This window comes from Streptomyces sp. NPDC101219 (assembly GCF_044767675.1).
Lineage (GTDB): Bacteria > Actinomycetota > Actinomycetes > Streptomycetales > Streptomycetaceae > Streptomyces.
The window spans coordinates 147,393-205,063 of record NZ_JBIWOK010000012.1 but is presented as its reverse complement, the minus strand read 5'-3'; the positions used below and the strand labels follow the sequence as shown (position 1 = coordinate 205,063).

Here is a 57,671-nt window from a genome sequence, read left to right as displayed (position 1 = left end):
AATCCGCGATCAAAGCCAGCTCAAGAGTGGATATGGTTCTGAATGGCGCCTTGACTTAGACTGAGTCCAACATAGGGTGGGAACCTGACGGCGGGCCGCGCAGCAGCCCGCGCGGAGACTTCGGACGGCCGGCCCCACAGGGCACCGGCCCACCCGCGACGAACCACACGCCGAGGAGCGAGCTTTGACCGAGAACAACCAGAAGCCGTTGACCACCGCAGCCGGCGCACCGGTCGCCGACAACCAGAACTCGCTGACGGCCGGTCCGCGCGGTCCCATGCTGCTGCAGGACGTCTGGTTCCTGGAGAAGCTCGCGCACTTCGACCGCGAGGTCATCCCCGAGCGCCGGATGCACGCCAAGGGCTCGGGCGCCTTCGGCACCTTCACGGTGACCCACGACATCACGCGCTACACGAGCGCGAAGATCTTCTCCGAGATCGGCAAGAAGACCGACCTCTTCGTCCGCTTCTCCACCGTGGCCGGTGAGCGCGGCGCCGCCGACGCCGAGCGTGACATCCGCGGCTTCGCCGTGAAGTTCTACACGGAGGAGGGCAACTGGGACCTGGTCGGCAACAACACCCCGGTCTTCTTCTTCCGCGACCCGCTGAAGTTCCCGGACCTCAACCGCGCCGTGAAGCGCGACCCGCGCACCAACCTGCGCGACCCCGAGAACAACTGGGACTTCTGGACCAACCTCCCCGAGGCCCTGCACCAGATCACCATCGTCATGTCCGACCGTGGCATCCCCGCCTCGTACCGGCACATGCACGGCTTCGGCTCGCACACCTACAGCTTCATCAACGCCGAGGGCGAGCGGTTCTGGGTCAAGTTCCACCACCGCACCCAGCAGGGCATCAAGAACCTCACGGACGCCGAGGCCGAGGCTCTGGTCGGCAAGGACCGCGAGTCGCACCAGCGCGACCTCTACGAGGCGATCGAGAACGGCGACTTCCCGAAGTGGAAGCTGTACGTCCAGATCATGCCGGAGGCCGACGCGGAGAACTACCGCTTCCACCCCTTCGACCTGACCAAGGTCTGGTCGAAGAAGGACTACCCGCTGATCGAGGTCGGCGAGTGGGAGCTCAACCGCAACCCGGCGAACTACTTCGCCGACGTCGAGCAGGCCGCCTTCACCCCGGCCAACGTGGTCCCCGGCATCAGCTACTCGCCCGACAAGATGCTCCAGGGCCGCCTCTTCTCCTACGGTGACGCCCAGCGCTACCGCCTCGGCGTGAACCACCACCAGATCCCCGTCAACGCCGCCAAGGCCCCGGTGAACACCTACCACCGCGACGGCGCCATGCGGGTCGACGGCAACCAGGGCTCCGTCCCCGGCATCGAGCCCAACTCCTACGGGCGCTGGCAGGAGCAGCCGGCCTACCGCGAGCCGGCCCTGGCCGTGGGCGCTGTCGCCGACCGGTTCAACTACCGCGAGGACGACGACAACTACTACGAGCAGCCCGGCAACCTGTTCCGCCTGATGACGGCCGAGCAGCAGCAGGTGCTCTTCGAGAACACCGCCCGCGCCATCAACGGCGCCTCGGAGCAGACCATCGCCCGCCACATCGCCAACTGCACCAAGGCCGACCCCGCCTACGGCGAGGGCGTCCGCAAGGCGGTCGAGGCCCTGGCCGCCGGCACCCTCTGAGCCACGCCTCCAGGGCAGGCAGCGGCACGCACGTGACCGCGTCGTCGCGGCCCGGGGGGGGGCCCCCCCCCCGGGGGCGCGCGCCCCCCCCCCCCCCGCCCCCCCCCCCCCCGGGGGGGGGGGGCCCGGGGGGGGGGCGGGGGGGCGGGGGGGGCCCCCCCCCCCGGGGGGGGGCCCCCCCCCCGGCCCCCGCGCCCGTTTCCCCCACGGGCCCGACCCCGACCAGCACCCCACCCGAAGGGATCCCCCCATGAGCACCGGTGGCCTGACCGCCGAACAGACCGAGCGCGTGGTGGCCGTCGCCATGGACCTGGCCCGCGCCGGCGAGACCGAGGAACTGTCCGGGTTCGTCGAGCACGGGCTGCCCGTCGACGTCACCGACGCGGCCGGCAACACCCTGCTCATGCTCGCCGCCTACCACGGCCACGCCGGCACGGTGCGCGCCCTGCTCCGCCTCGGCGCCGACCCCGACCTGCGCAACGACCGGGACCAGAGCCCCGTCGCCGGTGCCCTGTTCAAGGGCGCGGACGAGGTCGTCGAGGTGCTGCTGGAGGCCGGTGCCGACCTGGACGCCGGCACGCCGAGCGCGCGGGCCGCGGCGGCCATGTTCGGGCGCGCCCACCTGCTCCCGGGCTGAGCCGAAGGAAGGCCCCCGGCGCGCCCGGGGCCCGGTTTGACCCCTCACGCCCGGCCCCGTAACCTTGACCGTCGGCGTGTCGCCTGACCCGCCACATCCCCGTAAACCTCATTCCTTCCGGGTGCCACGGTGCCTGGGAGAGGTCGTCCGTGTCCATGCCGGGCGGCTGGCCTGCGGGGGTGCCGTTCTTCGAGCGAAAGAGAGATCCGCGTGTACGCCATCGTGCGCAGCGGTGGTCGCCAGCACAAGGTTGCTGTCGGCGACATCGTTGAGGTTGACAAGATTTCCACCGCCAAGGTGGGCGACACGGTCGAGCTCTCGACCCTGCTCGTCGTCGACGGCGACTCCGTGACCAGCGACCCCTGGGTGCTGGCCGGCATCAAGGTCCAGGCCGAGGTCGTGGACCACCACAAGGGCCAGAAGATCGACATTCTGCGCTACAAGAACAAGACCGGCTACCGCCGTCGTCAGGGCCACCGCCAGCAGTACACGGCGATCAAGGTCACTGAGATCCCCGCGGCTGCGAAGTAAGGGACTGAGGAGAGATGGCACACAAGAAGGGCGCATCGTCCACCCGGAACGGTCGCGACTCGAACGCCCAGCGGCTCGGCGTGAAGCGCTTCGGCGGTCAGGTCGTCAGCGCGGGTGAGATCCTGGTCCGTCAGCGCGGCACCCACTTCCACCCCGGCGCCGGCGTCGGCCGTGGCGGCGACGACACCCTGTTCGCGCTGCTGCCGGGTGCCGTGGAGTTCGGCACCAGCCGCGGCCGCAAGGTCGTGAACATCGTTCCGGTCGCCTGACCGGATCTTTCGCGAGGCGGACCTCACTTCCCCGGCGGGAAGGCGGGTCCGCCTTTCGCGTGTTAAGACAAGAAACCCATAAGAAGTCTCTGGAGGCACCCCACCATGACCACCTTCGTGGACCGCGTCGAGCTGCATGTCGCCGCGGGTAACGGAGGCCACGGCTGTGCCTCCGTCCACCGTGAGAAGTTCAAGCCGCTCGGCGGACCCGACGGCGGCAACGGCGGACGCGGCGGGGATGTGATCCTCACCGTCGACCAGTCCGTGACGACCCTCCTCGACTACCACCACTCCCCGCACCGCAAGGCCACCAACGGCAAGCCCGGCGAGGGCGGCAACCGCAGCGGCAAGGACGGGCAGGACCTTGTGCTGGCCGTGCCGGACGGCACCGTCGTGCTCGACAAGGCGGGCAACGTCCTCGCCGACCTGGTCGGGCAGGGCACCTCCTACGTCGCCGCCCAGGGCGGACGCGGCGGGCTCGGCAACGCCGCCCTCGCCTCGGCGCGCCGCAAGGCGCCCGGGTTCGCGCTGCTCGGCGAGCCGGGGGACCTCCGGGACATCGTCCTGGAGCTGAAGACCGTCGCGGACGTGGCGCTCGTCGGGTATCCCAGCGCCGGCAAGTCCTCCCTCATCTCGGTGCTCTCGGCGGCCAAGCCCAAGATCGCCGACTATCCCTTCACCACGCTGGTGCCCAACCTCGGCGTCGTCACCGCCGGGTCGACGGTCTACACGATCGCCGACGTGCCCGGTCTGATCCCGGGCGCCAGCCAGGGCCGCGGACTGGGGCTGGAGTTCCTGCGCCACGTCGAGCGGTGCAGCGTGCTCGTGCACGTGCTGGACACTGCCACCCTGGAGTCCGACCGCGACCCCGTCTCCGACCTCGACGTCATCGAGGAGGAGCTGCGCCAGTACGGCGGTCTCGGAGACCGCCCCCGGATCGTCGTCCTCAACAAGATCGACGTCCCCGACGGCCAGGACCTGGCCGAGATGGTCCGGCCGGACCTGGAGGAGCGCGGCTACCGGGTGTTCGAGGTCTCCGCGGTCGCCCACAAGGGCCTCAAGGAGCTGTCCTTCGCCCTGGCGGACCTGGTCGCGCAGGCGCGCGCCTCCCGCCCCAAGGAGGAGGCGACCCGGATCGTCATCCGGCCCAAGGCCGTGGACGACGCCGGGTTCGCGGTCACCCGCGAGGAGGTCGGCGGCGAGCCGCTGTTCCGGGTGCGCGGGGAGAAGCCCGAACGCTGGGTGCGGCAGACCGACTTCAACAACGACGAGGCCGTCGGCTACCTCGCCGACCGGCTCAACCGCCTCGGCGTGGAAGAGGCGTTGATGAAGGCCGGCGCCCGCTCCGGCGACGGTGTGGCCATCGGCCCCGAGGAGAACGCGGTCGTCTTCGACTGGGAGCCGTCGGTGATGGCCGGTGCGGAGATGCTCGGCCGCCGCGGCGAGGACCACCGCCTGGAGGCGCCCCGCCCGGCCGCCCAGCGCCGCCGCGACCGCCAGGCCGAACGGGACGAGGCCGACCGCGAGTACGACGGCTTCGAACCCTTCTAGATCCTCACGGCCCGCCCGCGCGGCCCCGCGCGCCAAAGCCCGCCCGCGCGCGGCCCACGCGCCGGAGCCCGTACGAGGAGCCCGCTGGCCGCAGTGTACGAGGAGCCCGGGACCGCCCGCAGCGGTTCCGGGCTCCCGCGTGTGCGGCGGGCGGCCCCGCATACGCGGGAGCCGGGGGCAGAAAAGCTGCCGGATGCTAATAAATGAATTCCGCGGCAAAAGGGGCATGCTGCGAGTCGCATTCCACCCCGCGCGGATCGGCGCCCCACCAGGGTGTATGAAGAACTGGTGCACCCGTCCTTCGCGGGACGTGAAGATCCCGCACCCCCGCGCCCACCGCCCGTCACCGTGCGGCTACCGTCTTTCCTGTTCGGCGGCCGTGCGGGCGCACCGACCGCGGTGCCCGAACGGGCGTCACACGCGTCAGTCGATTGACTTCTGTGTACTTACTCACAGCAATTCACACAGGGCTCCGGGAACCGTCACCCGCGGCCAGGGGTCCTGAGTGAATGACAGGTTGCGCGCGGATTTGCGGCGGAGGACGCTCGCCTTGCACTGCGGTTACCCCAAGTGGGACCATTTCGAAGTTCCCTGTCGCCCCAAGGTAGGTCACCTGTGTCCCAGCACATAGCCAAGCCCCGTACCACCGCAGTGATCCTGGCCGGCGGTACCGGTCAGCGGGTGGGTCTGTCGATCCCCAAGCAGCTGCTGAAGATCGCCGGCAAGGCAGTCATCGAGCACACCCTGACCACCTTCGAGAAGGCCGACTCGATCGACGAGATCATCGTGCTGATGGCGCCGGGCTACGTGCCCGACGTCGAGCGGATCGTCGCCAAGGCCGGGTTCACGAAGGTCACCAAGGTCATCGAGGGCGGCTCGACGCGGAACGAGACGACCGAACGCGCCATCGCCGCGCTCGGCGAGGGGCTGGCCGAGGGGGAGGACGTCAACGTCCTCTTCCACGACGCCGTGCGCCCCCTGCTGTCGCAGCGCGTCATCGACGACTGCGTGGCCGCGCTGGAGCGCTACCAGGCCGTCGACGTGGCGATCCCGTCCGCGGACACCATCATCGTCACGCGCACGCACGGCGAGGACGGCGAGTTCATCACCGAGATCCCGGACCGCTCCCGGCTGCGCCGCGGCCAGACCCCGCAGGCCTTCAAGCTGTCGACCATCCGCCGCGCCTACGAGGTCGCCTCCGACGACCCCAACTTCCAGGCCACGGACGACTGCTCGGTCGTGCTCAAGTACCTGCCCGACGTGCCGATCCACGTCGTCGCGGGCGACGAGTACAACATGAAGGTCACCCAGCCCGTCGACGTCTTCATCGCCGACAAGCTGTTCCAGCTGGCGTCCACCGCCACGCCCGAGCAGAACGGCGAGGAGACCTACCGCAGGCTGCTCACCGGCAAGACCCTGGTCGTCTTCGGCGGTTCCTACGGCATCGGCCAGGACATCGCGCGGATGGCCGAGGGCTACGGCGCCACCGTGTACGCGCTGGGCCGCTCGACCACCGGCACCCACGTCGAGAACCCGGAGGAGGTCGACGACGCGCTGTCCAAGGCGTACGCCGAGACCGGGCGCATCGACTTCGTCGTCAACACGGCGGGCGTGCTGCGCATCGGCAAGCTGGCCGAGACCGACAACGCCACCATCGAGGAGGCGCTGAAGGTCAACTACCTGGCCCCGGTGCAGATCGCCCGGTCCGCGTACAAGTACCTGGCCGAGAGCAAGGGACAGCTGCTGCTGTACACCTCCAGCAGCTACACCCGCGGCCGCGCCGAGTACAGCCTCTACTCGTCGACCAAGGCTGCCATGGTGAACCTCACCCAGGCCCTGTCCGACGAGTGGGCCGGCGAGGGCGTCCGGGTCAACTGCGTCAACCCGGAGCGCACCGCCACGCCGATGCGCACCAAGGCGTTCGGCCAGGAGCCCGCGGGCAGCCTGCTCTCCTCCGAGGCGGTGGCGCGCACCTCGCTGGACGTGCTGCTCTCCGAGCTCACCGGGCATGTCATCGACGTACGCCAGCAGGACCCGACGGCGGGAGCCGCGCGGGCCACCGGCTTCGAACAGGCTCTGGCCTCGGTGCTGGACCGTCAGGACGGCGTGTAATAATTGCTCGCAATTGGACTCCGGTAATTCAGGCCCCTGCGGTCTCCCGTTAACGTTGAACGGGGCTTCGCGGGGGCCTGAATCCGTCCCTCACGAAATAGTTACAGGCACAAAACCGGCACTCCCCCTCCAAGAGCAGGTTTCTCCGTGATAACCACTGCTATTCGCGTCGCCCGGGTGGGCAGCGCGGCAGAACTGGCCGCCGCGGTCGTCATGATGCTGGGCTATCCCGGCCTCATGGTGGCGGCACTGGTCCCGAGCGTGCCCGCCTTCGCGGTCGCGGCCGCCGTGACGTACCTGGCGGACCACTATCTGCACCGCAAGGGCAGCTACCTGATCAACCGCCTCGGCAAGGTGCGCGCCGGCCTGCCGATCCGCTTCCTGATCAGGCAGCTGCTGCTGATTCTGCTGCTGGCCCGTCTCGACCTCGCGGACAACCTGATCTACTACGGGGCGATCGCCTGCTTCATCGCCTTCTACGGACTTCAGGCCGCGCAGGGCGCGCTGACCACGCTGATCCGCAACCGGCGCCGCATGCCCGTCGCCACCCGCAACGTCGACCTGGCCGCCCGCATCCGTATCCCGGACGCGCCGCCGGCGCTGCTGCTGAACCACTCCGGCGAGAAGATGCTGCACCTCGACCTCGCGGCGGTCGTGGGCATACTGGTCGCGGCCTTCCTCGACTCGTCCCTCGCCGGCTTCGTGGGCATCGCCATAACGGTGGTCCTGAGCACTCTCTACGTGCTGGTCCTTGTGCCGTATCTGCGGGGCGGCCGGGTCCCGCCGTCCGCCGACCGGGTGCTCAAGGCCCTCGACGGCTGGCTGGGCGAGTACCGGCCCGAGACGGTGCTCTACTTCTCCGGTTCCAAGGACTCCGCCTACCAGGTCAACATGTGGCTGGAGACCATGGAGCAGCTGGACACGCGTCCGCTGATCATCCTGCGCGAGCGGGTGATACTGGAGAAGCTGGCCCCCACCACGGTCCCCGTCGTCTGCGTGCCCGGAGGGGTGCACCTGATGAACATGGACCTGTCCACGGTGCGGGTGGCGCTCTACGCCGCCAACGTCGGCAAGAACATCCACCTGCTGCGGGTGCCGACCATGAAGCACGTCTTCATCGGCCACGGCGACAGCGACAAGATCGCCAGCGTCAACCCGTTCAGCAAGGTCTACGACGAGGTGTGGACGGCCGGCCGGGCCGGCCGCGACCGCTACGCCATCGCCGACGTCGGCGTCCGTGACGACGACATCGTCGAGGTCGGCCGTCCGCAGCTGGCCCCGATCGCGACCTGGCAGGGCCCGCCCGCCGACCGCATGCCCACGGTCCTGTACGCGCCCACCTGGGAGGGCTGGGACGACAACCCGGGCAACACCTCGATCCTGCTGGCGGGCGAGAACATCGTGCGCACGCTGGTGCAGGCCGAGCCCGCGGTCCGGGTCCTGTACAAGCCGCACCCCTTCACCGGCACCCGCAGCGGGCGGGCGAAGGCCGCCCACCAGCGGATCACCGCGCTCGTGGAGAAGGCCGCCGCCGAGCGGGCCGCCGACCCGCGCTTCACCGCCGACGCCTCCGCCCAGGCCGCGGCCAGGGCGGAACTGGCCCGGATCGAGGCCCGGCTGGCCGAGCTGGCCACCGGCGTGGACCGCGGCGACGAGGCCGAGGCGACCCGCGACGGGCTGGTCGACATGGCCCGGCACGAGGAGACCGCACGGCTGCGCGCCGAGTGGAACGCCGCCTACTGGCGGTCCTTCCCCGACTGGGAGCACCGCGTCATCTCCGGTGCCGAGCCGCGCCTGTACGACTGCTTCAACGTCTGTGAGGCGATGGTCTCCGACATCTCCAGCGTGGTGTCCGACTTCATCGCCAGCGGCAAGCCGTACGCCGTCACGGACTCCGCCGAGCTGGGCGAGGAGGAGTTCAAGCGGCAGAACACGGCGGTGCGGGCCGCGGTGATCCTCACCAACGACGCGGCCGGCCTCGACGGGCTCCTCGACGCCGTCCGCGACCCGTCCGCCGACCCGCTGGCCGAGGACCGGCGGGAGCTGAAGCGCTACCTGCTGGGCCCGGACGAGCCGCCGTCCATCACCCAGTTCAACACCGCGGTGGCGCAGCTCGCGCTGAAGGCCGAGACGCGCAACCTCGGCCAGGAGTCCCGGATCACGGCCGGAGGCCCCGACGTCGAGATGGTGGACGCGGTGCCGGTCCAGCGGGCGACCGCGAACGGTGACGCGGACGGCATCGCCGCGGGCTGACCTCCCGCACGCTCAACAGGGCTCGGCCCCCGAGGAGTTGATCCTCGGGGGCCGAGCCCTTTGCCGTGCCCGTTGAGCGGAACGGGCCCCTGTGACGTGAAGCACGGAAACAGGGGTGCGAGGCAACCGGCCCTCTCGAACTTCCATCTATCAAATAGCGAATGAGGCGATACGGGGGAAATGTTCCATCGTTGAGGGGGAAGTGATGAGGGGGAATCGTGACCGTGGCGCAGCCTGATGTCACCGTGGTCATCGGGGCGTACGAAGCGATGCCGTACCTGGTCGAGTGCCTCGCCTCCGTGGAGGCACAGACCATCGACCCGGGGCGCATCGAGGTCATCGCCGTCGACGACGGGTCGACGGACGGCACGGGGGAGTACCTGGAGGAGTTCGCGGGCCGCGCGCCCATGCCGGTGACCGTCGTCCGGCAGGAGAACTCGGGCGGGCCCAGCGGCCCGCGCAACGTCGGTCTGGCCAGGGCGGCCGGCCGCTACGTCTTCTTCCTGGACGCCGACGACCGGCTCGGCCCCGAGGCCCTGGAGCGGATGGTCGCCCTGGCCGACCGGGCCGGTACCGACGTCGTCCTGGGCCGGGTGGAGGGCGTCAACCGCAACGCGCCGAAGTCCATGTGGCGCAAGACCCTGGAGCGCACCGACGTGCACTCCTCGCGCATCAAGTACACGCTCAGCGCCCAGAAGTTGTTCCGCCGAGCCCTGCTCGACCGGCACGGCATGCGGTTCGACGAGTCGCTGTTCACCGGCGAGGACGCGCTGTTCACCATGGAGGCGTACCTGCGGGCCGACGGGGTCTCCGTGCTCGCCGACTACACCTGCTACTACCTGGTGGGCCGCGAGGACGGCAAGCACGTGACGAAGAGCGGGAGTTACACGCTGCGCTTCGACTCCGCGCGCATGCTGATGAACCTGATAGCCGACCTCGTCCCCGAGGGGCCGCGGCGCGACGAGCTGATGCTGCGGCCCTTCACCATCACGCTGCTGCCGCAGTTCGGGCCCCGGTTCCTCAAGGACACCGACCAGGTGCGCCGGCACAAACTGGACCTGGCCAAGCCGCTGATGGACGTCCACTGGAACGAGGGCGTCGCCCGGCGGCTGAAGGTCGAGGAGCGGCTGCGCCTGCACCTGGTGGCCGAGCAACGGCTCGAACCGCTGCTGGACGTCGTGGAGTTCGTGCGGGCCAAGCGGCAGGCCCCGGCCGTGCTGGAGCGGCGGGGCCGCCGCGCCTACCTCGCGTACCCGCACTTCCGTGACCGTGGCACGGGGGTCCCCGACGCCGTGTACCTCGCGGCCCCCCGGGAGGCACGTGCCGTGCCGGGCTACCGCGAGGACACCGGCGACTCGCCCCTGCGGCGGGTCCTGCGCAGAACCCGCCGCCTGCTGTCCCCGCCGGAGAAACCGGCCCGGGACCGCACCGCGGCGGCGGCCTGAGCGGCCCGGATCCCGGACCGCACTACGGCGGCGGCCTCAGCGGCCCGGTCCCGGCCTGCGGGTGGGGACGGGACACCCGGGGGGCTTCCCAGGCCCGCGGGGGCCCTGCTGGAGCCCACAGGGCTCCGCGGGGCCCCGGTTGGGTCTGTGGCCCCGGTTGGGTCTGTGGCCCCGGTTGGGTCTGTGGCCCCGGTTGGGTCTGTGGCCCCGGCTGGGTCTGTGGCCCCGGCTGGGTCTGTGGCCCCGGCTAGGCGTGCAGGCCCGGCTGGGTTTGTGGTCCGGTTGGGTCTGTGGCCCTGGCTGGGCGTGCAGCCCCGGCTGGGCCTGCGGCCCCGGTCGGGTGTGCGGCCCCGGTCGGGTGTGGGGCCCCGGTTGGGCGTGCAGCCCCGGCTGGGTCTGTGGCCCCGGCTAGGCGTGCAGGCCCGGCTGGGTTTGTGGTCCGGTTGGGTCTGTGGCCCTGGCTGGGCGTGCAGCCCCGACTGGGCCTGCGGCCCCGGTCGGGTGTGGGGCCCCGGTTGGGTCTGTGGCCCCGGTTGGGCGTGCAGCCCCGGCTGGGCCTGCGGCCCCGGCTGGGCCTGCGGCCCCGGCTGGGCCTGCACGGGTCCTCGGCGGGGTCTGCGTGGGTCCTCGGCTGGACCCTCGGGCCCCAGTGGGACCCCATGGCCCAGCCCGGACCCCGGCTGGGCTCTGGGCCCAGCGGGGCCACTGCGTGGCGGCCTCAGGCCCTCACGCGCCGAAGACCGACCCCGGCGCGTGAGGGCCGTACCGCACCCGCCTCCCGGCGCACCCCGGCAGATTGCCGGAATTCAGGCCCGGCTCTCCGACTGCGTGGGCGACTGGCCGCGCTGGCCGGGGAGTTCAGCTCCGAGGCGGGGTGCCGTGCGGGAACGGTGGGCCGCCGCGGCGGCGCACAGGGACCGGACGGCCGCGTCGAAGCGCTCCTGGGACGTCGGCTCGGCCGGGCCCAGCAGGCGCTGCTTCAGCTCGGCGCGGGCCGCGGCCAGCTTGTCGAGCTGTGGGTCGCGGACCGACCGAAGCAGGTCCGCGACCCCGGACGCGTCCGGCGCGAGCACCGTCGCCGCCTCCACCGTCGGGAACGCCTGCCGGAACGCCTCCTCGGGCAGCCCGCTGGTGTTGGCCACCGCGTAGGGCTTCTCGCTGGCCAGGAAGTCGCTGATCACGCTGGATACGTCGCTGATCAGCAGGTCGGCCACGTCGAAGCAGGAGTACAGCGCGGGACGGACGTCCGTGACCACCTGGTGCTCCCACTCCGGGAGCGACGCCCAGTACGCCTCCTCCCAGGCCGCCGTGGTCCGCGCCACCGCCTCGGCCCGGCCGGGCTCGGGCGCGGACTGCGCCCGCATCCGCTCCACCTGGTCGGCGGCGGACCGGTAGGTGGCCGCGGTCAGCCGGTCCAGCTCCGCGGTCAGGCGGGCGAGTTCGCCCGACGGCGCCGGCCGCGGCCCGGAACGGCGGCGGTTCGCCGCGCGGATCAGTTCCCGGATGCGCAGGTCGGCGGCGCCCGCCCGCGGGTCCACCGAGCCGGTCAGCGGGTGCGGCTTGTACAGCAGCCGCACCCCCGGGTCGGCGAGCAGCGCCCGGACGAGGTTCTCGCCGGCCGCGACCACCGAGGTGTTGCCCGGGTTGCCGTCCCAGCCCTCCCAGGTGGGCGCGTAGAGCACCGTGGTGTACGGGCCGGCGGGCGGGCCCGAGTAGGGCCGTACGGCGTCCAGTTGCGGGCGGCCGATCTCCACCACGTCCTTGTCCTCCACGCCGACCTCGGCCAGCGCGTACCGTTCGCGCGCCGCCGGACCGGCCACCCACACCTCGTCGTACGCCTTCGCGTAGGGGTTGCAGGAGGACAGCTTGTCGCTCTCGCCGTGGTTGACGAAGGTGTGCTTGATGGTGGGGATGCGCAGCACCTGCGAGGTCTTGCCGGAGTTGGACGGGTGGATGAGGACCTGGAGCGTGGACTGCTCCAGCCGCATCAGCGTGGAGACCTTGGGCAGGCACACGACGGGGATGTCGGTGGGCGCCAGCTTCGGCACCATGAACCGCTCACGGAGGATGATCACCGGACGGGCGTCCAGCTTCGCGAGCGGTTCCAGCCACATGTTCGCCTGGTAGGCGGAGGAGGGGCCGCCGGAGAAGTACAGGCCGACCGTCGGCCGGTAGTCGGCCAGCCAGGCGTCGAACCAGTCGAGCACCTCCTGTTCGTCCGCGGGACGCCGGCCGGGCAGCAGCCGCAGCAGGAGCGCGCCCAGGCCGGTCAGGGCGAGCAGCAGGGACAGGGCCACACCGGCCGCCGCCCACCGGGGGTCGTCGCCGACCGCGGTGGCCGTGAGGCCGGCCGTCGCGGGCAGGCCGACGAGCATCAGCCGGTGCCCGGGGCGGCGCAGCAGGGTGGCGGGGGCGCGGGACAGCCGGAGCGCCGAGGCGTCGATGTTGCGGGTCACCACGGGCAGCGTGCGGGTGCGCCGGACCAGGATCGACACGGCCTGGATGGCGCAGTGCAGGGCGTAGAAGACGAGCAGGCCCGCGATCAGCGGGGCGTACTGGTTCTCGCGGTGCTGTTCACCCAGCCGGAGCAGGCCCACCACCAGCAGCAGGTCGCGCAGCACGTGCCGGACGGTGATGTCCGCGTGGGACTTGGCGAACAGCGTCAGCATGCCGGGCTGCCACCGGTACAGCAGGCCCTCCACCGCCAGGGACGCGGCGGTCGCGGCCAGCAGCAGCGGCGCGTGCGGCAGCAGCGCGCCGGCGGCCTGTGCGACGAAGGCGGCCGCCGGAACGGCGAGGACGAGGAGCTTGGCGGCAATGCGCCGCCGTGGGGACGAGGGTTCGGGCACTGCGGTCACTCCAGGGTTGTCGCAGAACGGGCGCCCGGGTTAACGCGCGCCGCCCTCCGGACGACACGCGGGTGTCCGGAACCCTGGAGTGACCGGTCCGTGCTATGCGGCTCCGGTGCCCTTCGGCGAGGGCTGCCGGCCCGGCTGGAGCGCCCGGCGCAGCGGGCCGCCGACCGCGCGGCGGGCCCGGCGGTAGACGGACGCCCGGGAGGCGATGCCGGCCGCGGCGCTCGCCGCCTTGGCGGAGGCCTTCGCGGACTTGGCGCGGGCCAGCTCGCGCTTCAGCTTGGCGTTGTCCGCGGAGAGTTCGGAGACCCGCCCGTACATCCAGGCGAACCGCTCGGTGAGTTCGTCCATGTCGTTGCGGATCCAGGGGCGGATGCCCGCGGGGAAGGCCAGCGACCGCAGCTTCTCGTCGAAGGCGGCCCCGCCGTCGCCGTGGGTGAAGGTGTTCTGCAGCCCGTTCTTGTCGAGGAACGCGGTGAACCGGTCGAAGCGCTCGCGGTGGTTGCGGGTCAGCGGTCCGAAGTCGGCCTTCTCGTACAGCTCCGCCGGGTCGGTGTCCGGGGCGGTCTGATCCAGCTGCTGGTGCGGTATCTCGAAGTACCGGCACAGCTCCAGCGTGCGCGAGTCGAAGGCCAGCACGGTCGCGGGCGTGCCCGCGAGCAGCGCGGCGATGTTGCCGTGGATGCGCGAGCCGAAGGAGTAGTCGAAGTCCCGCAGGTCGTCGAACCAGGTCTGCGGGTCGATGTACACGCGGACCTTGTCCTCGCGGTACATCGGGTGCTCCGGGTGGGTGGGCATCAGCTTGATGCGGCCCGCCGGGGAGTTGACGTCCCGCCAGTGCAGCTGCTTGGCGTCGGTGAGGTTCTGGCCTATGTAGCGCAGGTGGGGGTAGCGCTCGTGGGCCCGGCCGACGATCCGGTGCAGTCCGCCGCTGCGCATCGCGGTGTGCGAGCCGTTGACCGCGATCCGCGAGTCGGGGGTGAGCGCCGCCGCCTTCTTCTCCACGGTGAGCTTGTCGCCGTGCAGGAACATCGACGGGCAGCCGATGACCTCCACGTCGCGGAAGCCCATCTCGTTGAGGTACTGCTCGGTGAACTCGCCGCGCACGCCGATCGAGGCGCTGTGGTCCAGGACCGCCGAGCAGAAGGCGCGCACGGTCGGCTCCATGGCCTTCAGCCGGGCCGCGTCGTAGTTCACGCCGCTCTGCGCGCCGACGCCGAGGACCACGACCGGGATCCGGAGCTTGGAGATCAGCCGGGTCAGGCGCTGGAGGGCCCCCTCGAACGACGGGCGGAAGGCGTTGGCGAGCGGTACGACGAAGACGTCGTACTCCTCGTTGATGCGCCCGGCCGCCGCCGGGTCCGCCCGCATGCCGTTGGAGACGACCTCCGTGTCCGGCGTCGTGAGGATTTTGTGTGCGGCATCACTGAAGATCAGGTTGCCCGAGTTGGTGGCGATGACATCCCGGTGGAGGGCGTCCTCCACGGGTACTACGTCGAACGGACTCTTGCCCGAACGGAGCAGGATGCGTCTCACGGAGGGCCCTTCACGATCTTGAGATGACACAGATGCTCACAATATGTTTGTCAGTTCTTTAATTTCTAGAGGCAACCAATGCAACCTTTTTCACATGTGCGGTACGTGAGCTTCCGGTTACCGTCGGCCAGCCGTCAGGCCAGCTGTCAGGCCAGCCGTCAGGCCAGCTGTCAGGCCAGCTGTCAGGCCGGCCGTCCGGCCCGCCCGGCCACCCGTCCCGGGGGATGGGCCGACGCGCGACGAGGGGTCCCCTTCGCGTAGATTGCCGACCGGTGGCCGTACGCACATGAGGGGCAGTGGAACAGCGTGGCAGGGGCAAGACAAGCCGTGAGCGGGGCCCGCAGAATCGTCGTCAAGGTCGGGTCCTCGTCGCTGACCACCGCCTCGGGCGGACTGGACGCCGACCGGGTCGACGCCCTCGTCGACGTGCTCGCCAAGGTCCGCAGCGGGGGCGAGCGGGAGATCGTCCTGGTCTCGTCCGGTGCCATCGCCGCCGGACTGGCCCCCCTCGGGCTGGCCCGCCGCCCCCGCGACCTCGCCCGCCAGCAGGCCGCCGCCAGCGTCGGCCAGGGCCTGCTCGTCGCCCGCTACACCGCCTCCTTCGCCCGCTACGGCGTCCGCGTCGGCCAGGTGCTGCTCACCTCCGACGACATGAGCCGCCGCGCCCACCACCGCAACGCCTCCCGCACCCTCGACAAGCTGCTCGCCATGGGCGCCTTCCCGATCGTCAACGAGAACGACACGGTCGCCACCGACGAGATCCGCTTCGGCGACAACGACCGCCTCGCCGCCCTCGTCGCCCACCTGGTCCACGCCGACCTGCTGGTGCTGCTCTCCGACGTGGACGGCGTCTACGACGGCGACCCCGCCAAGCCCGGCACGTCCCGGATAGCCCAGGTGCGCGGCCCCGAGGACCTCGCCCACGTCGAGATCGGCAGCGCCGGCAAGGCGGGCGTCGGCACCGGCGGCATGGTCACCAAGGTCGAGGCCGCCCGGATCGCCGCCGCCGCGGGCATCCCGGTCGTCCTGACCAGTGCCGTCCACGCCGCCGACGCCCTCGCCGGCCACGACACCGGCACCTTCTTCCACCCCACCGGCCGGCGCTTCGCCGACCGGCTGCTGTGGCTGAAGCACGCGTCCACCCCGCAGGGCTCCCTGACCCTCGACGACGGCGCGGTGCGCGCGGTCGTGGAGCGCCGCATGTCCCTGCTGCCCGCCGGCATCGCGGGCGTCGACGGCGACTTCAGTGCCGGGGACCCGGTCGAGCTGCGGGACACCACGGGCCGTGCGGTCGCGCGCGGGCTCGTCAACTTCGACGCCAAGGAGATCCCCCGGCTGATCGGCCGCTCCACCCATGAGCTCGCCCGGGACCTCGGGCCCGCGTACGAACGGGAAGTCGTACACAGGGACGATCTGGTGCTTCTGCATCCGTAATCGGCCGAAACATCCGCCCTCGGTGGTGGACGTTCCGCAAAACCGCCCCGCAAGCCCCGGCGGCCTGCTCAACTTTGTCCCAGGGACACATCCGCCCGACCCGCGGGCCGGTCCGTGCGCGAAGGAGGCCGTCGTGAGACGAGTACGCCCTGGGACGACGGCGTCCCGCGGTGGTGCCGGCTCCCGGGCGGCCGGCGAGGAACGCACCCTCACCAGCGTGGCGGCCGGGGACCGCTTCGACAGCGGAGAACCCCGCGACCTGCCCCGCCTGTGGCACGTCACCCTCAGCGTCTCCGGCGCACGTGCCCCCATCGAGGACGTCCGCCGCGCCCTGGAACAGCTCGCCCACGACCACCCCTTCCTGCTCACCAGCCGCTACGCCGACGACCACGCGGAGATCCGCTACTGGGAGGAGGCCCGCGACCTGCACGACGCCGCGGCCGTGGCGCTGCGCCTGTGGGGGGAGCACCGGCGGACCGCGGGACTGCCGCCCTGGGAGATCGTCGGCCTGGAGGTCATCGACCGGGCCACCTACCACCACCGCGTCGCCGAGGGCCACGGCCCGGTCCGCGCGCACCCCGTCGGGGTCCACCCTTTCTGAGCACGCCCCGGCCGGCCGGACCCCGCCGGGGCCGTCCCGGGGGCGGAGACCTTCGTCTCGGGGTGTGGGATGGGCACCGGTTCCGCCCCCCGGCCGCACTACCCTTCCCTCATGACCACGCTCTCGCCTCTCGACTCGATGTCCCCGGTCAACCAGGCCGCCTACCGGGCCAAGGGCGCCGCCGCCACCCTCGCGCCGCTCCCGCGCGCCGAGAAGGACGACGCACTGCTCGCCATCGCGGACGCCCTCGAGGTCCGCGTCGCCGAGATCGTCGAGGCCAACGCCCAGGACGTGGCCAAGGCCCGCGAGGCGGGGCTGAGCGACGGCATGATCGACCGGCTCACCCTGACCCCGGAGCGGGTCCGCGCCATCGCCTCCGACGTGCGGGACGTCGCCGCGCTGCCCGACCCCGTCGGGGAGGTCGTACGCGGCTCCGCCCTGCCCAACGGCATCGACCTGCGCCAGGTCCGGGTGCCCCTCGGCGTCGTCGGCATCATCTACGAGGGCCGGCCCAACGTCACGGTCGACGCCGCCGCCCTGTGCCTGAAGTCCGGCAACGCCGTACTGCTGCGCGGCTCGTCCTCCGCCTACCGCTCGAACACCGCCCTCGTGCGGGTCCTGCGCGACGCCGTGCACGGCGCCGGGCTGCCCGCCGACGCCGTCCAGATGGTCCCGGGCGAGAGCCGCGACAGCGTGCGCGAGCTGATGCGCGCCCGCGGCCTCGTCGACGTGCTCATCCCGCGCGGCGGCGCCTCCCTGATCAACACCGTGGTGCAGGAGTCGATCGTCCCGGTCATCGAGACCGGCACCGGCAACTGCCACGTCTACGTCGACGCGCAGGCCGACCTCGACATGGCCGTCGAGATCCTGGTCAACTCCAAGACCCAGCGGGTCGGCGTCTGCAACGCCGCCGAGACCCTCCTGGTGCACCAGGACATCGCCGCCGACTTCCTGCCGCGCGCCCTGGAGGCCATGGCCGACGCCGGGGTCACCGTGCACGCCGACGAGCGCGTCATGGCGTACGCGAAGGACTCCCGGGCCACCGTCGTGGAGGCCACCACCGAGGACTGGGAGACCGAGTACCTCTCCTACGACATCGCCGCCGCCGTCGTCGACTCCCTCGACCGGGCCGTCGAGCACATCCGGCTGTGGACCTCCGGGCACACCGAGGCCATCGTCACGGCCTCCCAGCAGTCCGCCCGGCGGTTCACCCAGTTGGTGGATTCCACCACCGTCGCCGTGAACGCCTCCACCCGGTTCACCGACGGCGGCCAGTTCGGCTTCGGCGCGGAGATCGGCATCTCCACCCAGAAGCTGCACGCCCGGGGCCCGATGGGCCTTCCCGAGCTGACCAGCACCAAGTACATCGTCACCGGCGACGGACACGTACGGCGCTGAACCGGCCACGGCAGGGCACCGGACGGGTGCCGGCGAATTTCCGTACCGTCTGCCCAAATTGACCCCCCAGGTCTACTCTGGATCCGTGCCGGAGGACGTGGGGGGCACGCCGTTCCCTGACGGCTGGGAGCCCGACGACGACCACGACCGCGGGGTGACGGACGAAGAGTTCGCCTCCGTGGTCTTCGACGAGGACTTCGTACGCGCGGCCCGGGTGCACGAGCCGACCGCCGTCGAACGCCTCCTGTCCGCCGCCCGGGCCAGAGCCGAGGCCGCCGAGGCGGAGGCTGCCCGCGCCCGTGCCCGCGGGGAGCGCTCCGACGACCGGTACGGCCACCACGGCGCCCTGGGGCCGGACGACGACCCCGACGACGACCTGGACGTCCTGGAGGACGCCCACGGCCAGCGGTACGGCGGACAGGTCCGCTGGCACCGCCCCGTGGCCTGGATGCTCGCCCTCGTGATGGGCATCGGCATGGTCGCGCTGGCCTTCTCCGCCGTCTACCGGGGCGCCTCCTCCCACCGCGAGGAGCCCGTGCCGGCGCCCACCTCGACCGGCCCGGAGCTGGGCGGCGCCGCCGCGGTGCCCTCGGCCTCCGCCGACTACTCCCAGCCCGCCGTCCCGGTGATCCCGCGCAGCCCCTGACACCCGGTACCGCAAGGGTGAGGGCGCGTCAGAAGTTGCGGCGCGGCCGGGCGTTTACCCGAGCGCGCCTAGACCTACCCTGAAGGTATGGCAGGGCCTGCGGACCCACCCGAGGGGACCCCCGAGGGCGCCCCCGGGGGCGGCGAGGACGAGTACCGGTCCGTCGTCTTCGACGAGTCCTTCGTCCGTGCTGCCCGCCTCCAGGAGTTCTCCGCACAGGAACGCATCACCGACCACGCGCCCGCCGTGCGCGACCGCCCCTCGCCGCCGCAGCAGCAGCGGGCCGGGCTGTCCCGGCAGGCCCTCGTCCTCGTCCTGCTGATCGCCGTCGCCTTCGGCACGGCGATCTACATGGGGGTACGCCACCCCTACCGGACACCCGCCGCCGAGGAACCCACCGAACCGCTGCGCATGACCGTCGTCCCGCTCGCCCCCCGGGAGAAGGTGCCCGGGGCCGCCGACCCCGAGCGGCTCTACGCGCACAGCCCGGCCGCGGCGTTCGCCGCCGGCGCCGAGGGCATACCGCTCCCCGCCTCCCGGGGCACCGCCCACTTCTCCGAGGGCCAGGTCGTGACCGCGCTCAGCACCGCGAAGGACTACCTCGTCCGCTCCGCCCTCGACCCCCACGTGCTGACCGGCGGGGACACCCGCTCGGTGCGGGTGCTGCTCGACCCCGGCCAGATGAGCCAGTTCGACCGCAGCTTCGCCCGGCCCACCGCGGACGGACGGCACGCGCCCACCGGATGGCTCGTCCGCTTCGACCCCGCCCGCACGGAGCTCGCCGACGACCGCGTTCGGGTCCGCGGCACGCTCCAGGCCACCGAGACCGGCGCGGGCACCCTCGAGGTCGACGCCGACCACACCTACGTGTACGCGCTGCGGCCGGCCGGCGCCGGGGAGGGCGCCGCCGCGTCGCTGTTCACCGTCCGGCGCGAGCTGCGCTTCCGCTTCGACCGCGACGACCTGCGCCTGCACCAGGTGCAGGTCGTCCTCTCTCACGTCCAGGCGGGCCCCCTGTCCTGCGGGAAGGACTCCGCCGGCCACCTGCGCCCGCTGCTCGCCGGCCAGAGCGCCGACCGGGCCGGCCCCTCCGGCACCGACCCCTACGCCGACGGCGGCGCCCCCGCCCTGTGCGGCTCGCTCTCCCCGGCGGCCCAGCCCCGGCTCTGAGCGCGGCCCCGCGCCGGACACGGCGAGGCCGGGGCCTCCGCGCCGGACACGGGGTGGCCGGGGTTCCCGCGCTGGACATGGCGAGGTCGGGGCCTCCGCGCCGGACACGGGGTGGCCGGGGTTCCCGCGCTGGACATGGCGAGGTCGGGGCCTCTGTGCCGGACACGGGGTGGCCGGGGTTCCCGTGCTGGACATGGCGAGGTCGGGGCCTCTGTGCCGGACGCGGGGTGGCCGGGGTTCCCGTGCTGGACATGGCGAGGTCGGGGCCTCCGTGCTGGACACGGCGAGGCCGGGGTTCCCGCGCCGGACACGGGGGTGGCTGCCGGGGTTCCCGCTGGACACGGCGAGGTCGGGGCCTCCGTGCCGGATACCGCGAGGTCGGGGTTCCCGCGCCGGACACCGAGACGCCGGGGGGCACCCGCGCCGGACACCGAGACGCCGGGGCACCCGCCCCGGCGTCCGGCACAGCGCGCTCACCGCGCCCGGCGGCTCAGGTGTCGTCGCGCGGCGGGCGGCCGCCGTCCCCGTCGCCGGTGCCGGCCGGGCCGGTGCCGTCCGGGCCGCGCGTGCTCTTCGAGCCCCCGGCGGCGAAGCCGCCGAAGCCGCGGCGGACACGGTCGCCCAGGTCACCGGCGCCGCCCGCGATGTCGTTGACCAGCTTCATCAGCGGGTCCTTGGAGTTCCTCACCTCGCCGGCGTAGCTGCTCGCCGACTCCCGCCAGGAGTCCCGCACCGAGGCGTCCTTGTCCTCCTCGCGGCGCGGGTAGTGACCGTCCATGATCCGCTGGAAGTCGCGGGAGGCCTCCCACTTCTTCAGCTCGGCGGCCCGCACGGTCGTGAAGGGGTGCGAGCGCGGCAGCACGTTGAGGATCTTCAGCACGGAGTCGCGCAGATCGCCCGAGGCCTCGTACTCGTCGGCCTGCTCCAGGAACGCGTCCACGTTCATCTCGTGCAGGTGGTTGCCGCCCGCGATCTTCATCAGGCCGCGCATGGACGCCGTCAGGTCCTGGCCGACCAGCAGCCCCGCCCGGTCCGCGGACAGCTCCGACTTGCGGAACCACTCGCGCAGCGCCGTCACGATCGCCATGATCGCGATGTTGCCCAGCGGGATCCAGGCCACCCGGACCGCCAGCGACGTCAGGAACAGCAGGATGGTCCGGTACACGGCGTGCCCGGACAGGGCGTGCCCGACCTCGTGGCCGACGACCGCCCGCATCTCCTCCTCATCGAGCAGCTCGACGAGTCCCGTGGTCACCACGATGATCGGCTCGTCCAGGCCGATGCACATGGCGTTCGGGTTCGGGTCCTGCTTGACGTACATCGGCGGGACCTTCTCCAGGTCCAGGATGTAGCAGGCGTCCCGCAGCATGTCGTTGAGGTGCGCGAACTGCCGGTCGGAGACCCGCACCGAATCGGACAGGAACAGCAGCCGGAGACTGCGCTCGGGCAGCAGACCGCTCAGGGCCTTGAAGACGGTGTCGAAACCGGTCAGCTTGCGCAGCGCCACCAGGGCGGAGCGGTCGGCCGGGTGTTCGTAGGCACGCGAGGAGATCCCGGGGAAGCGCCTGCGCTGCCTGCTCGGCACGCTCTCGTGCCCGTTGTGCTGATGGCCGTCGGACATCTTTCCCCCAGTGCGTCTGGATGACTCGTGCGGATCCCGTACCGCCGTGTGTCCTGCGAGGCGGACCCCAGCCTAGGCGGAGTCGGCGCGACGGGGCAGTGCGGCCGGGCGGACAGCCGGCCGGACCGCGCCGGGACGCACACGGACACCACCGGGCTCCAGGCAGAAGGACGACACAGGCCCCGCAATGGTTGCCCGCCGGGCCCGCCGGGGGCGCGTCGCCGCACCGCAACGGCGGAGTCGGGGTGATCGTCGGGAAGGCCCCCGCTTACGATGTCCGGACGTCCTTATCCCGCCCACACGCGATAGGTCCTGCCGAAGATGAGCTTCCACAGCGCCGCTGCCCAGTTGGTCACTCTCGCCGCCGAGGGCGGAGAGCACAGCGGCAACCACGAAAGTCTGAACCCCTACCTCGCCGGCGGCGGAGCCCTGGTCGCGCTCCTGCTGCTGCTGTGGATCACCACCCGCTTCAACCGGGACCGCTGAGGCCCGTCGACGGCCGTCGCCGCGAAGGGCCCGGCCGGGGCATCGGGGCCGGGCCGGTAGGGTCTGCTCGCATGGAGCAGGACATGCCTACCGGCCCGGCGGACGGCACGGCCGGTGAGACGACACGCGGCGACGGCGGGCGGAGCCCCGCGCTCCGCCGCGCTGCCGGCGGCCCGGGCAGCGGCCCGGCCGGACAGGGCAAGCGCCGTCTGGGTGTCATGGGCGGCACCTTCGACCCGATCCACCACGGCCACCTCGTGGCGGCCAGCGAGGTCGCCGCGCGCTTCCACCTCGACGAGGTGGTCTTCGTGCCCACCGGCCAGCCGTGGCAGAAGAGCCACCGGACGGTCTCCGCGGCGGAGGACCGCTACCTGATGACGGTCGTCGCCACCGTCGAGAACCCGCAGTTCTCCGTGAGCCGCATCGACATCGACCGCGGCGGCCCCACCTACACCGTGGACACGCTGCGCGACCTGCGCGCGCTCAACCCGGACACGGACCTGTTCTTCATCACCGGCGCCGACGCCCTCGCGCAGATCCTCACCTGGCGCGACAGCGAGGAACTGTTCTCCCTGGCGCACTTCATCGGCGTCACCCGGCCCGGCCACCACCTCAGTGACGCCGGGCTCCCCGAGGGCGGGGTCTCCCTCGTCGAGGTGCCCGCCCTCGCCATCTCCTCCACGGACTGCCGTGCGAGAGTCGCCAAGGGAGACCCCGTCTGGTACCTGGTGCCGGACGGAGTCGTGCGCTACATCGCCAAGCGCGAGCTGTATCGCGGCGAGTGAGCGGGAAGGGGCACCGGTGAACGACGGATACGACGCGGGGTACGGGGGCGGCGCGCCCTACGAGCTCGTCGGCTACGACGCGTACGGGCAGCCGGTCTACCGGCAGGTCCCGGTCCAGCAGGCCCCCCAGCAGCCGCCCGCCCACGACCCGTACGGCTCCTACGACCCCTACCAGCAGCAGGCCGGCGTCCCGCAGCCCCCGCACCCGCAGCAGGACCCGCAGGGGTACGGCTACGACCCGTACACCACCGGCGCCGGGCAGCACGCACCGGCGTACGACCCCTACGACCCCTACGGCACCGGGCAGCAGCCGCCCGCCCACGACCCGTACGGCGCCTACGACCCCTACGGCCAGGCCACCGCCCCGGGCGGCGGCACGGCCGCCCCGTACGACCCCTACGGGGAGACCTACGCGCAGAGCGGCACCGGACAGCAGCCCCGGGCCGCCGGGCAGCGGGCCCACATCCCGCAGCAGGCCCGCCCGGTGGACGACGAGGACGCGCCGGCCCCGGACGGCGGGGGGCCGGAGTACCACGGCGGACCGGAGCACGGCGGCGAAGCCGAGTACGACGGCGAACCTGAGTACCGCACCGAGCAGTTCGCCTTCGTCGAGGAGCCGGACGGTGACTCCGAGGACGTCATCGACTGGCTGAAGTTCACCGAGAACCGCACCGAGCGCCGCGAGGAGGCCCGGCGCCGCGCCCGCAGCCGCATCATCGCCCTCACCGTCGTGTTCGCCCTGGTCGTCGCCGGCGGCGTCGGCTACCTCTGGTACGCCGGGAAGCTGCCCGGCCTGTCCGGCTCCGGCTCCGGCACCGGCACCACCACGGCGGCCGGGGCGCAGAAGCGGGACGTGATCGTCGTCCACCTGCACGACACCAAGAAGGGCGGCACCGCCACCGCGCTGCTCGTCGACAACACCACCACCAAGCAGGGCACCACCGTCCTGCTGCCCAACTCGCTCGCCCTGACCGCGGACGACGGCACCACCACCACGCTCGCCAAGTCCGTCGAGGACGACGGCTCCGGCGGCACCCGTAGCGCGCTCGACGCGGTCCTCGGCACCGACATCGAGGGCACCTGGCGCCTCGACACCCCCTACCTGCAGAACCTCGTCGACCTGGTCGGCAACATCGACATCGACACGAACACCGACGTGCCCGACCCCGCCGCCAAGAAGAAGGGCACGGCGCCCCTGGTCCGCAAGGGCAGCAGCCAGACCCTCAGCGGCAAGACGGCCGTCGCCTACGCCACCCACCGCGCCTCCGGCGAGGGCCAGAACGCTCAGCTGGAACGGTTCGGCCAGGTCATGCAGGGCGTGCTGCGCAAGATGACCTCCGACCCGGACGCGGCGACGCTCACCATCCAGACGCTGGGGCAGATCATCGAGCCGCCGCTGACCGACAAGGACCTCGGCTCCTTCCTGGCCCGGCTCTCCGACCTCGCCAAGGGCGGCGACCACAAGACCGCCCTGCTGCCCGTCGAGGACGACGGCACGCTCAGCGCCGAGGCGAGCGACGGCGTGGTCAAGAAGGTCCTCGGCGGCACCGCCAAGAGCCCCGACCAGGACGCGGCGGTCAGCGTCTCGGTGCGCAACGCCACCGGCGTCAAGGACAACACCGAAAAGGCCCGCGTGGTGCTCCTCAACGGCGGTTTCACCTTCCTGGAGGGCGGCACCGCGAGCGCCGAGGCGACGTCCGAGGTGGTCTACGCGAACGCCGCCGACAAGGAGAACGCCGCCGAGGTCGCCAAGACCCTGGGGCTGCCCGCCTCCGCCGTGACCAAGGGCAAGATTTCCGCCAACGCCCGTGTCGCGGTCGTTCTCGGCCAGGACTACGACCCCGGGTCGTAGTCCGGCCGGCCGGGCGCGCACCCCTGTGATCACGGACAATGGCGTGGGGTGCGCGGGGCGGTCCGTGAGACCCTGGGGGTCAACAGACCGCCTACCGAAAGCCTTGTAGTGACCGCTACCGACCGTTCCGTCCAGCTCGTCACCACCGCCGCCCAGGCGGCCGCCGACAAGCTGGCGCACGACATCGTCGCCTACGACGTCAGTGACGTGCTGTCCATCACCGACGCGTTCCTGCTCGCGTCCGCCCCCAACGACCGCCAGGTCAAGTCGATCGTCGACGAGATCGAGGAGCGGCTGGCCAAGGAGCTCGACGCCAAGCCCGTGCGCCGCGAGGGCGACCGCGAGGCCCGCTGGGTGCTGCTCGATTACGTCGACATCGTCGTCCACGTCCAGCACAGCGAGGAGCGGGTCTTCTACGCCCTGGAGCGGCTGTGGAAGGACTGCCCCGAGCTGGAGCTGCCCGCCGACGCCGTGGCCTCCCGCGGCAAGGCCGCCGAGCACGCCCGGCAGCTGGAGGCCGAGGCGGCCGCCGCCGAGGCCGCGGAGCCGGGTGGTGAGTGGCGGTGAGCGCCGCCCCCGAGGCCGCCGGCCGGACCGGCCGGCGGGGCCGCCGCATCATCCTGTGGCGGCACGGCCAGACGTCCTGGAACGTGGAACGCCGCTTCCAGGGCAGCACCGACGTGGAGCTCACCGAGACCGGTGTGTCCCAGGCCCGCCGTGCGGCCCGGCTGCTGGCGGGTCTGAAGCCGGACGCGATCGTCGCCTCCGACCTGAAGCGGGCCGCGGCGACCGCGAGCGAGCTCGCCGCGCTCACCGGCCTGCCGGTGACCCACGACGAGGCCCTGCGGGAGACCTACGCGGGCGCCTGGCAGGGGCTCACGCACGACGAGATCATCGCCCGCCACGGCGACGAGTACCGCGCGTGGAAGCGCGGTGAGCCGGTCCGCCGGGGCGGTGGCGAGCTGGAGACCGAGGTCGCCGACCGCGCCGCTCCCGTGGTGCTGCGGCACGCGGAGAAGCTGCCGGAGGACGGCACGCTCGTCGTGGTCAGCCACGGCGGCACCATCCGCACCACCATCGGCCGGCTCCTCGGTCTCGACCCGCACCACTGGGAGGGCCTGGGCGGTCTCACCAACTGCTGCTGGTCCGTCCTCGGCGAGGGTGCCCGCGGCTGGCGCCTGCTGGAGCACAACGCCGGCACGCTGCCGGAACCGGTGCTCGGCGACGACGACTGACGTTCCGGGACGCCCCCGGCGCGGCCCGGGGCCCGGATTTCACTTTCCGGCAGGTCGCAGGCTAAAGTTCTTCTTGTTCGCCCCGCCGAGCGGGGCGAAACACCATGTGAGCCGATCACATGGGGCAAGGGGCTATAGCTCAGTTGGTAGAGCGCCTGCATGGCATGCAGGAGGTCAGGAGTTCAATTCTCCTTAGCTCCACACGACGAAGATCCCGTCCTCCGCGCGAGGGCGGGATTTTTCGTCACCCGCGCTTGAGCAGGAACGCTCCGCCGGGCGTATACCTCTGCGAGGCGCCGAGCCGTGTCCCGAACGGTACCCCGGCGTCGCTGACCGTATTGGCCCGGTCGTGGCAGAATCAAACGGCCGGAAGGGGGCGCGGCCCGACGGGAGGGAGTTGCGATGCCTGCGAGCATCTTCGAGGAGGTCGACCACCTCCTCGGAGCGGCGGTGACCCGACGTACCGCCACCCGCTTCAGCTGCCCTTCCTGCGGTTCCGCGCACGTCGCCCAGGTCCTCGGGGACAACGGTGGCATCTCCTACGTGTGCACGGCCTGCGGCCACAGCTGGAGCTGAACGATGGGTGCACACAGGCGGAAGTGCGACTGGTGCGGCAGCGGGACGCCGATCGTACGCGACATGGAGCCGATCAATCCCGAGTACCAGTACTGGTGCGAGGAGTGCGCGCGGGCGCTGATCATAAAGGGCGACCCCATCGAGACCTACCGGGAACTCGAGGGCGAACCGATCTACGGCCGGCTGCTCGAGGAACACTGCACGCTGAAGCGGTTCTACTCGTTCGTCACGGCATGAGACCGCAGAGGGCATTTCGGGCATAGCCGAGCGAAGTGAAACCGATTTGGTGTTGGCCCGGGTGGACCGTGTAAAGTTGGCGTCGCCGCCGGGGAGACCGGGCGGCGCGGAACGCGGGGCTATAGCTCAGTTGGTAGAGCGCCTGCATGGCATGCAGGAGGTCAGGAGTTCAATTCTCCTTAGCTCCACAGAAGAAGGCGGATCATCCGGGAGGATGGTCCGCCTTCGGCGTTGTGTGCGGGACCGATGGCCCAGCGGGCCGGAGCCGGCCGAGCGGCCCGGAGCCGTGGCCCCGGGCCCGGTCTCAGCGGCCCAGGGCGCGCCGGCCCCGCCCCTGGGAGAGCACCGGCAGGTTGCGCGAGGGCGCCTTGGCCCGGGGTGCCTCGTCCTCGATGCGCAGCGCCAGCGCCGGGCAACGGCGCACCGCCCGCAGGGCCTTGGCCTCCGCGAACCGCGGGACCTCCGCCTTCGCCACGGTCGGGAAGCCGTCCGCGCCGAGCTGGAACACCTCGGGGAGGATGTCCGCGCACAGGCCGTGGCCCCGGCACAGCGTCCAGTCCACGTAGATCGTCTGGCGGCTGGGGCCGTTCTCCTCGCCTCCGCCGCCCGGGATGCCCGTAGGGGCCCTGCCGCCCTCGAAGAGCGGCAGGACGCCCGCCACGGGCCGTCCGCAGCCGTTGCCGAGGACGTGGGCGGCGAGGTCGTCGGTGAACGCCTTGACGGTGGACTCCAGGAACATGGCGGAGCCGTCCGGGTGCGAGCACGCGCCGCGCCGCTTCACGTTCTTGGCGACCTGCTTGACGGCCTCCAGGGCGGCCGGGCCGCCCCCGTTGAGGATGTCCTCCAGGCCCCGCGCGGCGGCCGGCAGTCCCAGGTAGCAGGGGCCGCACTGCCCGGCGCTCTCCTCGGCCAGCCACTTCGCCACCATCAGCGACTCGCCCAGCGGGCAGGTGTCCTGACTGATCGGCAGGATCGCCCCGGCGCCCAGCGAACCGCCCACCGCGTCCAGGGAGTTGCGGGAGACGATCGCCTCGTTGACGGTGGCCGCGTCGATCCACTTGCCGTGGTACCCGCCGGTCAGCACGCCCTGCGGCACCGGGGGCGCCCCGGCCAGCTGCAGCACGTAACGCAGCGGCACGCCGGTGGGCACCTCGACCACCATCGGGCGGGCCACCGCCCCCGACACCGTCAGCATGACGGTGCCGGGCTCGTCGTACAGGCCGGTGTTGCCGTAGCGCTCCGGGCCGATGCGGGCCGCGATGGCGAGCTGGGCGAACGTCTCGGCGTTGGACAGCAGGGTGGGGGCGCCGCCGACGCCGTTCTTCGAGGCGCTGGTCTTGCGGCCCGGCGGGATGGCCGGCCCGCCGTCGATCGAGCGGATCAGGGAGGCGGCGGCCCCGGTGACCATCCGCACCGGGTTGCGCTGCACGCGGGCGCGCAGCGCCGACCGCCGCCCGTTGCTCAGGCCGCGTTCGGCGAGCGCGGCCTCCATGGAGCGCTGGGTGGACTCCCGGGTGACCCCCACCACGAGCGTGCGGGCCCCCATGGCCTCGGCGCACAACAGCGCGCCGTCCAGGATCAGGTGCGGGGCACGGTTGATCATCACCGTGTCCTTGCGGCAGGCCGGTTCGTCCTCACTGCCGTTGACGACGACGACCGGCCGGACACCGCGCTTGATCGCCGTCTCGGCGACCGAGCGCAGCTTCTTGTGGAAGGGGAAGCCCGCGCCGCCGCGCCCCCTGAGGTTGATGCGTTCGGCGAGCTGGGCGAGTTGTTCGCCGCCCATGGGTTCGAGCGGCCCGTGCACTTTGAGGTGCATCTGGAGGTCGAGCCGGTCGACAAGGTCGAAGCCCGACGTGAGCTGGGGAAGGCCGACGACGCGGACTTCGGGGACGTCGGGCAGGGCCTCGTTCACTTAAAGCCTCCGGAAGGCGTGTTCCAAGGTTCGCCCGATCCCGGTGCGTCGAAGTCGTAGGTCGACGACGGCGACGCACCGGGGCGTGTTTCAGTGGCGGGACCGCTGTTGTACGTGTCATCCGGGTTGTACGTGCCGTAGAGGCCGTTCGTCTCACCGGTGTCGTACACATCACGTGAACCGTACGGTGCCGCGGGCGAATTGTCGTAGGTGGGGATGTTGTATCCGGTGTCCTGGAGCGGGTCGTAGGCCGACGGCGGGGCCTCGCCGACGGGCGGCGGGGACGGGATCGGCCAGCTGCCGGACGTGCTGGAGGCCCCGTCGACGCGCGGGACCGCCTCCGTCGGCTGGAGGTCCGGCGGCAGTTCCATGCGGGCGGTCTGGTCCGCGGCGAACGGCTGCTGGGGCGCGGCGGGCGCCGACACCGCGCGGTAGGCGGCGGCGAAGCCGCTCGCCGGTTCCGGCGCGGGCCGTTCGGCGGTCTCGTACAGCGGACCGGAGGGGCCGGGCGCCCCGGTGAAGGCGGGCGGCGTCGCGCCGCGCGGCCGGGACTCGCGGGGGGTGTCGTAGCCGGCGAGCGCGTTCTCGGCGGTCCGGGAGCGGCTCTCCTCCAGCCGGTCCCGGCCGCTCTGCTGGTCCAGGCCGGCGACCAGGCCGGACAGCCGGTCGGCGATCTTGCGCTTGACCGGGCGCGGGGAGGCGCGCAGGACCAGGGCGGTCATGACGCCGAGCACGGACAGGCCGTAGAGGATCAGGAAGACCGGCTTGGCCGCGCGACCCGCGTAGAGCCCGTGCACGAGGGCGGCGCACCAGGCCGGATAGGCCAGCATGTGCATGGCCCGCCAGCGGGCGGCGACCGGGGCCGGGGTGGCGAAGCGGTTGCGCAGGATGCCGGTGATGCCCACGAAGATCATCAGGAAGCCGGCCAGGGTGCCCAGGCCGATCAGGAAACTTCTCCCCATGACGGCCTCGTCGTCGGTGAGGGCCAGCCCGAAGGGGATCACCGCCGCGATCCAGGAGACGTGGTCCTGGCCGATCTTGATGCCGATGTGCACCAGCAGGAAGACGATCGAGGCGACCGCCGTCGTCCGGTGCACCGCCTGGGCCAGGATCCGCTGGCGGGGGCCGAGCAGGATCCGGTCCTGGGCCACGAGCCCCCAGATCACCGAGCAGCTCAGGCAGACCAGCGACAGGACGCCGACACCGAAGCTCAGGAACTCGGCGAGCCAGTCGTCCGCGGTGCTGTCGTGCGGGTTCATGACGCACCTCCCGGCGTCATGACTCGGAGCGGGCACAGCGGAGCCGCAGCCGACCTGCCCCGTGCGGGGGGTGGGCTGCTGTCTGGGCGACGGTTCATGGGGCAACTCCGAGGTATCGGTAAAGCGGTCCCGGGCCGAACTCTAAGCCCGGTCGTACCGATCAGTACGAGGTTTGAGTTATTGCGCTGTTACCAAAGGATCATCCGCTCGTTGTAATGCCCTTTAGTGTCTGTTACGCGAAGTAACCTTTGACCGAAATTCAGTCAACAGGCCGCGGCGCCCGCTCTCCGGAGGCCCCCGGCGGTCCGCGCGGCGTCCGTAACGGCGTCGCGACGCGCTCCGCGCCTGCGGTATTCTTGCGCCATGCGTGCCGTACGCCTCCTGCTTAGCGAGCCGCGCTGATCAGTCCCGACCGCCATCGACGGACGGTCGGAATCGGCGCGGCGTCCCCTCCTGTGCGAGGGGTTTTTTCATTTCCGGCAGCCGCAGGCGCAGGCAGAGACGATCGATGGAGCTTTGAGGATCATGAGCGAGACGAACCCCGCGGCCGCGGAGGCCGCGCCGTACCGCTACACGGCCGCCCTGGCCGCCGAGATCGAGGCACGCTGGCAGGACTTCTGGGACGCCGAGGGCACCTACGCCGCGCCCAACCCCAAGGGCGACCTGGCCGGTGACCCGGAGCTGGCCGCCCGGCCCAAGAAGTTCATCATGGACATGTTCCCGTACCCCTCCGGCGCGGGACTGCACGTCGGCCACCCCCTGGGCTACATCGCCACCGACGTCTACGCCCGCTTCCAGCGCATGACCGGGCACAACGTCCTGCACACGCTGGGCTTCGACGCCTTCGGCCTGCCCGCCGAGCAGTACGCCGTGCAGACCGGCACGCACCCGCGCGTGTCCACCGAGGCCAACATCGAGAACATGACGTCCCAGCTGCGCCGGCTGGGCCTGGGCCACGACAAGCGCCGGTCGTTCGCCACGATCGACCCGGACTACTACAAGTGGACCCAGTGGATCTTCCTGCAGATCTTCAACTCCTGGTACGACGAGGACGCCCGCCGGGCCCGCCCGATCGCCGAACTGGTCGAGCAGTTCGCCTCCGGTGAGCGCCCCGTGCCCGGCACCGACCGTGCCTGGGACGACCTGAGCGAGGCCGAGCGCGCCGAGGTCCTGGGCGAGTACCGGCTGGCCTACGCCTCCGACGCGCCGGTCAACTGGTGCCCCGGCCTGGGCACCGTCCTGGCCAACGAGGAGGTCACCGCCGAGGGCCGCTCCGAGCGCGGCAACTTCCCCGTCTTCAAGGCGAAGCTGCGCCAGTGGAACATGCGGATCACGGCCTACGCCGACCGCCTGCTGGACGACCTGGACGCCCTGGACTGGCCCGAGGCCATCAAGCTGCAGCAGCGCAACTGGATCGGCCGCTCCGAGGGCGCCCGCGTCGACTTCCCCATCGACGGCGAGAACATCACCGTCTTCACCACCCGCCCCGACACCCTGTTCGGCGCCACCTACATGGTGCTGGCGCCCGAGCACCCGCTGGTGGAGAAGTTCACCCCGGCCGCCTGGCCCGAGGGCACCCACGACGTGTGGACCGGCGGCCACGCCACCCCCGCCGAGGCCGTCGCCGCCTACCGCGCGCAGGCCGCCTCCAAGTCCGACGTGGAGCGGCAGGCCGAGGCCAAGGACAAGACCGGCGTCTTCACCGGCGCCTACGCCGTCAACCCGGTCAACGGCGAGCGGGTGCCCGTCTTCATCGCCGACTACGTCCTGATGGGCTACGGCACCGGCGCGATCATGGCCGTCCCCGCGCACGACTCCCGCGACTTCGCCTTCGCGCGCGCCTTCGAACTGCCCATCGTCTGCGTGGTGGAGCCCACCGACGGCCGCGGCACCGACCCGGCGGCCTGGGACGACGCCTTCGCCTCCTACGACGCGAAGGTCATCAACTCCACCGGCGACGGCGTCACCCTGGACGGCCTGGGCGTCACCGAGGCCAAGGCCCGCATCACCGAGTGGCTGGAGCGCGAGGGCCACGGCGAGGGCACCGTCAACTTCCGCCTGCGCGACTGGCTGTTCAGCCGCCAGCGCTACTGGGGCGAGCCCTTCCCCATCGTCTACGACGAGGACGGCGTCGCCCACGCCCTGCCCGAGTCGATGCTGCCGCTGGAGCTGCCCGAGGTCGAGGACTACTCGCCGCGCACCTTCGACCCGGACGACGCCGACACCCAGCCCGAGACGCCGCTGTCGCGCAACGAGGACTGGGTGAACGTCACCCTGGACCTGGGCGACGGCCGCGGCCCGCGCCGCTTCCGCCGCGAGACCAACACCATGCCCAACTGGGCCGGTTCCTGCTGGTACGAGCTGCGCTACCTGGACCCGCACAACTCCGAGAAGCTGGTCGACCCGGAGATCGAGCAGTACTGGATGGGCCCGCGCGAGGGCATGCCGCACGGCGGCGTCGACCTGTACGTCGGCGGCGCCGAACACGCCGTGCTGCACCTGCTGTACGCCCGCTTCTGGTCCAAGGTGCTGTACGACCTGGGCCACATTTCCTCGGCCGAGCCGTTCCACAAGCTGTTCAACCAGGGCATGATCCAGGCCTACGTCTACCGCGACAGCCGCGGCATCGCGGTGCCCGCCGCCGAGGTGGAGGAGCGTGACGGCGCCTACTGGTACCAGGGCGAGAAGGTCTCCCGGCTGCTGGGCAAGATGGGCAAGTCCCTGAAGAACGCGGTCACTCCGGACGAGATCTGCGCCGAGTACGGTGCCGACACCCTGCGTCTGTACGAGATGGCGATGGGCCCGCTGGACGTCTCCCGGCCGTGGGACACCCGCGCCGTGGTCGGCCAGTTCCGTCTGCTGCAGCGGCTGTGGCGCAACGTGGTCGACGAGACCACCGGCGACCTGACCGTGGTCGACGCGGAGCCCGACGAGGACACCCTGCGCGCCCTGCACAAGGCCATCGACGGCGTCCGCCAGGACCTGGAGGGCCTGCGCTTCAACACCGCCATCGCCAAGGTCACCGAGCTGAACAACCACCTGACCAAGGCCGACGGCGCCGTACCGCGGTCCGTCGCCGAGGCCCTGGTGCTGCTGACCGCGCCGCTGGCCCCGCACATCGCCGAGGAACTGTGGCGCAAGCTGGGCCACACCGACTCGGTCGTCCACCAGGACTTCCCGGTCGCCGACCCGGCCTACGTCGTCGACGAGACCGTGACCTGCGTCGTCCAGGTCAAGGGCAAGGTCAAGGCCCGCCTTGAGGTGTCCCCGGGCATCTCCGAGGACGAGCTGGAGAAGGCCGCGCTGGCCGACGAGAAGGTCGTGGCCGCGCTGAACGGCGCCGGCATCCGCAAGGTCATCGTGCGGGCGCCGAAGCTGGTGAACATCGTTCCGGCGTGACGGCTCCGGCCGGCGGCGGCGACCGGCCGTGAGGGGCCGTGACCTTCACGGTGCACGGTGACGGTGTGCGGTGATGGTGCGCCGTGACGGTGCGCGGTGATGGTGCGCCGAGACGGTGCGCGGTGATGGTGCGCCGTGAGGATCGGCGCTTTCGGGGTAGTCCCCTACGGGCAGGTTCGGGGTTCGGACGGAACTCCGGACCTGCCCGTTGCGTTTACCGTTGAAGAGCGGCGCGGAGCGCGCCGGCAACAGGCCGAAGGGCCCGGAGGAGGAGCCTCGTGGAAGCAGTGATCGCAGTGCTCGCCCTGCTTTTCGTGCTCTTCGTGGTACTCGGTGCCTACGCCACCGTGAAGGTGGTGGGCGCCGCCAAGCGCAGTGCCGACCGCCACATCACCCAGGCCCGCCGCACCGTCGAGGACCACACCCTCAAGGCCAAGGCGCTCGGCCGCCCCGGCCCCGCCGGCGAGATCGCCCAGCTCCGCCTGAAGCTGCGCACCTCCATGCGGGCCACGCAGGAGGCGCTGGAGACCGCCGCCACCGAGGACGGGTCCGTCAAGGAGTCCCTCGGCCTCTTCGAGCGGCTCAGCGCACACGGCCGCGAACTGGACGACGAACTCCGCCGCCTGGAGTCCGACCCCGACCGCGCCACCCTCGCCTCCCGCCTGCCCGACCTGCGCGAGCGCACCGAGCGCATCACCCACTCCGCGGACTCCCTGCGCTGGGCGGCCCGCGACCGCGCCCGCCGCTTCGCGGACGACGACCTGGACTCGCTGAGCGCCCAGATCGACATGGAGGCCGGCGCGCTGCGGCACTGGACGACCACCGACCAGCCCACCGCCCCGACCGCTCCGCCCCGCGACGGAACACCGGCCGCCGACACCCCCACCACCCGGCCGACCTGGCCGGACGCCGCGGGACAGACCGCCGCGCGGCAGCCCGAGGCCGAACCGGCCCGGCCCGCCATCACCCCGCCCGCGCCGCGCCCCGTCCACCCCTGGCAGAAGAAGGCCCGCCCCGAGAGCACGACTTGATCCGGACACGGCCGCGCCCGGCGCCCCGGCCCGGGCTGCCCTCAGGGCACTACGGCAGGTAACCTCCAGCTCATGTCCCGCCATGTCGCGATCGTCACCGATTCAACGGCCTACCTTCCGGCCCGGACGATGGAGCGGCATCGCATCACGGCGGTACCCCTGACCGTGGTCCTCGGCGACCAGGCCCTGGAAGAGGGCACGGAGATCTCCACACGATCCCTCGCCCAGGCACTGCAGAAGCGCCGACCGGTCACGACCTCGCGGCCCGGCCCCGAGGTCTTCGACGCGGCCTACCGCAAGGTCGCCGAGTCCGGCGCCGACGGCATCGTCTCCCTGCACCTGTCCGCCGAGCTGTCCGGCACCCACGACGCCGCCGTCGTCGCGGCCCGCCGGGCCCCCGTCCCGGTACGCGTGGTGGACACCGGCATGATCGCGATGGCGCTGGGCTTCTGCGCCCTGGCCGCGGCCGAGACCGCCGAGGCCGGCGGCACGGTGGACGAGGCGGTCACCGCAGCGGAGAAACGCGCGGCGGGCACGGCCGCCTACTTCTACGTCGACACCCTCGACTACTTGCGCCGCGGCGGCCGCATCGGCGCGGCCCAGGCCCTGCTCGGCTCGGCCCTCGCCGTGAAGCCGCTGCTGCAGCTCGTGGGAGGCCGGATCGAGCCCCTGGAGAAGGTGCGCACGGCCTCCAAGGCCATCGCCCGCCTGGAGGAGATCGCCGCCGAACGGGCGGGCGGCGCCGAGGTCGACGTCGCCGTCCACCATCTCGCCGCCCCGGAGCGTGCCACTGCCCTCGCCGACCGGCTCCGGGACCGGCTGCCCGGCCTGGCCGACCTTCACGTCAGCGAGGTGGGCGCGGTGATCGGGGCGCACACGGGGCCGGGGCTGCTGGGGGTCGTCGTCTCGTCGCGGTGAGGGGCCGTGCGCTGTGGTTGACCGCTCGGGTTCCGTTCGGGTGACGGGGTTTTCCACAACCGGTCGGTAGTCCACGGGATTTGAGCAAGATCATCGCGAATCGGCCGGGTGTCCGATGCTCCTCGCATGGCACTTCGATCACGTTCACGCACGGCGGCGGCGAGCAGCGGTCCCGGCCGGGGCACGACGTCCGATGGCCGGGTCCGGCACGGTGGCCCCGCCGGTCCCGGCCGTCGGGGCGCACGGGGACGGCACAGCTACCGGCCTTCGGACCGCACGGCCTCGGCCGTCCTGCTCCGCCGGCGCGCGGAGACGCTGTTCGGTGAGGGGGAGGCGCGGGGCAGGGGTGTCAAGGGCGATGACGGCGGAGCCGTGGGCGGCGGGAGCGGTGACGGTCGGGCCGCGGGATGCGTTCCGTCGGGTGCGTTGGCTGCGGGTGCGCCGGCGGACGGGCCGTCGGCCGGGGTCGTAGGCGCCACCGGAGGAAGGCCGGGGCCGGCGCCGAGGCGCGTCCCGCGCTGGGCGGTGGCCACGGCGACGGATGCCGGTCCGCGCACGGACAGTGCCGCGAGCGCGGGCCACGGTGCACGCCCGGGAGCGCGTACCGGTGCGCACGCGGCTGCGGCTGCGGATGCGGATGCGCGGGCCGATGCGCACCCCAGGGCAGGGCGGGCCCGGGACCTCGACCCGATGGTCAGGCACCCGGATCCTCTGACGACCGCAGCGCCCGACGAGGAGGCTGACGCCCCCCAGCGCGGTGAGCGGTTCGGACTCGCCCTGCGGGAGCGGCTGCCGTTGTGGGTCCGCACCCGCTGCGGACTGGAGCGGCGCAATGTGATCGCGCTGACGGTGGTGTGCGTGATCGCCGTGGCCTTCGCCGCTCACCACTTCTGGTCCGGGCGGACCCAGCCGGTGCGGGCACCGGAGGTACTGCGGGCCGCCTCGCCGCATCCGTCGGCAGGGGAGAGCGGGGCAGGGGACGCGGAGGCCGGGCCGGGTGCCGTCTCCGGTGCTCAGCCGCCCGCCGGCTCCGCGGGCCCCGGGATCCTGGTCGACGTCTCCGGCAAGGTCCGCGATCCGGGCGTGCACCGGCTGCCCGCCGGGGCCAGGGTCGAGGACGCGCTGCGCGCGGCGGGCGGGGTACGGCCGGGCACGAAGACGGACGGGCTGAACCGGGCCAGGTTCCTGGTGGACGGGGAGCAGGTGGTGGTCGGGGGCCCGGCGCCCCCGGCCGGCGCGGCGGGCACGGCCGGCGGCGCCGCCGGTGCAGGCAGCCCAGGTGGCCCGGCGGGCGCAGGACCCGTGACGCCCGTGTCGCTCAACACCGCCACCGCGGACCAGCTCGACACCCTGCCCGGCGTCGGCCCCGTGCTGGCGCAGCACATCATCGACTACCGCACCCGCCACGGCGGCTTCCGCTCGATCGACGAACTCCGCGAGGTCAACGGCATCGGCGACCGCCGCTTCGCGGACCTGCGGGACCTGGTCCGGCCATGAGGCACCCCGTTCACGCCGCCTCCGGGCACCGCCTCGGCGCGTCCCACCCGCGGCAGGAGGCACCGGCCGACCTCCGCCTCGTCGTTCCCGCACTCGCCGTCTGGGCCACGGCCGCGCTCACCCTGCACGCCACGCCCGGCCGGGTGGCGGCGGTGGCGGTGCTCGCCGGCACGGGTGCGGGCGTCCTCCTCCTGCTGCACCGCAGCCGACGGGACGAAGACGGCGCAACCACCCGAGCAGACCGGGGCGGCTCCGTCCCCACCGAGGGCCGGATCACCGCCGCCGCCGCGCTGCTCGGCATCGCCACGGCCGCCGTGGCGGCCGGTCTGCACGGCGCCGACCTGCGGCGCGGCCCGGTCCCGGCCCTGGCGCGGGAGTACGCGCGGGTGACGGCGGAGGTGGAGATCACCGCCGACCCCCGGCGCGCCCGACCGAGCCCCGGCGGTGGCGGCTTCACCCCGCCCTCCCTCCTCATCGAGGCCGACGTGCGGACGGTGGAGCGGGCGGGCGAAGCCCCCGTCGAGGTCCGCACCCCGGTCCTGGTGATCGTCGACGACCGCTCCACCGGACGCGACGGCGTCGCCCCCGCCCGGGCACACCCGGAACCTGAAGCCTCCCCCTGGCTCGCGCTCCTGCCCTCCACCCGGTTACGGGTCGAGGCACGCCTCACGCCGACGACGTCCGGCGACCGGTTCGCCGCCGTGCTGAGGACCAAGGGCGCCGGCGGGCCGGAGGTCGTGGGGGAACCGTCGGGAGCGCAACGGCTGGCGGGAAGACTCCGCGCCGGACTGCGCGAGGCCACCGACGACCTGCCCGCCGACGCCCGCGCCCTGCTGCCCGGGCTGGTCGTGGGCGACACCGCCCGGGTCCCCCCGGACCTCGACGAGGCGTTCCGGGAGACGGACCTCACCCACACGCTGGCGGTGTCCGGGGCCAACTTCACGATCCTCCTCGCCCTGTTCCTGGGTCCTCCCGGCCTCGCGCAGCAGGCCGAGCGGCGCGGACTCGCGCCTCGCATCGGCCTGACCCTGCGGGGGACGGCGGTGCTCGGCGGGGCGCTCTCGCTCGCCTTCGTGATCGTGTGCCGCCCCGACCCGAGCGTCCTGCGGGCCGCCGCCTGCGGGTCGGTGGCCCTGCTCGCGCTCGCCACCGGCCGCCGCAGATCGCTGATCCCGGCGCTGGCCGCGGCGGTCCTGCTGCTGGTCCTGTACGACCCGTGGCTGTCGCGCAGTTACGGCTTCCTGCTCTCCGTCCTGGCCACCGGCGCGCTGCTCACCCTGGCCCCTCGCTGGAGCGCGGGACTGCGGCAGCGGGGTCTGCCGCCCCGGCTCGCCGAGGCGCTGGCCGCCGCCCTCGCCGCGCAGGCGGTGTGCGCACCGGTGGTCGTCGTGCTGTCGGCCCGGGTGAGTCTGGTGGCGGTGCCGTGCAACCTCCTCGCCGAGGCCGCGCTCGCCCCGGCCACCGTGCTGGGCTTCCTGGCCCTGGCCGCCGCCCCGGTCGCCATGCCGGCGGCGAAGGCGGCGGCCTGGTGCGCCGGCTGGCCCGCCGAGTGGATCGCGGGCATCGCCCGCACCGGGGCGGCGCTGCCCGGGGCGGGGGTGGACTGGCCGGGCAGCTGGGCCGGGGCGGCCCTCCTCGCCGTGGTCACCCTGGCCGTGCTGCTCGTCGGCCGACGGCTGCTGCGGCACCCGTGGTGGTGCGGGCTGTGCGCGCTGCTGCTGGTCCTGGTGGTGGTGCGCCCGCCCCCGCTGGCCCGGGTGATCACCGGTTGGCCGCCGCCGGGCTGGCGGATGGTCATGTGCGACGTGGGCCAGGGCGACGCGCTGGTGCTGGCGGCGGGTGAGGACACCGCGGTGGTCGTGGACACCGGCCCCGACCCGGCCGGCGTGGACCGCTGCCTGCGCTCCCTGGGCATCACCAGGATCCCGCTGGTCGTCCTCACCCACTTCCACGCCGACCATGTGGCGGGCCTGCCCGGAGTGCTGCGCGGGCGCTCGGTCGGTGCGATCGAGACCACGGGGCTGGCGGAGCCCGCCGGGCAGGCCGCGTTCGTCCGCCGGCTCGCTGCCGCCGCCCGCATCCCGGTGACCCGGGCCGTCACCGGAGAGCGGCGGCGCGCGGGCGGCGGCCTGTCCTGGGAAGTGCTCTGGCCCCCGCCGGACGCTCCAGCGGCCCCACCAGGGCAGCCCTTCCCGCCCTTGGCACCGGCACCCGTGCCCGAGGGGCCGAACGACGCGAGCGTCGCCCTCCTCGTCCGCACCGGCGGCCTGCGCCTGCTGCTGCTCGGCGACCTCGAACCCCCGGCCCAGCGTGCCCTGGTGAGGTCTCCGGCCGCAGGCTCCCTGGCCGACGTCGACGTCCTGAAGGTCGCGCATCACGGCTCGGCCCACCAGGACCCGGGCCTGCTGCGCCGAGCGGCGCCGAGGCTGGCCCTGATCAGCGCGGGCCAGGACAACCCGTACGGGCACCCGGCCCCGCGCACGGTCGCCGCACTGAGGGCGGGCGGGGCAACGGTCCTGAGCACCGACCGGGACGGGGACCTGGCGGTGGTGGGGGCAGGGGAGGGGCTGATGGCGGTGCGGAGTTGAGGGGTGCGCGGCGAGGCGGCAGTGGATCCGGCGGACCGGTGTCCGCAGGCCGTCGGCCCGCGCAAGACTGAGGGCATGGACGCGACCCGGATCGATGCCTACCTGTCCCGCCTCGGCGCCGAGCGCCCCGCACGGCCCACCTCGCAGGCGCTGCGCGAGCTGCATCTGCGGCACCTGCGGACCGTGCCGTTCGAGAATCTCTCGCTGCACCTCGGCGAGGAGATCGTGCTGGACGAGAAGCGTCTGGTCGACAAGGTGGTGGGAGCCCGGCGGGGCGGGTTCTGCTACGAACTCAACGGGGCCTTCGGGGCGTTGCTCGCAGCCCTCGGCTACGACGTGACCCTGATGGCGGCCCGGGTGCACGGGGACGGGGGCCGGCTCGGCATCCCGTACGACCATCTCGCGCTGCGGGTGCGGACGGTGGACGGCGGTGACTGGCTGGCCGACGTCGGGTTCGGGGCGCACTGCCATCTGCCGCTGGCCTTCCAGGACCGGGGGGACCAGGCCGACCCCGGGGGCACCTTCCGGATCGCCGTGGCGGCACCGGACGCGGCCGGGGTGCGGGGCGGGCACGGTGAGGTGCCGGACGCCGCGGACCTGGACGTGAGTGTGGACGGGCGGCCGGTGTACCGGCTGGAGATGCGGCCGCGGGCCCTCGGCGACTTCACGGCCGGGGTGTGGTGGCACAGCACCTCGCCCGTCTCCCATTTCACCCGCTTCCTGGTCTGCTCCCGGGTGACCGACGACGGCGGGCGGATCACCCTCAGCGGCAGACGGCTCACGGTCACCGCCCCGGACGGTGCCCGCCAGGAGCGCGCCCTGGAGCGGGACGAGGAGGTGCTCGCGGTGTACCGGACCCGGTTCGGGATCGAGCTGGAGGCGGTGCCGGAGGTGCGGGGGACCGGGCCGAACGGCTGACCCCGGTGCCGGACAATGGCTCGCGTGAGCGATGTACGACATGTGCTGGTGCTGCCCGACCGGGATGCCGCGGAGGAGGTCGTGGAGGTCTTGGGGGAGCGGTTCCGGATCGACGAGGAGCCGCTCGTCGTCCGGGACGCGCTGGCGGGTGAGGACGATGCCGAGGACGCCCAGTGGCTGGTCGTCCTCCGCGACGAGAAGGGCGTGCTGAATCCCGGGGAGCTGGATGCCTTCGCCGGTGAGTGGGAGGGCTGGCGGGAGGAGCCGTAGGGGCGGTGGGTTCGTCTTTCCGGGGTCGGAGCCGTAGGGGCGGCGGGTTCGTCTCTCCGGGGCCGGAGCCGTAGGGGCGGCGAGCCTGTCTCCCCGGGCCGCCCCTCGTTGTCGGTGGTGCGTGGGATGCTGGTCGCGATGGCCAGGAAGAACGCATCCGACGACCCCCTCGCCCCGGTGACGCTTGCCGTGGGCCAGGAGGACCTGCTGCTGGACCGCGCCGTGCGGGAGGTGGTGGCCGCCGCGAAGGCCGCCGACGCCGACACGGACGTGCGGGACCTCAGCTCCGACCAGCTCCAGCCGGGCACGCTCGCCGAGCTGACCAGCCCGTCGCTGTTCGCCGAGCGCAAGGTCGTGGTCGTGCGCAACGCGCAGGATCTGTCGGCGGACACCGTCAAGGACGTGAAGGCGTACCTCGGGGCACCCGCCGAGGAGATCACGCTGGTCCTGCTGCACGCGGGCGGTGCCAAGGGCAAGGGCCTGCTGGACGCGGCGCGCAAGGCGGGGGCGCGGGAGGTGGCGTGCCCGAAGATGACCAAGCCGGCCGACCGGCTGGCGTTCGTGCGGGGCGAGTTCCGCACCGCCGGGCGGTCCGCCACCCCGGAGGCATGCCAGACCCTGGTCGACGCCATCGGCAGCGACCTGCGGGAGCTCGCGTCGGCGGTGTCCCAGCTGGCCGCCGACGTCGAGGGCACCATCGACGAGGAAGTGGTCGGCCGGTACTACACGGGCCGGGCGGAGGCGTCCAGCTTCACCGTCGCCGACCGCGCTGTCGAGGGACGGGTGGCGGACGCGCTGGAGGCGCTGCGCTGGTCGTTGTCGACGGGCGTGGCCCCGGTGCTGATCACCAGCGCGCTCGCGCAGGGCGTGCGGGCCATCGGCAAGCTGTCGGCGGCGCGCGGCGGCCGGCCGGCCGACCTGGCCCGGGAGCTGGGCATGCCGCCGTGGAAGATCGACCGGGTGCGGCAGCAGGCGCGGGGCTGGACGCCGGACGGCGTGGCGGTGGCGCTGCGCGCGGTGGCCGAGGCGGACGCCGGGGTCAAGGGCGCCGGGGACGACCCGGAGTACGCGCTGGAGAAGGCGGTCGTCACCATCGCCCGCGCGGCCCGGTCCCGCGGCCGGGCCTGACGCGGAGGACCGCCCGGGCTCCCCCCGGCTTCCCCCGGGCTCTCGCGGCGGACCCCTTCCTGGCTCTCCCGGCGGAGCCCGGCCCGCGGCGCACCGTGATCGAGTCGCCCCGGGCGCGGTGAGGAGGAGAATCGGGTGCATCAGCCGTCACTCGCCCAGGCAAACCGGAGAGGTGGCGATCGTCATGGCTGAACACCCGCACGCACAGCTCGTCCGCAAGGGCTACGAGGCTTTCACCCGGGGTGACATGGACACCCTGCGCACCTTGATGGCGGCGGACTGCACACACCACGTACCCGGCAGCCACGCCCTGTCGGGCGACTTCAAGGGCCAGGACGCGATCATCGAGATGTACGGGCGGCTCGCCGAGGAGACCGGCGGGACGCTCGACGTCGGGATGGAGCACATCCTCGTCGACGGCCGGGGCCACGCGGTGGCCGTCCACCGCTTCCGGGCCGAGCGGCAGGGCCGCAGGATCGACGAGGCCGGTTGCATCGTTTTCCGCATCGTCGGCGACAAGATCACCGACCTCGACGAGTGCGTGGAGGACATCGACACGGCCAACGAGTTCTGGTCGTAGAGCCGGTCGCCGCCCCCGCCCCATGATCCCTGGGAGCGCAGCCGACCCCGCCAAGCCGGAGGACACCGCCAAGCCCGAGGACCCGCCGAGCCGGAGGACCCCGCCGAGCCGAAGGACACCGCCGAGCCGAAGGACCCCGCCCGGTCCCCCGGGGAAGGGGGCGGACGGGGTCCTCCGGTGAAGCCGTTGAGCCCGTACCCGCGTGGCGAACGCAGGCCGCGTACGGGCTCGGGGTGCCGGTCGGGGGCGGATGAGAGAGGGCCCGCCCGGGGTCCTTCCGGCGATCAGATCAAAGAGTGGTTCAGCCCTTGACGGACGCGACCTTCTGCGCCAGCGCCGACTTCTTGTTGGCGGCCTGGTTCTTGTGGATGACGCCCTTGGAGACGGCCTTGTCGAGCTGACGCGCGGCGACGCGCTGGTACTCGGTGGCCTTCTCGACGTCACCCGCGGCAGCGGCCTCGCGGGCCTTGCGGATCGCGGTCTTCAGAGACGACTTGACGGCCTTGTTGCGCAGCCGCGCCTTCTCGTTGGTCTTGTTCCGCTTGATCTGGGACTTGATGTTCGCCACGAATGAGCCTCTACAGTTCTGGCACGGTGCCGTCCGGTGCCGCGGACATGCGGCGCCGCACGAATCCGTGCCGGGTGATTTTTTCAGACGTGCCTCGCGCTGAGAGGGCATGAGACACAGCCCCCCACACTAGCAGTGGCCCTTTCGGTGGCCCAAACCCGTTCCGGGTCGCCACCCGTGGGACCATGGAAGCTACGTAACGATCCGACCCGAGACCGCAGACGCACAAGCACACGTATGCGGACGCCTCAAGAATCAGGACCCTGCGTGCCCGCGATCCCTAGCCATGTGCCCGAGCCGAGCCGTACCGACCCGGCTCTGATCCGCAACTTCTGCATCATCGCGCACATCGACCACGGCAAGTCGACACTCGCCGACCGGATGCTCCAGCTGACCGGTGTGGTCGAGCAGCGGCAGATGCGCGCCCAGTACCTCGACCGCATGGACATCGAGCGCGAGCGCGGCATCACGATCAAGTCCCAGGCGGTGCGGCTGCCGTGGGCGCCGACCCACGACAAGAGCGCCACGCACATCCTCAACATGATCGACACCCCCGGGCACGTCGACTTCACGTACGAGGTGTCGCGCTCGCTCGCCGCCTGCGAGGGCACCATCCTCCTGGTGGACGCCGCGCAGGGCATCGAGGCGCAGACCCTCGCCAACCTGTACCTGGCGATGGAGAACGACCTCACCATCATCCCGGTGCTCAACAAGATCGACCTGCCGGCCGCGCAGCCCGAGAAGTTCGCCGAGGAGCTGGCCAACCTGGTCGGCTGCGACCCCGACGACGTCCTGCGGGTCTCCGCGAAGACCGGGCTGGGTGTCGAGACGCTGCTGGACAAGGTCGTCGCCGAGGTGCCCGCCCCGGTCGGCGTCAAGGACGCCCCCGCCCGCGCGATGATCTTCGACTCGGTCTACGACTCCTACCGCGGTGTCGTCACGTACGTGCGTGTCATGGACGGCCAGCTCAACAAGCGCGAGCGGATCCGGATGATGTCGACCGGCGCCACGCACGAGCTGCTGGAGATCGGTACCAACTCGCCCGAGATGCTCGCCTCCGACGGCCTCGGGGTCGGCGAGGTGGGCTACCTCATCACGGGTGTGAAGGACGTCCGCCAGTCGAAGGTCGGTGACACCGTCACCACCCAGCACAAGGGGGCCGAGGAGGCGCTCGGCGGCTACAAGGACCCCAAGCCCATGGTGTTCTCGGGTCTGTATCCGCTGGACGGCTCCGACTACCCCCTGCTGCGCGAGGCCCTGGACAAGCTCCAGCTCAACGACGCGGCCCTGGTCTACGAGCCGGAGACCTCCGCCGCCCTCGGCTTCGGTTTCCGTGTCGGTTTCCTCGGCCTGCTGCACCTGGACGTGATCCGCGAGCGGCTGGAGCGCGAGTTCGGGCTCGACCTGATCGCCACCGCGCCCAACGTGGTCTACCGGGTCCTCATGGAGGACGGCACCGAGCACACCGTCACCAACCCGAGCGAGTTCCCCGAGGGCAAGATCGACGAGGTGTACGAGCCGGTCGTGCGCGCCACGATCCTCGCGCCCAGCGAGTTCATCGGCGGGATCATGGAGCTGTGCCAGAACCGGCGCGGTGTCCTGCTCGGCATGGACTACCTCTCCGAGGACCGGGTGGAGATCCGCTACACCCTGCCGCTCGCGGAGATCGTCTTCGACTTCTTCGACCAGCTGAAGTCGAAGACCCGCGGCTACGCCTCCCTGGACTACGAGCCCACCGGTGAGCAGAGCTCCACCCTGGTGAAGGTCGACATCCTGCTGCACGGCGACAAGGTGGACGCGTTCTCCGCGATCACCCACAAGGACCAGGCGTACGCGTACGGCGTGCGGCTCGTCGCCAAGCTGAAGGAGCTGATCCCGCGGCAGGCGTTCGAGGTGCCCGTGCAGGCCGCCATCGGCTCGCGCGTGATCGCCCGCGAGACCATCCGCGCCATCCGCAAGGACGTGCTCGCCAAGTGCTACGGCGGTGACATCAGCCGTAAGCGCAAGCTGCTGGAGAAGCAGAAGGAGGGCAAGAAGCGCATGAAGATGGTGGGTTCCGTGGAGGTCCCGCAGGAGGCGTTCATCGCCGTGCTCTCCAGTGACGACGGCGGAGGCTCGGGCAAGGGCAAGAAGTAGCCCGGCGCCCGGTCCGGGGTTACTGCGGGTTACTACGCATATCGGGCGGAAAGCGGGCCCGTCGCACGCCAGTGCGGCGGGCCCCGCACGTCGAATGGGTAGCTCTCCGTGAAAAGTGTCGGGTCGCAGCCCCTTACGCGGGCGGCGGTCGGCCTTTACTCTGTCCGTGCTCGATAGTTACTCGCGAGTTAAACAACGGCGTGCGAGTGAACCCAGCCGCACTGAGCCAGCCGCACCGTAGCGGGCCCCGGAGGATGTCTTGAGCGACACACAGACTTTGATCGAGAACCGTCCGCCGAGCGTGGCGGCCCTCTTCCTGGAGCGTGTGGCGTCCACACCGGAGGCGGAGGCGTACCGCTACCCCGTCCCGGCCGCCTCCGGCACGGGCCCCGACGACTGGAAGTCGCTGACCTGGGCGCAGACGGCGGACCGGGTCACCGCGATCGCCGCGGGCCTGGTCGAGCTGGGGGTGAACCCGGAGGAGCGGGTCGCCCTGGCCTCCTCGACCCGGGTCGAATGGATTCTCGCCGACCTCGGCATCCTGTGCGCGGGCGCCGCGACCACCACGGTCTACCCGCAGACCAACGCCGACGAGTCCGCCTACATCCTGTCCGACTCGCAGAGCCGGGTGCTCGTCGCGGAGAACGCGGAGCAGGCCGCGAAGGCGGTCGCCAAGCGTGGCGAGCTGCCCGACCTGACCCGGGTCGTGGTCGTCGACGCCGAGGGCGTCGAGACCGACGACTTCGTGATCACCCTGGCCGAGCTGGAGCGCCGCGGCGCGGCCCGGCTCGAGAAGGAACCGGAGCTGATCAAGGAACGCGTCGCCGCGATCACCAAGGACCAGCTCGCCACCCTCATCTACACCTCCGGCACCACCGGCCGCCCCAAGGGTGTCCGCCTGCCGCACGACAACTGGGCCTACATGGCCCGCGCGATCCCCGCGACCGGCATGGTCCACGGCGACGACGTGCAGTACCTCTGGCTGCCGCTGGCCCACGTCTTCGGCAAGGTGCTCATCTCCGGCCAGATCGCGGTCGGCCACGTCACCGCCGTCGACGGCCGCGTAGACAAGATCATCGAGAACCTGCCGGTGGTCCAGCCGACCTACATGGCGGCCGTGCCGCGCATCTTCGAGAAGGTCTACAACGGCGTGGCCGCCAAGGCGAAGGCCGGCGGCGGCGCCAAGTACAAGATCTTCCAGTGGGCCGCCGAGGTCGCCCGCGAGTACGCCAAGGTCACCCAGGACAACTTCCGCCGCACCGGCACCGCGAGCGCGCCCCTCGGCCTGCGCACGAAGCACGGCATCGCCGACAAGCTGGTGTACGCCAAGATCCGCGACGCCTTCGGCGGCAACCTGCGCGCCTGCATCTCCGGCTCCGCCGCCCTCGCCCCGGACATCGGCTTCTTCTTCGCCGGCGCCGGAGTGCACATCCTGGAGGGCTACGGGCTCACCGAGTCCTCCGCGGCCTCCTTCGTCAACCCGGGCGAGGCCTACCGCACCGGCACGGTCGGCAAGCCGCTGCCCGGCACCGAGGTGCGCATCGCCGACGACGGCGAGATCCTGCTGCGCGGCCCCGGCATCATGGAGGGCTACCACAACCTGCCCGAGAAGACCTCCGAGGTGCTGGAGGAGGACGGCTGGTTCCACACCGGTGACATCGGTGAGCTGTCGCCCGACGGCTACCTGCGCATCACCGACCGCAAGAAGGACCTGATCAAGACCTCCAGCGGCAAGTACATCGCGCCCGCCGAGGTCGAGGGCCAGTTCAAGGCGGTCTGCCCCTACGTCTCCAACATCCTGGTGCACGGTGCCGACCGGAACTACTGCACCGCCCTCATCGCCCTCGACGAGGCCGCCCTCACCGCCTGGGCGGCGGACAACGGCATGGAGGGCAAGTCCTACGCGGACATCGTCGCCGCCCCGGCCACGGTCGAGATGGTCGACGGCTACGTCAAGCAGCTCAACGAGGGCCTGCAGCGCTGGCAGACCATCAAGAAGTTCCGTCTCCTGCCGCGCGACCTCGACGTCGAGCACGGCGAGATCACCCCGAGCCTGAAGCTGAAGCGGCCCGTGGTGGAGCGCGAGTACAAGCACCTCATCGAGGAGATGTACGAGGGCACGCGCGAGGCGTGACCTCCGCGTCGTGGCGCACGCGATGCCTCGTGGCGCACGCGATGCCTCGTGGCGCACGCGATGCCTCGTGGCGCACGCGATGCCTCGTGGCGCACGCGACGACGAACGAGGCGAGGCGGGGTCCCGGGCCGGTGCGGTCCGGGACCCCGCCCGTCGTTTCCCACCCTGATCGGAAGCGAACACCTTTCTGTCCGTTCCTGAGCACCCCGCGAGCACTGTTCCCTCTCCTGGCGGCCCACTTCGGTAACTCCTTGCTCATGGGCCGGGTCGGTCTGTCACCCTGTCGGCATCGATCGGCGTGTATTCGTACGAACTGCCCGGGGAGCTGCCCATGGGGGCCATTCCGACCCAACGGGAGACCACCTCGCGTGCCCATGGGGCGCCGGAGTGCGCGCGGGCGGACGCGACCCTGACCGGGAGCCCCCTCGCGCCCGGCTCCGCCCGCGCCGTGGTCCGGGCGGCCCTCGCCGAATGGACCGGACTCGCGCTGCCCGGCACCGAGCACCTCACCGGCCGCACCGGTGACGACGCCGAACTGATCGCCAGCGAACTCGTCACCAACGCCGTCGTCCACGCCGGGACGGACATACGGCTCACCTGCCGCCTGGAGGAGGGCACCGGCGCGCTCGTCGTCGAGGTCCGCGACCGGCACCCCTCGCGCGCCCCGCGCGGTGACGAGCCGGAGCCGGGCCCGCACCTCACGCTCGAACACGGGCGCGGCCTGCGCCTTGTCGCCGCGCTCTGCGAAGCCTGGGGGGTGACGTACCGGCCCGGCGAGAAGACGGTGTGGGCCCGGCTGCCGCCCGGGGGCCGCCCGGAGGCGGACGGCATCGAGGCGTACGCGGCCGAGGCCGCTCCGGCGCACGACCTGAGCCTGGCGCGGATGCTCGCGACCGGCACGCCCACGCCCACGGCCACGCCCACGGCCACGCCCACGGCCACGCCCATGGCGACGGGACCGTCGGAGCGGTCCGAGCCCTCGGAGACCGGCCCGGGGGACCCTGGGACCCTCCCGGCCGACGCGGGCCCGTGGAGTGCCGCCCCCACCACCCCGCGCGACGCCACGGACGAGCCGCCCCCGCACCCCCGCCCCGTCCCCGCCGCCCCCCTCGACGACTGGCCGGCCCGCCGGGAGAGCCACGACGGCGCCTGGCTGGGACGCGCCGCGCTGTCCTTCCTGGCCGAGGCGTCCGACCTGCTCGCCGGGCAGCTGGACGAGGACCTGGTCACCGCCCTCACCGGGCAGCTGATCGTGCCGCGGCTGGCCGACTGGTGCGCGGTGTGGCTGGAGGACGAGGCCACCCCGCACGGCGGCCGGAGCCGCAGCCGCCGGGGTGCCCACAGCAGCGGTCCGGCCCGCGTCTGGCACGCCGGCGAGCATCTCATCGAGGAACTGCGCCGCGCCCTGGAGCAGGATCCGCCGCCCCCCTGCGACCCGTTACGCCCCGGGCCCGCCCCCTACCGCTGGCCCGCGAAGGCCCTCGACACCGCCGACGGCGCGCCTCCCGGCACCGGTCTGCCTTCCGGCACCGGTCTGCCTTCCGGCACCGGCGCGCCTCCCGGCACCGGCGTGCGGGGCACCGCCCTCGCCTACCCGCTGCTCGCCGGGGGACGGCCCCTGGGCACCCTGGTCATCGGCCGGGCCGGCATCGACCGCTTCCCCGACGAGATCACCGGGCTCGTGGAGGACCTCGGCCGGCGCGTGGCGCTCGCCATCGGAGCCGCCCGCCAGTACGCCCGGCAGGCCACCATCAGCTCGGTGCTCCAGCGCGGGCTGCTGCCCGGCGCCGTCGCCGAGATCCCGGGCCTGCGCAGCGCGCTCGTCCACGAACCCTGCGACAAGGGCGGGCCCAGCGGCGACTTCTACGACCTGTTCCCGGCCGGCCGCGGCCGGTGGTGCTTCGCGGTCGGCGACGTCCAGGGCAAGGGCCCGGAGGCGGCCGTCGTCATCGGCCTGGTCCGGCCCTGGCTGCGGCTGCTGGCCCGCGAGGGCTACCGGGTCGCCGACGTCCTCGACCGCCTCAACCAGCTGCTCCTCGACGACGCCACCGAGGCCGCCGACGCCGCCGCCCGCGCCCTCGTCGCCGCCGGGGCCCGCCCCACCGCGCCCGGCGACGGACCCCAGACCCGCTTCCTGTCCCTGCTCTACGGCGAGCTGGTCCCCTTCGACGGCGGCGTGCGCTGCACCGTCGCCTCCGCCGGGCACCCCCTGCCGCTGCTCCTCGGCCCCGACGGCACCGTCCGCACCGTGGCCCGGCCGCAGACCCTGCTCGGGGTCGTCGAGGACGCCACGTACGACAGCGACTCCTTCGAGCTGCGCTCCGGCGACACCCTGCTGTGCGTCACCGACGGGGTCACCGAGCGGCGCTCCGGCTCGCGGCAGCTGGACGACGGGGACGGGCTCGCCCTCGCGCTGGCGAGCTGCGCCGGCCTGGACGCCGGGACGACGGTGGAGCGCCTCACCCGCCTCGTGCACGACTTCGGGGACGATCCGCCCGCGGACGATCTCGCCCTGATGGTGCTCCAGGCCGAGTGACCCCGCGGGTGCGGGACAATGGAGCACATGCCCTCCGCACTCCCCGACGGCGAGCCCGTCCCCGCCGACGGTGCCCTGCCCGCCTCCGCGCTCTCCGGGGCGGCCGGCCGGCCCCTCGGCTTCTACCTGCACGTCCCGTACTGCGCGACCCGCTGCGGCTACTGCGACTTCAACACCTACACCGCCACCGAGCTGCGCGGCACCGGCGGTGTGCTGGCCTCCCGCGACAACTACGCCGAGACCCTCGTCGACGAGGTCCGGCTGGCGCGGAAGGTCCTGGGCGACGACCCGCGCGAGGTCCGCACCGTGTTCGTCGGCGGCGGAACCCCCACCCTCCTCGCGGCGGGCGACCTGGTGCGGATGCTGAGCGCGATCCGGGACGAGTTCGGGCTGGCCGCCGATGCCGAGGTGACCACGGAGGCCAACCCCGAGTCCGTCGGCCCGGCCTACCTGGCGGCCCTCCGCGAGGGCGGCTTCAACCGGATCTCCTTCGGCATGCAGAGCGCCCGGCAGCACGTGCTGAAGGTCCTGGACCGCACCCACACCCCCGGCCGTCCCGAGGCGTGCGTCGCCGAGGCCCGCGCCGCCGGCTTCGACCACGTCAACCTCGACCTGATCTACGGCACCCCCGGCGAGTCCGACGACGACTGGCGGGCCTCCCTGGACGCGGCCGTCGGCGCCGGCCCCGACCACGTCTCGGCGTACGCGCTCATCGTCGAGGAGGGCACGCAGCTCGCCCGCCGCATCCGGCGCGGCGAGGTCCCGATGACCGACGACGACGTCCACGCGGACCGCTATCTGATCGCCGAGGAGGCCCTGTCGGCGGCGGGCTTCTCCTGGTACGAGGTGTCGAACTGGGCGACCTCGGACGCCGGGCGCTGCCTGCACAACGAGCTGTACTGGCGCGGCGCCGACTGGTGGGGCGCGGGCCCCGGCGCACACTCCCACGTGGGCGGGGTGCGCTGGTGGAACGTCAAGCACCCCGGCGCGTACGCGGCGGCCCTCGCGCAGGGCCGCTCGCCGGGCGCGGGCCGGGAGCTGCTGTCGGACGAGGACCGGCGGGTGGAGCGGATCCTGCTGGAACTCCGGCTGGAGGAGGGCGTCCCGCTGTCCCTCCTGCGGCCGGACGGCCTTGCGGCCGCCGAGCGGGCGCTCGGGGACGGGCTGCTCCGCCCGGCCGCGTACGAGGAGGGCCGGGCGGCCCTCACGCTGCGGGGGCGGCTGCTGGCGGACGCGGTGGTGCGGGACCTGGTGGACTGATCACTCGGCGGGCTGAATCACTGCGGGACGCGGGTCCGGTCCCTAACCTGGTCCGTAGGCTGCCGCCGAAAAGACGCGGCGGATGTGGAGGGCCACGGAGATGACCGCTGTGGACGAGCGTGGGATGACCAGGTTTTTCGAGGAGTTCGAGCCTCCCGAGGGGGTCAGGGTCGAGCTTCTCCGGGGGGAAATCGTGATGATGGCCAGTCCTGATCTGGTGCACAACCTCATCGTCGCGGAGGTGCAGGACCAGATCCCGCGCACGCACTGGGCGCGTGTCCAGACGCAGGACGTGGACATTCTCGACGAGGCGAGCGAGCCCGTTCCCGACCTGGTCGTCCTGCAGCCCGACCTTCTTCCCGCGTCAGGGCGCCTGCTGCCCTCAGGGATCATCACGATGGTCCTGGAGGTCGTCTCGAAGACGAGCGTGGACCGTGACTACGGCGTCAAGCGATCGATCTACGCCGCAGGCGGTGTGCCCGTCTATCTCATCGTCGATCCGGTCATGGCGCAGTGCGTCCTGCTGACCGACCCTGACGGCACGGGGGAGCAGGCCGACTACAAGCGGCAGGAGAAGACGAAGTTCGGCGACCCGCTGACGCTGGACGCCGTGGGCGTCGTCCTCGATACCAGTGGATTCGGGACTCTGCCGGGTGTCAGGCCTCACCGGTGGCCGTTGCCGTGACGAAGTCGATCAGCTGTTCGACCCGGCCCAGCAGCTCCGGCTCCAGGTCCTTGTAGGAGCGGACCCGGCCCAGGATGTGCTGCCAGGCCGCCCCGGTGTTCTCCGGCCAGCCCAGCGCCCGGCACACCCCCGTCTTCCAGTCCTGTCCGCGCGGCACCCGGGGCCAGCCGGGAATGCCGACCGACGACGGCTTCACCGCCTCCCAGACGTCGATGAACGGGTGGCCCACCACCAGCGCGTGCTCACTGGTCACGGCCTCGGCGATGCGCCACTCCTTGGAGCCCGGCACGAGGTGGTCGACCAGGACGCCCAGGCGCGCGTCCGGGCCGGGGGAGAAGTCCTCGACGACCGACGGCAGGTCGTCCACGCCCTCCAGGTACTCCACGACGACGCCCTCGATGCGCAGGTCGTCGCCCCACACCTTCTCGACCAGTTCGGCATCGTGCCGCCCCTCGACGTAGATGCGGCCGGCCCGGGCGACGCGCGCGCGGGCGCCGGGCAGGGCGACGGAGCCGGACGCCGTACGGCTCGGGCGGCGCGGCCCGGCGGCGGCCCGCACCAGCGTCACCGTGCGGCCCTCCAGGAGGAAGCCGGCGGGCTCCAGCGGGAACACCCGGTGCTTGCCGAAACGGTCCTCCAGGGTCACCGTGCCGGCCTCGCAGCGGATCACCGCGCCGCAGAAGCCGGTGCCGGGCTCCTCCACCACCAGGCCGGGCTCGGCCGGCACCTCGGGCACCGGGCGGGGCTTCTTCCACGGAGGGGTCAGGTCGGCGGAGTACTGGCGCATCCTGCCGACGATACGGGGCGGCCCCCCGTCACGGCCGGTGCGACACGCCGAACCGGCCCGCCAGGGCGTCGCGTTGGGCGCGCACGAAGGCCGCGTCGACCACCGCGCCGTGGCCGGGCACGTACCGCGCGTCCGCACCGCCGAGGGCCAGCAGCCGGTCCAGGGCGGCCGGCCAGCGGGACGGCACCGCGTCCGGGCCGGCCTGCGGGGCGCCGGACTCCTCCACCAGGTCGCCGCAGAAGACCACGGGCGGGTCGCCCGGGACCAGGACGGCGAGGTCCTGCGCGGTGTGCCCGGGACCCGCGTTCACCAGCACCGCCTCCCGGCCGCCGCCGAGGTCCAGGACCACCTCGCCGGACACCTCGTGCCCCGGCCGGACCAGCGTGTCCGCAGCCCCGGCCGCCTCCCGTTCGTCCAGCCCGTGCCGCACCGCGTCCGCGTGCAGCCCCTGCGCCGACCACGCCGCCGCCGGGCCGACCGCCGCGAACACCTCCGCGCCCGCGAACACCGCCGCCCCGAGGACGTGGTCGAAGTGGGGGTGGGTCAGCGCGAGATGCGTCACACGCCGCCCGGCGAGCGCCTGCGCCTCGGCACGCACCCGCGCGCCCTCACGCAGACTCGAACCGGCGTCGACCAGCAGCGCCCCGCCGGTACCGGTGACGAGTCCCACCGTGCAGTCCCACACCGGGAGGCGGCACCGGAGCACCCCCGCGGCCACTCGCTCCCATCCCGGCACGTCCCGATCGAAGGTCATACCGCGACGCTAGCGGGCAGAACGCCCACCTGCGCGAACCCGTCGGGCCGGGCCTTGCCCGGGGCGTACTCCCCGGCCGTACACTGGGCCGGGGAAGTCTGGCACTCGGATGCGAAGAGTGCCAGGACCAGGATCAGCGGCGCGGAAGGCTCTGGAGGTGTGCGCGATGCTCAGCGAACGCAGGCTCCAGGTGCTGCGCGCCATCGTTCAGGACTACGTGGGCACCGAGGAGCCGGTGGGCTCCAAGGCGCTCACCGAGCGGCACAACCTCGGCGTCTCCCCGGCCACCGTGCGCAACGACATGGCGGCCCTGGAGGACGAGGGCTACATCGCCCAGCCGCACACCAGCGCCGGGCGCATCCCCACCGACAAGGGCTACCGCCTGTTCGTCGACAAGCTCGCCGGGGTCAAGCCGATGAGCCCGCCCGAGCGGCGCGCCATCCAGAACTTCCTGGAGGGCGCGGTCGACCTGGACGACGTGGTGGCGCGCACGGTGCGGCTGCTCGCGCAGCTGACCCGGCAGGTCGCCGTCGTGCAGTACCCGTCGCTGACCCGCTCGACGGTGCGGCACGTGGAACTGCTCTCGCTCGCCCCCGCCCGCCTGATGCTCGTGCTGATCACGGACACCGGCCGGGTCGAGCAGCGCATGGTGGACTGCCCGGCACCCTTCGGTGAGGCCGCCCTGGCGGACCTGCGGGCGCGGCTCAACAGCCGGGTCGCGGGCCGCCGGTTCACGGATGTGCCGAGCCTGGTCGAGGACCTCGCGGAAGCGTTCGAACCGGAGGACCGGGGTGCGGTGTCGACCGTGCTCTCCACCCTCCTGGAGACGCTCGTCGAGGAGAACGAGGAGCGGCTGATGATCGGCGGCACCGCCAACCTCACCCGCTTCGGGCACGACTTCCCCCTGGTGATCCGGCCCGTCCTGGAGGCACTCGAGGAGCAAGTGGTGCTCCTCAAGCTGCTCGGCGAGGCGAAGGATCCGGGCGTGACCGTCCGTATCGGTCATGAGAACGCCCACGAAGGACTCAACTCCACGTCCGTCGTGTCGGTCGGCTACGGTTCGGGCGGCGAAGCAGTCGCCAAACTGGGTGTGGTCGGACCGACCCGCATGGACTACCCGGGAACGATGGGAGCGGTACGCGCAGTGGCACGGTACGTCGGACAGATCCTGGCGGAGTCGTAGTGGCCACGGACTACTACGCCGTACTCGGCGTGCGCCGCGACGCGTCGCAGGAAGAGATCAAGAAGGCCTTCCGGCGGCTCGCCCGCGAGCTCCATCCGGACGTCAACCCGGATCCGAAGACCCAGGAGCGGTTCAAGGAGATCAACGCCGCCTACGAGGTGCTGTCGGACCCGCAGAAGAAGCAGGTCTACGACCTCGGCGGCGACCCCCTGGCGCAGGCCGCCGGCGGTGGCGCGGGCGGCTTCGGGGCCGGCGGCTTCGGCAACTTCTCCGACATCATGGACGCGTTCTTCGGCACGGCGTCGCAGCGCGGACCGCGCTCGCGCACCCGCCGGGGCCAGGACGCGATGATCCGCATCGAGGTCGAGCTCGACGAGGCCGCGTTCGGGACCACCAAGGACATCCAGGTCGACACCGCCGTCGTCTGCACCACGTGCAGCGGCGAGGGCGCCGCGCCCGGCACCACCGCGCAGACCTGCGACATGTGCCGCGGCCGCGGTGAGGTCTCGCAGGTCACCCGGTCCTTCCTGGGCCAGGTCATGACCTCGCGCCCCTGCCCGCAGTGCCAGGGCTTCGGCACCGTCGTGCCCACGCCGTGCCCGGAGTGCGCCGGCGACGGCCGCATCCGCTCCCGGCGCACCCTCACCGTCAAGATCCCGGCCGGTGTCGACAACGGCACCCGCATCCAGCTCGCCGGTGAGGGCGAGGTCGGCCCCGGCGGCGGTCCCGCCGGCGACCTGTACGTCGAGATCCACGAGCTGCCGCACAGCACGTTCCAACGGCGCGGCGACGACCTGCACTGCACGGTGACCATCCCCATGACGGCGGCGGCCCTCGGCACCAAGGTGCCGCTGGAGACGCTGGACGGCATGGAGGAGGTCGACATCCGGCCCGGCACCCAGTCCGGCCAGTCGATCCCGCTGCACGGCCGGGGCGTCACGCACCTGCGCGGCGGCGGCCGGGGCGACCTCGTCGTGCACGTCGAGGTGCAGACCCCGTCCAAGCTGGACCCGGAGCAGGAGCGCCTGCTGCGGGAACTGGCCAAGCTGCGCGGCGAGGAGCGGCCCCAGGGGCAGTTCCAGCCCGGCCAGCAGGGGCTGTTCTCGCGGCTGAAGGACGCGTTCAACGGCCGCTGACCGGCGCCCCGGGACCGGTCCGTGACCGGTCCCGGCCCGGCCCCCGGCCGCTCCCGCGAGCCGCCCCCCGGCCGGTCCGAGCCTTCTCCGGCCCTCCCGCCGGACCTCCCCCCGACCTCCCGCCGAATGGAATGTGCCAGGGGGAAGGGCCCATTCGGACTCGTCCCGAGGACGTGACAACATGCCGTCATGTCCTCCGCGCTGACCGATCTCCTCCCGCACCCGATCGTGCAGGCCCCGATGGCGGGAGGGGTCGCCGTGCCGCGCCTCGCCGCCGCCGTGTCCGACGCGGGCGGGCTCGGGTTCCTGGCCGCCGGGTACAAGACCGCGGACGGGATGTACCAGGAGATCAAGCAGCTGCGCGGACTGACCGGCCGCCCCTTCGGCGTCAACGTGTTCATGCCCCAGCCCGAGACCCCCGACCCCGCCGCCGTCGGCGTCTACGCGCACCAGCTGGCCGGCGAGGCGACCTGGTACGAGACCGAGCTCGGCGATCCCGACAGCGGCCGTGACGACGGCTACGACGCCAAGCTGGCGGTGCTGCTCGACAACCCGGTGCCGGTGGTGTCGTTCCACTTCGGCGTGCCGGCCCCCGAGGCCCTCGAAGCGCTCCGCCGGGCCGGCACGTACACGCTGGCCACCGCCACCACCCCCGAGGAGGCCCTGGCGGTGGAACGGGCGGGCGCCGACGCGGTGATCGCCCAGGGCGCCGAGGCGGGCGGCCACCAGGGCACCCACCGGGACGCCCCCGAGGCCGACGGCTCCGCCCTGGGACTGCTGTCCCTGCTCGCCCAGGTCCGCGAGACCGTCTCGATCCCCGTGGTCGCCGCCGGGGGCATCATGCGCGGCAGCCAGATCGCCGCGGTGCTCGCCGCCGGGGCCGACGCCGCCCAGCTCGGCACGGCCTTCGTCGCCACCCACGAGTCCGGGGCGCACGAGGCGCACAAGCACGCCCTCACCGACCCCCTCTACGCCCGCACCGAGCTGACCCGGGCCTTCTCCGGCCGCCCGGCGCGCGCCCTGGTCAACCGCTTCCTGCGGGAGCACGGCCCCTACGCGCCCGCCGCCTACCCCGACGTCCACCACCTCACCGCGCCCCTGCGCAAGGCGGCGGCCAAGGCCGGTGACCCGCAGGGCATGGCGCTGTGGGCGGGCCAGGGCCACCGGCTGGCGCGGGACCTGCCCGCCGGGCAGCTGGTGGAGGTGCTGGCCGCCGAACTCGCCGCCGCCCGGACAGCGTTGTCGGACGGGGGCGCCCGATGACCGCGCCGGTGTTCGTCGTCGACGGCTTCGGCACCGACCCGGCGGGCCGGTACGTGCTGGACGGGCCGGAGGGACGGCACGCCGTCTCCGTGAAGCGCCTGCGGGCCGGCGAGAGCGTCGTCCTCACCGACGGCGCGGGCCGCTGGGCCGAGGGCGAGGTGGACGGGACCGAGGGCAAGGACCGGCTGCTCGTGCGGCTCGGCGACGTCGTCACCGAGGAGCCCGGGTCGCCGCGCCTCACCGTCGTCCAGGCACTGCCGAAGGGCGACCGGGGCGAGCTGGCCGTCGAGACGATGACCGAGGTCGGCGTCGACGCGATCGTGCCGTGGGCGGCCTCGCGCTGCATCACTCAGTGGAAGGGCGAGCGCGGGCTGAAGTCCCTCGGCAAGTGGCGTGCCACCGCGCGCGAGGCGGGCAAGCAGTCCCGCCGGGTGCGCTTCCCCGAGGTCGCGGACGCGGCCACGACCAGGCAGGTCGCGGAACTCCTCGCCGGCGCGGACTTCGCGGCGGTGCTGCACGAGAGCGGCACCGAGCCGCTGGCGACCGCCCCGCTTCCCGCCGCCGGTCACATCGTGCTGGTCGTCGGCCCCGAAGGCGGCGTGTCCCCCGAGGAGTTGGAGCTGTTCGCCGGGGCCGGCGCGCGGGTGTGCCGGCTCGGACGGAGCGTGCTGCGCACGTCGACGGCCGGCACGGCCGCGGCGGCCCTCCTGCTCGGCCGCACCGGCCGCTGGGGCTGACGGGGCCCTGCCGGGGGTCGCCGGTCGCCGGATCCGGCCGCCGCGACCCGGCTGCCCAAGGGTCCGCCCTGAGATCGCGTCGTCCTGCGCCCGGTGCCGGGGGGTTCGGCT

At 72.7% G+C, this 57,671-nt stretch carries 46 protein-coding genes and 2 tRNA genes; 40 read left to right on the top strand and 8 right to left on the bottom strand.

The window, feature by feature from the left end:
* Window positions 1–184 precede the first annotated feature (184 nt).
* The 8 genes from ACIRPP_RS23940 (at window position 185) to ACIRPP_RS23905 (ending at window position 10,446) form a co-directional block, all read left to right on the top strand.
* Entirely contained in the window at window positions 185–1,648 is a 1,464-nt protein-coding gene (locus ACIRPP_RS23940; RefSeq protein ID WP_164333989.1) for a catalase, read from the top strand.
* Window positions 1,649–1,898: 250 nt separating this feature from the next.
* Window positions 1,899–2,285, top strand: a complete 387-nt coding sequence (locus ACIRPP_RS23935; protein WP_403646354.1) for an ankyrin repeat domain-containing protein — start codon at window positions 1,899–1,901, stop codon at window positions 2,283–2,285.
* A gap of 210 nt (window positions 2,286–2,495) precedes the next feature.
* Entirely contained in the window at window positions 2,496–2,816 is a 321-nt protein-coding gene (gene rplU, locus ACIRPP_RS23930) for a 50S ribosomal protein L21 (protein WP_006132815.1), read from the top strand.
* Between the two features lie 14 nt (window positions 2,817–2,830).
* Window positions 2,831–3,085: a 50S ribosomal protein L27 gene (gene rpmA, locus ACIRPP_RS23925; RefSeq protein WP_164333991.1), complete on the top strand. Its 255-nt coding sequence runs from the start codon at window positions 2,831–2,833 to the stop codon at window positions 3,083–3,085.
* 105 nt (window positions 3,086–3,190) lie between these two features.
* Window positions 3,191–4,636: a GTPase ObgE gene (obgE, locus tag ACIRPP_RS23920; RefSeq protein ID WP_403646350.1), complete on the top strand. Its 1,446-nt coding sequence runs from the start codon at window positions 3,191–3,193 to the stop codon at window positions 4,634–4,636.
* Window positions 4,637–5,251: 615 nt separating this feature from the next.
* Window positions 5,252–6,748: a D-ribitol-5-phosphate cytidylyltransferase gene (locus tag ACIRPP_RS23915; protein ID WP_403646348.1), complete on the top strand. Its 1,497-nt coding sequence runs from the start codon at window positions 5,252–5,254 to the stop codon at window positions 6,746–6,748.
* 177 nt (window positions 6,749–6,925) lie between these two features.
* Window positions 6,926–9,001: a hypothetical protein gene (locus ACIRPP_RS23910; RefSeq protein ID WP_403646346.1), complete on the top strand. Its 2,076-nt coding sequence runs from the start codon at window positions 6,926–6,928 to the stop codon at window positions 8,999–9,001.
* 218 nt (window positions 9,002–9,219) lie between these two features.
* A complete protein-coding gene (locus tag ACIRPP_RS23905) occupies window positions 9,220–10,446 on the top strand; it encodes a glycosyltransferase family 2 protein (RefSeq protein ID WP_403646343.1) in 1,227 nt (408 codons plus the stop codon).
* An 806-nt stretch (window positions 10,447–11,252) separates the two neighbouring features.
* On the opposite strand, the gene ACIRPP_RS23900 is transcribed toward ACIRPP_RS23905, so the two are convergent.
* Both ACIRPP_RS23900 and ACIRPP_RS23895 read right to left on the bottom strand, forming a co-directional pair.
* A complete protein-coding gene (locus tag ACIRPP_RS23900) occupies window positions 11,253–13,295 on the bottom strand; it encodes a hypothetical protein (RefSeq protein ID WP_403646340.1) in 2,043 nt (680 codons plus the stop codon).
* Between the two features lie 102 nt (window positions 13,296–13,397).
* Window positions 13,398–14,837 (bottom strand): polysaccharide pyruvyl transferase family protein, encoded by a 1,440-nt coding sequence (locus ACIRPP_RS23895; protein WP_403646337.1) that lies wholly within the window; start codon window positions 14,835–14,837, stop codon window positions 13,398–13,400.
* A gap of 327 nt (window positions 14,838–15,164) precedes the next feature.
* Between ACIRPP_RS23895 and proB the strand changes: the two genes are divergently transcribed.
* The 5 genes from proB (at window position 15,165) to ACIRPP_RS23870 (ending at window position 20,086) form a co-directional block, all read left to right on the top strand.
* Entirely contained in the window at window positions 15,165–16,271 is a 1,107-nt protein-coding gene (proB, locus tag ACIRPP_RS23890) for a glutamate 5-kinase (protein ID WP_403646335.1), read from the top strand.
* Window positions 16,272–16,404: 133 nt separating this feature from the next.
* Window positions 16,405–16,872, top strand: a complete 468-nt coding sequence (locus ACIRPP_RS23885; RefSeq protein WP_403646332.1) for a hypothetical protein — start codon at window positions 16,405–16,407, stop codon at window positions 16,870–16,872.
* A gap of 111 nt (window positions 16,873–16,983) precedes the next feature.
* Window positions 16,984–18,270, top strand: a complete 1,287-nt coding sequence (locus tag ACIRPP_RS23880) for a glutamate-5-semialdehyde dehydrogenase (protein ID WP_403646329.1) — start codon at window positions 16,984–16,986, stop codon at window positions 18,268–18,270.
* A gap of 58 nt (window positions 18,271–18,328) precedes the next feature.
* Window positions 18,329–18,916 carry a hypothetical protein gene (locus tag ACIRPP_RS23875; protein ID WP_403646326.1) on the top strand — a complete coding sequence of 196 codons (588 nt, stop codon included), beginning with the start codon at window positions 18,329–18,331 and terminating at the stop codon, window positions 18,914–18,916.
* Window positions 18,917–19,003: 87 nt separating this feature from the next.
* Window positions 19,004–20,086 carry a hypothetical protein gene (locus ACIRPP_RS23870; protein ID WP_403646323.1) on the top strand — a complete coding sequence of 361 codons (1,083 nt, stop codon included), beginning with the start codon at window positions 19,004–19,006 and terminating at the stop codon, window positions 20,084–20,086.
* Between the two features lie 490 nt (window positions 20,087–20,576).
* Here the strand turns inward: ACIRPP_RS23870 and ACIRPP_RS23865 are convergent, their stop codons facing one another.
* Complete coding sequence (locus ACIRPP_RS23865) at window positions 20,577–21,707, bottom strand: M48 family metallopeptidase (protein ID WP_403646319.1); 1,131 nt, start codon at window positions 21,705–21,707, stop codon at window positions 20,577–20,579.
* Between the two features lie 321 nt (window positions 21,708–22,028).
* Here ACIRPP_RS23865 and ACIRPP_RS23860 point away from each other — a divergent pair, with 321 nt between their 5' ends.
* From ACIRPP_RS23860 to ACIRPP_RS23820, 9 genes are all read left to right on the top strand, one after another.
* Complete coding sequence (locus tag ACIRPP_RS23860; protein ID WP_403646316.1) at window positions 22,029–22,193, top strand: hypothetical protein; 165 nt, start codon at window positions 22,029–22,031, stop codon at window positions 22,191–22,193.
* A gap of 71 nt (window positions 22,194–22,264) precedes the next feature.
* Window positions 22,265–22,978 carry a nicotinate-nucleotide adenylyltransferase gene (nadD, locus tag ACIRPP_RS23855; protein WP_164344093.1) on the top strand — a complete coding sequence of 238 codons (714 nt, stop codon included), beginning with the start codon at window positions 22,265–22,267 and terminating at the stop codon, window positions 22,976–22,978.
* A 16-nt stretch (window positions 22,979–22,994) separates the two neighbouring features.
* Window positions 22,995–24,830, top strand: coding sequence for a LytR C-terminal domain-containing protein (locus ACIRPP_RS23850; protein ID WP_403646313.1), 1,836 nt, complete (start codon window positions 22,995–22,997; stop codon window positions 24,828–24,830).
* 108 nt (window positions 24,831–24,938) lie between these two features.
* Window positions 24,939–25,397 (top strand): ribosome silencing factor, encoded by a 459-nt coding sequence (gene rsfS / locus ACIRPP_RS23845; protein ID WP_164332949.1) that lies wholly within the window; start codon window positions 24,939–24,941, stop codon window positions 25,395–25,397.
* Window positions 25,394–26,065: a histidine phosphatase family protein gene (locus ACIRPP_RS23840; protein WP_403646310.1), complete on the top strand. Its 672-nt coding sequence runs from the start codon at window positions 25,394–25,396 to the stop codon at window positions 26,063–26,065. Before rsfS ends, ACIRPP_RS23840 begins: the two co-directional genes overlap by 4 nt.
* Before the next feature lie 128 nt (window positions 26,066–26,193).
* Window positions 26,194–26,266: transfer RNA gene (locus ACIRPP_RS23835), tRNA-Ala, on the top strand.
* 201 nt (window positions 26,267–26,467) lie between these two features.
* On the top strand, window positions 26,468–26,641 hold the full coding sequence (locus ACIRPP_RS23830; RefSeq protein ID WP_192230482.1) for a hypothetical protein: 174 nt from the start codon (window positions 26,468–26,470) through the stop codon (window positions 26,639–26,641).
* A 3-nt stretch (window positions 26,642–26,644) separates the two neighbouring features.
* The gene (locus ACIRPP_RS23825) at window positions 26,645–26,878 is read left to right on the top strand and encodes a hypothetical protein (RefSeq protein ID WP_004931461.1); all 234 of its coding nucleotides are present in this window, start codon (window positions 26,645–26,647) and stop codon (window positions 26,876–26,878) included.
* Between the two features lie 115 nt (window positions 26,879–26,993).
* Window positions 26,994–27,066, top strand: a tRNA-Ala gene (locus tag ACIRPP_RS23820).
* Window positions 27,067–27,182: 116 nt separating this feature from the next.
* On the opposite strand, the gene ACIRPP_RS23815 is transcribed toward ACIRPP_RS23820, so the two are convergent.
* Both ACIRPP_RS23815 and ACIRPP_RS23810 read right to left on the bottom strand, forming a co-directional pair.
* Window positions 27,183–28,793, bottom strand: a complete 1,611-nt coding sequence (locus tag ACIRPP_RS23815; protein WP_403646307.1) for an NADH-ubiquinone oxidoreductase-F iron-sulfur binding region domain-containing protein — start codon at window positions 28,791–28,793, stop codon at window positions 27,183–27,185.
* Window positions 28,790–30,052 (bottom strand): cytochrome b/b6 domain-containing protein, encoded by a 1,263-nt coding sequence (locus ACIRPP_RS23810; protein WP_403646304.1) that lies wholly within the window; start codon window positions 30,050–30,052, stop codon window positions 28,790–28,792. Before ACIRPP_RS23810 ends, ACIRPP_RS23815 begins: the two co-directional genes overlap by 4 nt.
* A gap of 525 nt (window positions 30,053–30,577) precedes the next feature.
* Between ACIRPP_RS23810 and leuS the strand changes: the two genes are divergently transcribed.
* The 9 genes from leuS to ACIRPP_RS23765 all read left to right on the top strand — a co-directional run bounded on the left by leuS (window position 30,578) and on the right by ACIRPP_RS23765 (window position 42,381).
* Entirely contained in the window at window positions 30,578–33,451 is a 2,874-nt protein-coding gene (gene leuS, locus ACIRPP_RS23805) for a leucine--tRNA ligase (RefSeq protein WP_403646301.1), read from the top strand.
* A 278-nt stretch (window positions 33,452–33,729) separates the two neighbouring features.
* The gene (locus ACIRPP_RS23800; protein WP_403646298.1) at window positions 33,730–34,482 is read left to right on the top strand and encodes a hypothetical protein; all 753 of its coding nucleotides are present in this window, start codon (window positions 33,730–33,732) and stop codon (window positions 34,480–34,482) included.
* Between the two features lie 72 nt (window positions 34,483–34,554).
* A complete protein-coding gene (locus tag ACIRPP_RS23795; protein WP_403646295.1) occupies window positions 34,555–35,400 on the top strand; it encodes a DegV family protein in 846 nt (281 codons plus the stop codon).
* A 690-nt stretch (window positions 35,401–36,090) separates the two neighbouring features.
* Window positions 36,091–36,897, top strand: a complete 807-nt coding sequence (locus tag ACIRPP_RS23790) for a helix-hairpin-helix domain-containing protein (protein ID WP_403646292.1) — start codon at window positions 36,091–36,093, stop codon at window positions 36,895–36,897.
* Window positions 36,894–39,485 (top strand): ComEC/Rec2 family competence protein, encoded by a 2,592-nt coding sequence (locus ACIRPP_RS23785; RefSeq protein WP_403646290.1) that lies wholly within the window; start codon window positions 36,894–36,896, stop codon window positions 39,483–39,485. Before ACIRPP_RS23790 ends, ACIRPP_RS23785 begins: the two co-directional genes overlap by 4 nt.
* A 75-nt stretch (window positions 39,486–39,560) precedes the next feature.
* Entirely contained in the window at window positions 39,561–40,403 is an 843-nt protein-coding gene (locus tag ACIRPP_RS23780; RefSeq protein WP_403646287.1) for an arylamine N-acetyltransferase, read from the top strand.
* 24 nt (window positions 40,404–40,427) lie between these two features.
* Window positions 40,428–40,673, top strand: a complete 246-nt coding sequence (locus tag ACIRPP_RS23775; RefSeq protein ID WP_403646285.1) for a hypothetical protein — start codon at window positions 40,428–40,430, stop codon at window positions 40,671–40,673.
* A gap of 138 nt (window positions 40,674–40,811) precedes the next feature.
* Window positions 40,812–41,801 carry a DNA polymerase III subunit delta gene (gene holA, locus ACIRPP_RS23770; protein WP_403646282.1) on the top strand — a complete coding sequence of 330 codons (990 nt, stop codon included), beginning with the start codon at window positions 40,812–40,814 and terminating at the stop codon, window positions 41,799–41,801.
* A 184-nt stretch (window positions 41,802–41,985) separates the two neighbouring features.
* Entirely contained in the window at window positions 41,986–42,381 is a 396-nt protein-coding gene (locus tag ACIRPP_RS23765; protein WP_403646279.1) for a nuclear transport factor 2 family protein, read from the top strand.
* Between the two features lie 301 nt (window positions 42,382–42,682).
* Here the strand turns inward: ACIRPP_RS23765 and rpsT are convergent, their stop codons facing one another.
* On the bottom strand, window positions 42,683–42,949 hold the full coding sequence (rpsT, locus tag ACIRPP_RS23760; protein ID WP_164334931.1) for a 30S ribosomal protein S20: 267 nt from the start codon (window positions 42,947–42,949) through the stop codon (window positions 42,683–42,685).
* 267 nt (window positions 42,950–43,216) lie between these two features.
* Between rpsT and lepA the strand changes: the two genes are divergently transcribed.
* From lepA to ACIRPP_RS23735, 5 genes are all read left to right on the top strand, one after another.
* Window positions 43,217–45,085 (top strand): translation elongation factor 4, encoded by a 1,869-nt coding sequence (gene lepA, locus ACIRPP_RS23755; RefSeq protein ID WP_403646275.1) that lies wholly within the window; start codon window positions 43,217–43,219, stop codon window positions 45,083–45,085.
* A 259-nt stretch (window positions 45,086–45,344) separates the two neighbouring features.
* The gene (locus ACIRPP_RS23750; RefSeq protein WP_403646272.1) at window positions 45,345–47,219 is read left to right on the top strand and encodes an AMP-dependent synthetase/ligase; all 1,875 of its coding nucleotides are present in this window, start codon (window positions 45,345–45,347) and stop codon (window positions 47,217–47,219) included.
* A gap of 331 nt (window positions 47,220–47,550) precedes the next feature.
* Window positions 47,551–49,755, top strand: a complete 2,205-nt coding sequence (locus ACIRPP_RS23745; protein WP_403646270.1) for a SpoIIE family protein phosphatase — start codon at window positions 47,551–47,553, stop codon at window positions 49,753–49,755.
* A 27-nt stretch (window positions 49,756–49,782) separates the two neighbouring features.
* A complete protein-coding gene (gene hemW, locus ACIRPP_RS23740) occupies window positions 49,783–51,015 on the top strand; it encodes a radical SAM family heme chaperone HemW (protein WP_403646268.1) in 1,233 nt (410 codons plus the stop codon).
* Window positions 51,016–51,115: 100 nt separating this feature from the next.
* Window positions 51,116–51,700: a Uma2 family endonuclease gene (locus ACIRPP_RS23735; RefSeq protein ID WP_403646265.1), complete on the top strand. Its 585-nt coding sequence runs from the start codon at window positions 51,116–51,118 to the stop codon at window positions 51,698–51,700.
* Here ACIRPP_RS23735 and ACIRPP_RS23730 read toward each other — a convergent pair.
* Together ACIRPP_RS23730 and ACIRPP_RS23725 are read right to left on the bottom strand one after the other, a co-directional pair.
* The gene (locus ACIRPP_RS23730) at window positions 51,672–52,487 is read right to left on the bottom strand and encodes a DUF3097 domain-containing protein (RefSeq protein WP_403646262.1); all 816 of its coding nucleotides are present in this window, start codon (window positions 52,485–52,487) and stop codon (window positions 51,672–51,674) included. The genes ACIRPP_RS23735 and ACIRPP_RS23730 overlap by 29 nt on opposite strands.
* A gap of 28 nt (window positions 52,488–52,515) precedes the next feature.
* Window positions 52,516–53,241 carry an MBL fold metallo-hydrolase gene (locus ACIRPP_RS23725; RefSeq protein WP_403646259.1) on the bottom strand — a complete coding sequence of 242 codons (726 nt, stop codon included), beginning with the start codon at window positions 53,239–53,241 and terminating at the stop codon, window positions 52,516–52,518.
* Between the two features lie 166 nt (window positions 53,242–53,407).
* Between ACIRPP_RS23725 and hrcA the strand changes: the two genes are divergently transcribed.
* The 4 genes from hrcA to ACIRPP_RS23705 all read left to right on the top strand — a co-directional run bounded on the left by hrcA (window position 53,408) and on the right by ACIRPP_RS23705 (window position 57,560).
* Window positions 53,408–54,424, top strand: a complete 1,017-nt coding sequence (gene hrcA, locus ACIRPP_RS23720) for a heat-inducible transcriptional repressor HrcA (RefSeq protein WP_164347040.1) — start codon at window positions 53,408–53,410, stop codon at window positions 54,422–54,424.
* Window positions 54,424–55,560 carry a molecular chaperone DnaJ gene (gene dnaJ, locus ACIRPP_RS23715; RefSeq protein WP_164334967.1) on the top strand — a complete coding sequence of 379 codons (1,137 nt, stop codon included), beginning with the start codon at window positions 54,424–54,426 and terminating at the stop codon, window positions 55,558–55,560. The genes hrcA and dnaJ overlap by 1 nt, the downstream gene beginning before the upstream one ends.
* 189 nt (window positions 55,561–55,749) lie before the next feature.
* Entirely contained in the window at window positions 55,750–56,823 is a 1,074-nt protein-coding gene (locus ACIRPP_RS23710; RefSeq protein WP_403646254.1) for a nitronate monooxygenase, read from the top strand.
* Entirely contained in the window at window positions 56,820–57,560 is a 741-nt protein-coding gene (locus ACIRPP_RS23705) for a 16S rRNA (uracil(1498)-N(3))-methyltransferase (RefSeq protein WP_403646251.1), read from the top strand. The genes ACIRPP_RS23710 and ACIRPP_RS23705 overlap by 4 nt, the downstream gene beginning before the upstream one ends.
* Window positions 57,561–57,671: the final 111 nt, after the last annotated feature.

Excerpts from the sequence above, each read along its gene's own strand:
- ACIRPP_RS23935 (WP_403646354.1), top strand. The coding sequence starts at position 1,899 with ATGAGCACCGGTGGCCTGACCGCCGAACAGACCGAGCGCGTGGTGGCC.
- rpmA (WP_164333991.1), top strand. The coding sequence starts at position 2,831 with ATGGCACACAAGAAGGGCGCATCGTCCACCCGGAACGGTCGCGACTCG.
- obgE (WP_403646350.1), top strand. The coding sequence starts at position 3,191 with ATGACCACCTTCGTGGACCGCGTCGAGCTGCATGTCGCCGCGGGTAAC.
- ACIRPP_RS23880 (WP_403646329.1), top strand. The coding sequence starts at position 16,984 with ATGACCACGCTCTCGCCTCTCGACTCGATGTCCCCGGTCAACCAGGCC.
- ACIRPP_RS23870 (WP_403646323.1), top strand. The coding sequence starts at position 19,004 with ATGGCAGGGCCTGCGGACCCACCCGAGGGGACCCCCGAGGGCGCCCCC.
- ACIRPP_RS23865 (WP_403646319.1), bottom strand. The coding sequence starts at position 21,707 with ATGTCCGACGGCCATCAGCACAACGGGCACGAGAGCGTGCCGAGCAGG.
- ACIRPP_RS23860 (WP_403646316.1), top strand. The coding sequence starts at position 22,029 with ATGAGCTTCCACAGCGCCGCTGCCCAGTTGGTCACTCTCGCCGCCGAG.
- nadD (WP_164344093.1), top strand. The coding sequence starts at position 22,265 with ATGGAGCAGGACATGCCTACCGGCCCGGCGGACGGCACGGCCGGTGAG.
- ACIRPP_RS23830 (WP_192230482.1), top strand. The coding sequence starts at position 26,468 with ATGCCTGCGAGCATCTTCGAGGAGGTCGACCACCTCCTCGGAGCGGCG.
- ACIRPP_RS23825 (WP_004931461.1), top strand. The coding sequence starts at position 26,645 with ATGGGTGCACACAGGCGGAAGTGCGACTGGTGCGGCAGCGGGACGCCG.
- ACIRPP_RS23810 (WP_403646304.1), bottom strand. The coding sequence starts at position 30,052 with ATGAACCCGCACGACAGCACCGCGGACGACTGGCTCGCCGAGTTCCTG.
- leuS (WP_403646301.1), top strand. The coding sequence starts at position 30,578 with ATGAGCGAGACGAACCCCGCGGCCGCGGAGGCCGCGCCGTACCGCTAC.
- ACIRPP_RS23795 (WP_403646295.1), top strand. The coding sequence starts at position 34,555 with ATGTCCCGCCATGTCGCGATCGTCACCGATTCAACGGCCTACCTTCCG.
- ACIRPP_RS23790 (WP_403646292.1), top strand. The coding sequence starts at position 36,091 with ATGGTCAGGCACCCGGATCCTCTGACGACCGCAGCGCCCGACGAGGAG.
- ACIRPP_RS23785 (WP_403646290.1), top strand. The coding sequence starts at position 36,894 with ATGAGGCACCCCGTTCACGCCGCCTCCGGGCACCGCCTCGGCGCGTCC.
- ACIRPP_RS23780 (WP_403646287.1), top strand. The coding sequence starts at position 39,561 with ATGGACGCGACCCGGATCGATGCCTACCTGTCCCGCCTCGGCGCCGAG.
- holA (WP_403646282.1), top strand. The coding sequence starts at position 40,812 with ATGGCCAGGAAGAACGCATCCGACGACCCCCTCGCCCCGGTGACGCTT.
- ACIRPP_RS23765 (WP_403646279.1), top strand. The coding sequence starts at position 41,986 with ATGGCTGAACACCCGCACGCACAGCTCGTCCGCAAGGGCTACGAGGCT.
- ACIRPP_RS23745 (WP_403646270.1), top strand. The coding sequence starts at position 47,551 with ATGGGGGCCATTCCGACCCAACGGGAGACCACCTCGCGTGCCCATGGG.
- hemW (WP_403646268.1), top strand. The coding sequence starts at position 49,783 with ATGCCCTCCGCACTCCCCGACGGCGAGCCCGTCCCCGCCGACGGTGCC.
- ACIRPP_RS23735 (WP_403646265.1), top strand. The coding sequence starts at position 51,116 with ATGACCGCTGTGGACGAGCGTGGGATGACCAGGTTTTTCGAGGAGTTC.
- ACIRPP_RS23730 (WP_403646262.1), bottom strand. The coding sequence starts at position 52,487 with ATGCGCCAGTACTCCGCCGACCTGACCCCTCCGTGGAAGAAGCCCCGC.
- ACIRPP_RS23725 (WP_403646259.1), bottom strand. The coding sequence starts at position 53,241 with ATGACCTTCGATCGGGACGTGCCGGGATGGGAGCGAGTGGCCGCGGGG.
- hrcA (WP_164347040.1), top strand. The coding sequence starts at position 53,408 with ATGCTCAGCGAACGCAGGCTCCAGGTGCTGCGCGCCATCGTTCAGGAC.
- ACIRPP_RS23710 (WP_403646254.1), top strand. The coding sequence starts at position 55,750 with ATGTCCTCCGCGCTGACCGATCTCCTCCCGCACCCGATCGTGCAGGCC.
- ACIRPP_RS23705 (WP_403646251.1), top strand. The coding sequence starts at position 56,820 with ATGACCGCGCCGGTGTTCGTCGTCGACGGCTTCGGCACCGACCCGGCG.